This is a genomic window from Streptomyces sp. NPDC002623, assembly GCF_053592635.1.
The window spans coordinates 111,261-168,931 of the sequence record NZ_JBSFWB010000016.1 but is presented as its reverse complement, the minus strand read 5'-3'; the positions used below and the strand labels follow the sequence as shown (position 1 = coordinate 168,931).

General features: G+C 71.9%; 47 protein-coding genes and 1 pseudogene (2 of these 48 cut by a window edge). 27 read left to right on the top strand and 21 right to left on the bottom strand.

Features of this window, described 5'->3' with window-relative positions; translation table 11 throughout:
- The 3 genes from ACWD4O_RS27840 to ACWD4O_RS27830 form a co-directional block, all read right to left on the bottom strand.
- Positions 1–869, bottom strand: partial view of an LLM class flavin-dependent oxidoreductase gene (locus tag ACWD4O_RS27840; RefSeq protein WP_451283846.1) — the 5' portion only. 154 nt of this gene lie to the left of the window's left edge; 869 of the gene's 1,023 nt are visible here — the first part of the coding sequence; it begins with the start codon at positions 867–869; its stop codon lies off the left edge, out of view.
- A gap of 105 nt (positions 870–974) precedes the next feature.
- The gene (locus ACWD4O_RS27835; RefSeq protein WP_358808116.1) at positions 975–1,154 is read right to left on the bottom strand and encodes a hypothetical protein; all 180 of its coding nucleotides are present in this window, start codon (positions 1,152–1,154) and stop codon (positions 975–977) included.
- 147 nt (positions 1,155–1,301) lie between these two features.
- A complete protein-coding gene (locus tag ACWD4O_RS27830; RefSeq protein ID WP_398425702.1) occupies positions 1,302–2,177 on the bottom strand; it encodes an undecaprenyl-diphosphate phosphatase in 876 nt (291 codons plus the stop codon).
- Positions 2,178–2,575: 398 nt separating this feature from the next.
- Between ACWD4O_RS27830 and ACWD4O_RS27825 the strand changes: the two genes are divergently transcribed.
- The 4 genes from ACWD4O_RS27825 (at position 2,576) to ACWD4O_RS27810 (ending at position 6,191) form a co-directional block, all read left to right on the top strand.
- Positions 2,576–3,742, top strand: a complete 1,167-nt coding sequence (locus ACWD4O_RS27825) for a Gfo/Idh/MocA family protein (protein WP_451283843.1) — start codon at positions 2,576–2,578, stop codon at positions 3,740–3,742.
- A complete protein-coding gene (locus ACWD4O_RS27820) occupies positions 3,739–4,668 on the top strand; it encodes a DUF6807 domain-containing protein (RefSeq protein WP_451283841.1) in 930 nt (309 codons plus the stop codon). Before ACWD4O_RS27825 ends, ACWD4O_RS27820 begins: the two co-directional genes overlap by 4 nt.
- A complete protein-coding gene (locus ACWD4O_RS27815; RefSeq protein WP_451283839.1) occupies positions 4,662–5,381 on the top strand; it encodes a cupin domain-containing protein in 720 nt (239 codons plus the stop codon). Before ACWD4O_RS27820 ends, ACWD4O_RS27815 begins: the two co-directional genes overlap by 7 nt.
- Before the next feature lie 84 nt (positions 5,382–5,465).
- Positions 5,466–6,191, top strand: a complete 726-nt coding sequence (locus ACWD4O_RS27810) for a hypothetical protein (protein WP_451283837.1) — start codon at positions 5,466–5,468, stop codon at positions 6,189–6,191.
- 36 nt (positions 6,192–6,227) lie between these two features.
- Here the strand turns inward: ACWD4O_RS27810 and ACWD4O_RS27805 are convergent, their stop codons facing one another.
- Complete coding sequence (locus ACWD4O_RS27805; RefSeq protein ID WP_451283835.1) at positions 6,228–7,010, bottom strand: TVP38/TMEM64 family protein; 783 nt, start codon at positions 7,008–7,010, stop codon at positions 6,228–6,230.
- A gap of 50 nt (positions 7,011–7,060) precedes the next feature.
- Here ACWD4O_RS27805 and ACWD4O_RS27800 point away from each other — a divergent pair, with 50 nt between their 5' ends.
- The 3 genes from ACWD4O_RS27800 (at position 7,061) to ACWD4O_RS27790 (ending at position 10,154) form a co-directional block, all read left to right on the top strand.
- Positions 7,061–7,786 carry a DNA alkylation repair protein gene (locus ACWD4O_RS27800; RefSeq protein WP_451283833.1) on the top strand — a complete coding sequence of 242 codons (726 nt, stop codon included), beginning with the start codon at positions 7,061–7,063 and terminating at the stop codon, positions 7,784–7,786.
- 294 nt (positions 7,787–8,080) lie between these two features.
- A complete protein-coding gene (gene tuf, locus ACWD4O_RS27795; RefSeq protein ID WP_451283831.1) occupies positions 8,081–9,250 on the top strand; it encodes an elongation factor Tu in 1,170 nt (389 codons plus the stop codon).
- Between the two features lie 112 nt (positions 9,251–9,362).
- On the top strand, positions 9,363–10,154 hold the full coding sequence (locus ACWD4O_RS27790; RefSeq protein WP_451283955.1) for a spermidine synthase: 792 nt from the start codon (positions 9,363–9,365) through the stop codon (positions 10,152–10,154).
- A gap of 133 nt (positions 10,155–10,287) precedes the next feature.
- On the opposite strand, the gene ACWD4O_RS27785 is transcribed toward ACWD4O_RS27790, so the two are convergent.
- Positions 10,288–11,328, bottom strand: coding sequence for a hypothetical protein (locus ACWD4O_RS27785; protein ID WP_451283829.1), 1,041 nt, complete (start codon positions 11,326–11,328; stop codon positions 10,288–10,290).
- 145 nt (positions 11,329–11,473) lie between these two features.
- Here ACWD4O_RS27785 and ACWD4O_RS27780 point away from each other — a divergent pair, with 145 nt between their 5' ends.
- Complete coding sequence (locus ACWD4O_RS27780) at positions 11,474–11,911, top strand: DUF4442 domain-containing protein (RefSeq protein WP_451283953.1); 438 nt, start codon at positions 11,474–11,476, stop codon at positions 11,909–11,911.
- Between the two features lie 112 nt (positions 11,912–12,023).
- On the opposite strand, the gene galU is transcribed toward ACWD4O_RS27780, so the two are convergent.
- Positions 12,024–12,962, bottom strand: a complete 939-nt coding sequence (galU, locus tag ACWD4O_RS27775; RefSeq protein ID WP_451283827.1) for a UTP--glucose-1-phosphate uridylyltransferase GalU — start codon at positions 12,960–12,962, stop codon at positions 12,024–12,026.
- A gap of 477 nt (positions 12,963–13,439) precedes the next feature.
- On the opposite strand from galU, the gene ACWD4O_RS27770 reads away from it, so the two are divergent.
- Positions 13,440–15,359: a ricin-type beta-trefoil lectin domain protein gene (locus tag ACWD4O_RS27770; RefSeq protein ID WP_451283825.1), complete on the top strand. Its 1,920-nt coding sequence runs from the start codon at positions 13,440–13,442 to the stop codon at positions 15,357–15,359.
- A gap of 144 nt (positions 15,360–15,503) precedes the next feature.
- Here ACWD4O_RS27770 and ACWD4O_RS27765 read toward each other — a convergent pair whose 3' ends face one another.
- Positions 15,504–15,902 carry a hypothetical protein gene (locus ACWD4O_RS27765; RefSeq protein ID WP_451283823.1) on the bottom strand — a complete coding sequence of 133 codons (399 nt, stop codon included), beginning with the start codon at positions 15,900–15,902 and terminating at the stop codon, positions 15,504–15,506.
- A 202-nt stretch (positions 15,903–16,104) separates the two neighbouring features.
- Here ACWD4O_RS27765 and ACWD4O_RS27760 point away from each other — a divergent pair, with 202 nt between their 5' ends.
- Entirely contained in the window at positions 16,105–16,761 is a 657-nt protein-coding gene (locus ACWD4O_RS27760) for a DedA family protein (RefSeq protein WP_451283822.1), read from the top strand.
- A gap of 31 nt (positions 16,762–16,792) precedes the next feature.
- Here the strand turns inward: ACWD4O_RS27760 and ACWD4O_RS27755 are convergent, their stop codons facing one another.
- A complete protein-coding gene (locus ACWD4O_RS27755; protein ID WP_451283820.1) occupies positions 16,793–17,320 on the bottom strand; it encodes a gamma carbonic anhydrase family protein in 528 nt (175 codons plus the stop codon).
- 119 nt (positions 17,321–17,439) lie between these two features.
- On the opposite strand from ACWD4O_RS27755, the gene ACWD4O_RS27750 reads away from it, so the two are divergent.
- Positions 17,440–18,237, top strand: a complete 798-nt coding sequence (locus ACWD4O_RS27750; protein WP_451283818.1) for an acyltransferase — start codon at positions 17,440–17,442, stop codon at positions 18,235–18,237.
- A 45-nt stretch (positions 18,238–18,282) separates the two neighbouring features.
- Here the strand turns inward: ACWD4O_RS27750 and ACWD4O_RS27745 are convergent, their stop codons facing one another.
- Positions 18,283–19,140 carry an EamA family transporter gene (locus ACWD4O_RS27745; protein WP_451283816.1) on the bottom strand — a complete coding sequence of 286 codons (858 nt, stop codon included), beginning with the start codon at positions 19,138–19,140 and terminating at the stop codon, positions 18,283–18,285.
- Between the two features lie 175 nt (positions 19,141–19,315).
- Here ACWD4O_RS27745 and ACWD4O_RS27740 point away from each other — a divergent pair, with 175 nt between their 5' ends.
- Positions 19,316–19,888: an XRE family transcriptional regulator gene (locus ACWD4O_RS27740; protein ID WP_451283815.1), complete on the top strand. Its 573-nt coding sequence runs from the start codon at positions 19,316–19,318 to the stop codon at positions 19,886–19,888.
- 43 nt (positions 19,889–19,931) lie between these two features.
- Positions 19,932–20,489, top strand: coding sequence for a YbaK/EbsC family protein (locus ACWD4O_RS27735; RefSeq protein ID WP_451283813.1), 558 nt, complete (start codon positions 19,932–19,934; stop codon positions 20,487–20,489).
- Positions 20,490–20,505: 16 nt separating this feature from the next.
- Here ACWD4O_RS27735 and ACWD4O_RS27730 read toward each other — a convergent pair whose 3' ends face one another.
- Positions 20,506–21,615: a cation diffusion facilitator family transporter gene (locus ACWD4O_RS27730; protein WP_451283811.1), complete on the bottom strand. Its 1,110-nt coding sequence runs from the start codon at positions 21,613–21,615 to the stop codon at positions 20,506–20,508.
- Between the two features lie 80 nt (positions 21,616–21,695).
- Between ACWD4O_RS27730 and ACWD4O_RS27725 the strand changes: the two genes are divergently transcribed.
- The gene (locus ACWD4O_RS27725; RefSeq protein WP_451283809.1) at positions 21,696–22,055 is read left to right on the top strand and encodes an ArsR/SmtB family transcription factor; all 360 of its coding nucleotides are present in this window, start codon (positions 21,696–21,698) and stop codon (positions 22,053–22,055) included.
- Between the two features lie 13 nt (positions 22,056–22,068).
- Here ACWD4O_RS27725 and ACWD4O_RS27720 read toward each other — a convergent pair whose 3' ends face one another.
- Positions 22,069–23,277 carry a 4-hydroxybenzoate 3-monooxygenase gene (locus ACWD4O_RS27720; RefSeq protein ID WP_451283807.1) on the bottom strand — a complete coding sequence of 403 codons (1,209 nt, stop codon included), beginning with the start codon at positions 23,275–23,277 and terminating at the stop codon, positions 22,069–22,071.
- Between the two features lie 46 nt (positions 23,278–23,323).
- On the bottom strand, positions 23,324–23,731 hold the full coding sequence (locus tag ACWD4O_RS27715; protein ID WP_451283805.1) for a CoA-binding protein: 408 nt from the start codon (positions 23,729–23,731) through the stop codon (positions 23,324–23,326).
- A gap of 166 nt (positions 23,732–23,897) precedes the next feature.
- On the opposite strand from ACWD4O_RS27715, the gene ACWD4O_RS27710 reads away from it, so the two are divergent.
- The 8 genes from ACWD4O_RS27710 to ACWD4O_RS27675 all read left to right on the top strand — a co-directional run bounded on the left by ACWD4O_RS27710 (position 23,898) and on the right by ACWD4O_RS27675 (position 42,627).
- Positions 23,898–24,647, top strand: a complete 750-nt coding sequence (locus ACWD4O_RS27710) for a hypothetical protein (RefSeq protein ID WP_451283803.1) — start codon at positions 23,898–23,900, stop codon at positions 24,645–24,647.
- On the top strand, positions 24,644–25,201 hold the full coding sequence (locus ACWD4O_RS27705) for a SixA phosphatase family protein (RefSeq protein WP_451283802.1): 558 nt from the start codon (positions 24,644–24,646) through the stop codon (positions 25,199–25,201). Before ACWD4O_RS27710 ends, ACWD4O_RS27705 begins: the two co-directional genes overlap by 4 nt.
- A gap of 70 nt (positions 25,202–25,271) precedes the next feature.
- Positions 25,272–25,898 (top strand): YigZ family protein, encoded by a 627-nt coding sequence (locus ACWD4O_RS27700; protein ID WP_451283800.1) that lies wholly within the window; start codon positions 25,272–25,274, stop codon positions 25,896–25,898.
- Positions 25,899–26,230: 332 nt separating this feature from the next.
- The gene (locus tag ACWD4O_RS27695) at positions 26,231–30,481 is read left to right on the top strand and encodes a LamG-like jellyroll fold domain-containing protein (protein ID WP_451283798.1); all 4,251 of its coding nucleotides are present in this window, start codon (positions 26,231–26,233) and stop codon (positions 30,479–30,481) included.
- 250 nt (positions 30,482–30,731) lie between these two features.
- Positions 30,732–37,490 (top strand): polymorphic toxin-type HINT domain-containing protein, encoded by a 6,759-nt coding sequence (locus tag ACWD4O_RS27690; protein ID WP_451283951.1) that lies wholly within the window; start codon positions 30,732–30,734, stop codon positions 37,488–37,490.
- A gap of 29 nt (positions 37,491–37,519) precedes the next feature.
- On the top strand, positions 37,520–38,239 hold the full coding sequence (locus ACWD4O_RS27685) for a DUF6193 family natural product biosynthesis protein (RefSeq protein WP_451283796.1): 720 nt from the start codon (positions 37,520–37,522) through the stop codon (positions 38,237–38,239).
- Between the two features lie 198 nt (positions 38,240–38,437).
- Positions 38,438–39,601, top strand: a complete 1,164-nt coding sequence (locus ACWD4O_RS27680) for an exonuclease SbcCD subunit D (RefSeq protein ID WP_451283794.1) — start codon at positions 38,438–38,440, stop codon at positions 39,599–39,601.
- On the top strand, positions 39,598–42,627 hold the full coding sequence (locus ACWD4O_RS27675) for an AAA family ATPase (RefSeq protein WP_451283792.1): 3,030 nt from the start codon (positions 39,598–39,600) through the stop codon (positions 42,625–42,627). The genes ACWD4O_RS27680 and ACWD4O_RS27675 overlap by 4 nt, the downstream gene beginning before the upstream one ends.
- Here the strand turns inward: ACWD4O_RS27675 and ACWD4O_RS27670 are convergent.
- Positions 42,588–43,034 (bottom strand): Lrp/AsnC family transcriptional regulator, encoded by a 447-nt coding sequence (locus tag ACWD4O_RS27670; protein WP_451283790.1) that lies wholly within the window; start codon positions 43,032–43,034, stop codon positions 42,588–42,590. The two genes, ACWD4O_RS27675 and ACWD4O_RS27670, sit on opposite strands and share 40 nt — an antisense overlap.
- A gap of 146 nt (positions 43,035–43,180) precedes the next feature.
- Between ACWD4O_RS27670 and ACWD4O_RS27665 the strand changes: the two genes are divergently transcribed.
- Complete coding sequence (locus tag ACWD4O_RS27665; RefSeq protein ID WP_451283788.1) at positions 43,181–43,663, top strand: rhodanese-like domain-containing protein; 483 nt, start codon at positions 43,181–43,183, stop codon at positions 43,661–43,663.
- Positions 43,664–43,688: 25 nt separating this feature from the next.
- Here ACWD4O_RS27665 and ACWD4O_RS27660 read toward each other — a convergent pair whose 3' ends face one another.
- On the bottom strand, positions 43,689–45,395 hold the full coding sequence (locus tag ACWD4O_RS27660) for a DUF885 domain-containing protein (protein ID WP_451283786.1): 1,707 nt from the start codon (positions 45,393–45,395) through the stop codon (positions 43,689–43,691).
- A gap of 33 nt (positions 45,396–45,428) precedes the next feature.
- Complete coding sequence (locus ACWD4O_RS27655; RefSeq protein ID WP_358808147.1) at positions 45,429–45,920, bottom strand: Lrp/AsnC family transcriptional regulator; 492 nt, start codon at positions 45,918–45,920, stop codon at positions 45,429–45,431.
- A gap of 60 nt (positions 45,921–45,980) precedes the next feature.
- On the opposite strand from ACWD4O_RS27655, the gene ACWD4O_RS27650 reads away from it, so the two are divergent.
- Positions 45,981–47,174 (top strand): trans-sulfuration enzyme family protein, encoded by a 1,194-nt coding sequence (locus tag ACWD4O_RS27650; protein WP_451283783.1) that lies wholly within the window; start codon positions 45,981–45,983, stop codon positions 47,172–47,174.
- A 51-nt stretch (positions 47,175–47,225) separates the two neighbouring features.
- Here ACWD4O_RS27650 and ACWD4O_RS27645 read toward each other — a convergent pair whose 3' ends face one another.
- The 4 genes from ACWD4O_RS27645 to ACWD4O_RS27630 form a co-directional block, all read right to left on the bottom strand.
- The gene (locus tag ACWD4O_RS27645) at positions 47,226–48,599 is read right to left on the bottom strand and encodes an N-acetyltransferase family protein (RefSeq protein ID WP_451283949.1); all 1,374 of its coding nucleotides are present in this window, start codon (positions 48,597–48,599) and stop codon (positions 47,226–47,228) included.
- Positions 48,600–48,843: 244 nt separating this feature from the next.
- On the bottom strand, positions 48,844–50,430 hold the full coding sequence (locus ACWD4O_RS27640; RefSeq protein ID WP_451283781.1) for an alkaline phosphatase D family protein: 1,587 nt from the start codon (positions 50,428–50,430) through the stop codon (positions 48,844–48,846).
- 197 nt (positions 50,431–50,627) lie between these two features.
- Complete coding sequence (locus ACWD4O_RS27635; RefSeq protein ID WP_358808150.1) at positions 50,628–51,458, bottom strand: alpha/beta fold hydrolase; 831 nt, start codon at positions 51,456–51,458, stop codon at positions 50,628–50,630.
- Between the two features lie 178 nt (positions 51,459–51,636).
- Complete coding sequence (locus ACWD4O_RS27630; protein WP_451283779.1) at positions 51,637–52,290, bottom strand: NADPH-dependent F420 reductase; 654 nt, start codon at positions 52,288–52,290, stop codon at positions 51,637–51,639.
- A gap of 283 nt (positions 52,291–52,573) precedes the next feature.
- On the opposite strand from ACWD4O_RS27630, the gene ACWD4O_RS27625 reads away from it, so the two are divergent.
- Positions 52,574–53,335 (top strand): GntR family transcriptional regulator, encoded by a 762-nt coding sequence (locus ACWD4O_RS27625; protein WP_351910623.1) that lies wholly within the window; start codon positions 52,574–52,576, stop codon positions 53,333–53,335.
- Positions 53,336–53,507: 172 nt separating this feature from the next.
- On the opposite strand, the gene ACWD4O_RS27620 is transcribed toward ACWD4O_RS27625, so the two are convergent.
- Together ACWD4O_RS27620 and ACWD4O_RS27615 are read right to left on the bottom strand one after the other, a co-directional pair.
- A complete protein-coding gene (locus ACWD4O_RS27620) occupies positions 53,508–54,665 on the bottom strand; it encodes an ROK family transcriptional regulator (RefSeq protein WP_351910621.1) in 1,158 nt (385 codons plus the stop codon).
- Positions 54,666–54,937: 272 nt separating this feature from the next.
- A pseudogene (locus ACWD4O_RS27615) lies at positions 54,938–55,318 on the bottom strand (mismatch-specific DNA-glycosylase); the annotation flags it as partial.
- Positions 55,319–55,385: 67 nt separating this feature from the next.
- Here ACWD4O_RS27615 and ACWD4O_RS27610 point away from each other — a divergent pair.
- Both ACWD4O_RS27610 and ACWD4O_RS27605 read left to right on the top strand, forming a co-directional pair.
- Complete coding sequence (locus ACWD4O_RS27610; RefSeq protein ID WP_451283948.1) at positions 55,386–56,582, top strand: tyrosine-type recombinase/integrase; 1,197 nt, start codon at positions 55,386–55,388, stop codon at positions 56,580–56,582.
- On the top strand, positions 56,575–57,671 hold the 5' portion of the coding sequence (locus ACWD4O_RS27605; RefSeq protein ID WP_451283776.1) for a tyrosine-type recombinase/integrase. Its footprint extends 1,357 nt past the window's final position; the window shows 1,097 of its 2,454 coding nt (coding positions 1–1,097); its start codon is at positions 56,575–56,577; its stop codon lies beyond the right edge, outside the window. The genes ACWD4O_RS27610 and ACWD4O_RS27605 overlap by 8 nt, the downstream gene beginning before the upstream one ends.

Genomic DNA, 57,671 nt, shown 5'->3' with positions numbered 1-57,671 from the left:
AGGTCCGTCAGGCGCTTCGCCACGGTCTCGGGCGAGCCGACCGCCTGCTGCGCGCGGAAGCCCGCCAGCACCTGCGTCTCCTCAGCGGTGAACGCGTGGGCGGCCGCCTCCGCGGGCGTCGGGAAGGGGAAGTCCCCTCGCCCTTTGAGGAGGCCGGCCTTGACGACGTCCATCGGGCCGGCGAGTCGGGCCGCCGCCTCCTGCGTCTCGGCGCACACGGTTTCCACGCAGACCAGCACGCGTGGGCGCGCGCACCAGCGGGACGGCGCGAAATGCGCGCGGTAGTGCGCGAGCGCGGCGAGGGTGTTGTCGGGACGAATGTGATGGGCGAAGGCGATCGGCAGACCGAGTTCCGCGGCGAGCGCCGCGCCGGCCGTGCTCGAGGACAGCAGCCAGGGCTCCGGGAGCGGGTCGAGGGCGACCTCGTCCACCAGGAGCCGCAGCGTCGCCGCCACGTCGTCTCGGTACTCGTCGTCGGTCGTGGGTCCCGCTCCTCGCCGCAGCGCCCGCGCCGTCGACTCGTCGAAGGTGCCCGGGCCGCGGCCGATGCCGAGGTCGATCCGGTCCGGGTGCAGCGCGGCCAGCGTGCCGAACTGCTCCGCCAGCATGAGCGGAGCGTGGTTCGGAGCCAGCACGCCGCCGGATCCGAGGCGCACGGACGACGTGGACGCCGCCGCGTGAGCGATCAGGACGACGGGAGGGAACGCGCCTATCGCCGGGGAGTGGTGATGCTCGGCATACCAGAGCCGCAGGTAACCGAGGCCCTCGATGCGGCGGGCGAACTCGGCGGTGTCTCGTAACGTGTCCGCGGCCGAGGAGCCCGACTGGACCATGGCCACTTCCAACGCGCTGAACGGCAGGGTGATCATGCGGTCAGTGTAGGGAGGGCCCGGCGCCGCCCGAGGGGCCTGCGCGCAAGGCAGATCGGCACGGGCTGAGCGGCGTGGCGGCGGCCTTGTGCGCGGGGCGGGGGCTCAGGCTGCCGTGACCACGTCACCGCGGATCGCCGCGGCCCACTCGACCACCAGCAGTTCGTACTCGGCCCGCTCCTGGGTCGACAGCGACCCGCCGGCGCGCAGCCAGAGGGCCCGGATCCGCTCGTTTAACTCGGCAGCGGACCGCACGGAACCAGGGACGACAGAATCGGGGGACATGCGGCAAAGCCTAGGCGCATCCACTGACACTGCGCTACGGGACGGCTACGGACACCGATATGGGCTTGGTCACGGTTGATCGATCATCGACGACGGCCGCTCTCCGGTGACTTCCGTCCAGCGGAGAGCGGACCTCGCTCGGTCGGGTCAGCCGGCGGACTCTGCCGCGTGCGGACTCAGGACACCCATGCTGACCAGCACGATCAGCACGATGCCCAGGGCGACGCGGTAGTAGACGAACGGCATGAAGGACTTCGTGCTGATGAACTTCATGAACCAGGCGATCACCGCGTACCCGGTGACGAAGGCGATCACCGTTGCGAACATCGTCGGCCCCCAGGCCACATGGCCGCCCTCCAGCGCGTCCTTCGTCTCGAAGACGCCGGAGGCGAGGACCGCCGGAATGGCCAGCAGGAAGGAGTAGCGGGCCGCGGCCTCGCGCTTGTAGCCCATGAACAGGCCGCCGCTGATGGTGGCGCCGGAGCGCGAGACACCGGGGATGAGGGCGCAGGCCTGGCAGAGGCCGAAGATCAGACCGTCCTTGACGCCCAGGTTCTCCAGGCTCTTGCGCTGCTTGGGCGCGCGGTGCTTCGCGCCCGCCTCGTCCCGGGCCGCGAGCCGGTCGGCGATGCCGATCACGATGCCGACCACGACGAGCATGGTCGCGGTGATCCGCAGATCGCGGAACGGTCCCTCGATCTGGTCCTTGAGGGTGACGCCCAGCAGCCCGATCGGGATCGAGCCGACGATCACCAGCCAGCCCATCTGGGCGTCGTGGTCCTTGCGCATCGTCTTGTCGAAGAGCGACCGGCTCCAGGCCGCGATGATCCGGCCGATGTCCTTGCGGAAGTAGATCAGCACCGCTGCTTCCGTGCCGATCTGGGTGATCGCCGTGAAGGCGGCACCGGGGTCCTCCCAGCCGGAGAACGCCGCGGTCAACCGCAGGTGCGCGCTGGAGGAGACGGGGAGGAACTCGGTCAGCCCCTGGACGAGTCCGAGGATGAGAGATTCGAACCAAGACATGAGGTGAGGAAGTCCAAGCGCCGATCGGAAGGGGCCACCGCGACAGCAGGCCGCCGCGTCCGGTGAGGTCCGGTGATCAAGAGTGTGCAAAGGAAGCGTAGCGGTCCCGTGTGACAGGTTCGCCACAGGGGTTTCGCGGGCAGCGTGAGCTGCGCCGTTCGGCCACCCGCGAACTGCGGCATTCGACCACCCGTGAAGCGCGCCGTTCGACCACCCGTGAACTGCGGTGTTGGCCCGGCGCAGGCTCGGACCTCCGGATGGTTGACCGGCCGCCCGGCCGCCGCATACGTTGCCTCCGAGGGGAAAGCGCTTGCTGTGCGTGCGTGCCGCACGCTTCCTGCTCGGTTGCTGGATCGCCGGCCGTTCGGCCGTTCGTCGGAGGAGTGCTGATCACGTCCATGTCCCCATCCACTCCGCCGCCTGTTCCCCTCGACGGCCGCCGCATCCGGGCCGCCGTCATCGGCACCGGCGCCATCGGACGCGGCTCCCACCTGCCCGCGCTCAAGCAGCTCGCCGCCGAGGGCGAGACCGAGGTCGTGGCGGCCGTTGACATCGATGCCACCGCCGTCGAGGCGTTCTGCGCGCAGGGCGGCGTCCCGCGCGCCTACACCGATCTCGAACTGATGCTCGCGGAGCAGCGCCCGGACCTGGTGACCATCTGCACCCCGCCGACCCTGCATCGCGAGCAGAGCGTGGCCGCGCTGCGGGCCGGCGCCTGGGTGTGGTGCGAGAAGCCGCCCGTGCCGACCCTCGCCGACTACGACGCCGTCGAGGCGGAGGAGGGCGAGAAGTCGGGGCCGTACTCCTCGATCGTGTTCCAGCACCGCTTCGGATCCGGGACGCGGCACGTGCGGCGGCTGCTCGACGAGCAGGCCCTCGGGCGGCCGCTCGTCGCACACTGCCAGACCACCTGGTACCGCGACACCGCCTACTACGCGGTGCCCTGGCGCGGCCGCTGGGAGACCGAGGGCGGCGGCCCGGCGATGGGCCACGGCATCCACCAGATGGACCTGCTGCTCGACCTCCTCGGCCCGTGGAGCGAGGTGCGGGCCATGGCCGGCCGGCTCGTGCACGACGTGGAGACGGAGGACGTGTCCACCGCCCTCGTCCGCTTCGAGAGCGGGGCCATGGCCACCGTCGTCAACAGCGTCCTGAGCCCCGACGAGGTCAGCCGCATCCGGATCGACTGCGAGCGCGCCACCGTCGAACTCACCCACCTCTACGGCCACTCCAACGCCGACTGGAGCGTCACCCCCGCCCCGGACGTGCCGGGCGACGAGGCGGCAGCCTGGCAGGACTTCGGCGCGGACGTCCCGAGTTCGCACCTCGCGCAGCTGCGCGAGCTGGTCGCGAGCATGCGCGCCGGCCGGCGGCCGCGCAGCAGCGGCGCGGACGGGCGCACCAGCCTGGAGCTGATCTCCGCGCTGTACAAGTCCGCGTTCACGGACACGACGGTCCGGCGGGGCGAGATCGGGCCCGGCGACCCGTACTACACGGCCCTGCACGGGGGCGCTCCGGGCTGGGCGCCGGGCACGGCCGCGGTGGGCGCGGAGGTGCCGGCATGAGCGGGGACCTGAGTCTTGTCCACGCCCACGGCGACCGCATCACGGTGACCGACCCGGCCACCGGCGTCGAACTGCTCGCCTACGTCTACCGGCCCGAGGCGGCCTGGGAGGCGCCGCGGCCGTACATCCACCCGCTGCGGACCCTTGCCGGCGACATCGTCACCGACTACCGGCCCAACGACCACCGCTGGCACAAGGGGCTGTCGCTGACCGCCTCGCACCTCTCGGGCGCCAACCTGTGGGGCGGGAACTCGTACGTCCACGGCGAGGGGTATCTCGAACTCCCCGAGCGGGTCGGCTCGATGGCGCACGTCGGCTTCGACGAGGTCGCGGCCGACGCGGGCCGTGTCGTCATCGCCGAGCGGCTGACCTGGCATCCGCACGGCGGCGAGCTGTGGGCCGACGAGACGCGCCGGATCGAGGTGCACGACGTCGACCCGGACGCCGGTTCCTGGGCGCTGACCTGGACCAGCGCCGTCACCAACCGCCGCGACGAGCCGCTGCGCTTCGGCAGCCCGACCACCGCCGGGCGGGAGCTGGCCGGCTACACGGGCCTGTTCTGGCGCGGTCCGCGCGCCTTCCGGGACGGCCGGATCATCGGCCCCGAGGGCGAGGGCCCCGCTCTGATGGCCTCGCAGAGCCCCTGGCTCGCCCTGTCCGGCGAGCACGACGGCGCCGACGGCCATGCCACGGTCGTCTTCGCGCACGCCCCCGAGAACGACCACTCCGGCGCCGGGGGGACCCACCCGGCCCACTGGTTCGTCCGCAACGAGCCCTTCGCGGGCATCGCCCCGTCCTGGGCGTTCTTCGACGAACTGGAGCTCGCCCCCGGCGACACGCTCACCCGTCGCTACCGGGTGATCGTGGCCGACGGCGCCTGGGAGCGGGACGAGATCGCCGGGTACCTGAAGGCGCACCCGTGGTGAACGCGTACGAGGGACTTCCCGGCGGGGTCGGCGTCTCGCACCTGTGCGTGTACGACTGGCCCGCCGCCGACGGCCTGCACGGCGGAACTCCGCACCTGCACCTGACCTGTTCGGAGGGGTACGTCGTCGTCGGCGGGCGCGGCTCGGTGCAGACCCTGACGGCGTCCGGGTACGAGGTCACGCCCCTCGCGCCCGGCACGGTCGCCTGGTTCACGCCGGGCACCGTCCACCGGCTGGTCAACGACGACGACCTGCGCATCGCCGTCCTGATGCAGAACAGCGGGCTGCCCGAGGCGGGCGACGCGGTGCTCACCCTGCCCCCGGAGTACCTCGCCGACCCCGAGACGTACGCCGCCGCGACCGTGATCCCCGCCGACGCCCCGGAGGAGGAGCAGGCCCGGATCGCCCGCGCCCGGCGCGATCTCGCGCTGGAGGGCTACCGGGCGCTGCGCGAGGCCCCGGACGTCCCTGCGGCCCTGGCCGACTTCCATCGGGCCGCCGCCGCGCTCGTCAAGCCCCGGCTCGCCGACTGGCGCGAGCGCTGGCTGCGCGGGGCGCGGGCTGCCGCGCAGGCCACGGGGGAGCAGCTCGACCGGCTCGCGGCCGGGGACGTCTCCCACCTCGCCGAGGCCGTCGTACGGGCCGAAGAGCCGTCCACGTACGGGAAGTTCGGGATGTGCGGACGGCTGGACGTGTACCGGGGGCCCGAGTAGTTTCGCCGAATTGTCCCCGGCTCCCCGAAAGGGTGATCCAATCGACGGATGTTCAGGACGGCGTCGGGAACGGGGAGTCGACGAGTGCGGATCAGAGTCAGGACGACGGCGGCGGTCCTCTGTGCGGCGGCACTGGTCGCCGGTTGCGGGGGCGGCGGCGGTTCCGATGCGAAGCCCTCTGCGGCTGCCTCCGGGACAGCTGCCGGGGACGTGGCGGGGACGGCGGCGGGGACGACGGCGGGCGCGTCGGCGTCCGGAGCGCGGGCCGAGACGCTGGGCGAAGCACAGCTGAAGTCCGCCGCGCTGACCGGCGGCGACGTGGACGGCTACCAGGTCACCGACTTCCCCGCGAAGCCCGACGGCGACTCCACCGCCCGCCCGGCGGCCTGCCAGCCGCTGGAGAACATGCGCACCGCCGCCCCGGATCCCGGTCCCCAGGCGTTCGTCGGCCTCCTGGCCTTTGCCGGGGCCGGCCCCTCGGCGGGTTCCGCCACCACCATCGGCCTGATGGCGTACGACCAGCCCGCGGCCGAGGGCGTCCTGGAGGATCTGCGCACGGCCCTGAAGGAGTGCACCGCCTACGAGGGCGGTGTGCCCGCGCGGACCACCGTCACGACCGCAGCCGCCCCCGACGCGGGCGACGAGGCCGTCGCCTTCGGCCTGCAGACCGAGAGGGACAGCGCGGACGCCTTCGTGGTCGTCCGCACCGGCGCCACGGTCGTCCTGTTCTCCACCGCGAGCGGCACCGGCGCTGCGGCCGAGGTGCCGGACGAGTTGATCTCCGCGCAGGTCAGGAAGCTGGAGGCCTAGGACCGACCTGCCGACGGCCCAGGGCCTGTCCCGGGGTCAGGGCTTGCGCAGGTGGTGGCGCTTGCGCCAGGCCATCACCGCGCCCGCCACCGTCGGCAGCGCGATGGCGGCCAGCGCGATCAGGAAGGCCGGCGAGGTCGGCGCCGAGGCACGGGCGCCGGCGACGACGTAGGCGGCCGTGTTGGGGATCGAGCCCAGCGCGGTCGCCACCAGGAAGGGCGTCCAGCCCATCCGGGAGACGGCCGCGCAGTAGTTCACGCCCCAGAACGGCAGCCCGGGGAACAGCCGCGCCGCCAGCATCGAGCGCATCCCGTGCCGGCTCAGCTGGCCGTCCGCCGCCGTCAGCAGCCGACCGCGCAGCAGCGGCCGCAGGGCGTCCTGGCCCAGCATGCGGCCGAGGCCGAAGGCGAGCCCGGCGCCCAGCACGGTGCCCGCCAGCGAGGTGCCCAGACCCACCGCGGAGCCGAACAGCGCGCCCGCGGCCAGGTTCAGCAGCGGTCTCGGCACGAACGCCACGGTGCACAGCCCGTAGGCCACCGCGAACACCACGGCCGCCGTGGGGCCGCCCAACTGCGGTGGCCAGCCGTCCGCGAGGAGCTTCTGCGGCTCGAAGAGCAGCACGCCGGCACCGGCCGCCGCCAGCAGCGCGATCAGCAGCGCGAACCGGGACCAGGGCGACAGCAGTGCTCTGCCGCAGCGCGCGAGACGGCCTGCGGGCACTGCGGGGGTGACGACGCGCACCGGAACGACGAGTTCCGTGGCGGTGGCCCGGGGAGAGGCCGTCGCGGTGTCACCAGAGCGGGTGGTGGCATCGAGCATGCCCGCGACACTAACGGACGGACATGTGTGATCGCCGTATGGTTCGTCTCATGACCGTGACAGGTGCGGAAACGATCGGCGCGCCGGACAGCGCGCTCGCCGACACCGTGCTGGAGCGGCTGACGGCCGCGTACGGCGGGGCGGCCGACCCGGAGCGGGCGGTGGCCATGCGCGCCTACATGAAGGACGTGGCCCCCTTCCTCGGCCTGCCCACCGCCGACCGCCGCGCCCTGTCCCGCACCGTCCTGGCGGGCACGCCCCGCCCCGACGAGGCCGACTGCGCGGCGATCGCCCTGCGCTGCTGGGCGCTGCCGCACCGCGAGTACCACTACTTCGCCGTCGACTACCTGCGCCGGCACGCGGGACGCCTGTCGTCGGGGTTCCTGCCCGTCGCCCGCCGGCTCGTCGCCACGACGTCCTGGTGGGACACGGTCGACCTGCTCGCCGCACACGTGGTCGGCGCCCTGGTCGAGGCCGACCGCCGCCTCGCCGCCGACATGGACGTATGGATCGTCGACGAGGACCTGTGGGTCGCCCGCACCGCTCTGCTCCACCAACTCCGTTACAAGGACCGAACAGACGCCGACCGTCTGTTCGCCTACTGCCTGCGCCAGTCCGGCCACCCGGACTTCTTCATCCGCAAGGCCATCGGCTGGTCCCTGCGCGAGTACGCCAAGACCGACCCGGAGGCCGTCCGCACCTTCGTCGCCCACCAGCGGAGCCGCCTCGCACCGCTGTCGGTACGCGAGGCCCTGAAGAACATCGGGGACGGCTGACGCCGACGCGGCGCCCGGTCGCCCGGTCGTCCGCTCAATGCGCCGCAATGCGCCGAAAACCATTCGACGTCGTACGAACCATCCGCGATGATCGGGTCCATGTTCCGGTTCGCCTTCGTTCTCGCAGCATCCGCCGTCGCGGATGCTCCGAAGGCTGCCGTTCCGCCGCACGCGGCCGTTGTCGACGGCGCCCGAAGCTGACCCTCTCCGGATAGTCCGGCGGACCCCGCAGGGGGAGGGTCGGCGAGTACCTCGGGGTCCCCACTTCCTACGGACACGCTTCGAGGTACAGCCATGCCCAAGACCGCTTACGTGCGGACCAAGCCGCACCTGAACATCGGCACCATGGGTCACGTCGACCACGGCAAGACCACCCTGACCGCCGCCATCACCAAGGTCCTCGCCGACCGCGGGTCCGGCGCCTTTGTGCCCTTCGACCGGATCGACCGCGCTCCGGAGGAGGCCGCGCGCGGCATCACCATCAACATCGCGCACGTCGAGTACGAGACCGACACCCGGCACTACGCGCACGTCGACATGCCGGGCCACGCCGACTACGTCAAGAACATGGTCACCGGCGCCGCGCAGCTCGACGGGGCGATCCTCGTCGTCTCCGCGCTCGACGGGATCATGCCGCAGACCGCCGAACACGTCCTGCTCGCCCGGCAGGTGGGGGTGGACCATGTCGTGGTGGCGCTGAACAAGGCCGACTCGGGGGACGAGGAGCTCATGGACCTCGTCGAGCTGGAGGTCCGCGACCTGCTCACCGAGCACGGCTACGGCGGCGACGCCACGCCCGTGGTACGGGTGTCGGGGCTGCGGGCCCTGGCCGGCGACCCCCGCTGGACGGCTTCGATCGACGCGCTGCTCGACGCCGTGGACACCTATGTGCCCATGCCCGAGCGGTACCTCGACGCGCCGTTCCTGCTGCCCGTGGAGAACGTGCTCACCATCACCGGCCGGGGAACCGTGGTCACCGGCGCCGTGGAGCGGGGCAGGGTCCGGGTGGGCGACCGGATCGAAGTGCTCGGCGCGGGGCTGGAGACCGTCGTCACCGGCCTCGAGACCTTCGGGAAGCCGATGGACGAGGCCCAGGCCGGGGACAACGTGGCGCTGCTGCTGCGCGGGGTGCCACGGGACGCCGTCCGGCGGGGGCACGTGGTCACGGCGCCGGGGAGCGTCAGCCCGAGCCGCCGGTTCACCGCCCAGGTGTATGTGCTCTCGGCGCGGGAGGGGGGTCGTACGACGCCGGTCTCCACCGGGTACCGGCCGCAGTTCTACATCCGCACGGCGGACGTCGTGGGGGACGTGGACCTGGGGGAGGCGGCTGTGGCGCGGCCCGGGGAGCGCGTTGCCATGACCGTCGAGCTGGGGCGGGAGGTGCCGCTGGAGCCGGGGCTGGGCTTCGCGATCCGGGAGGGCGGTCGCACCGTGGGGGCGGGGACCGTGACGTCGGTGCTGTGAGGCTCTGAGACCGTCCCGCGCCCTGAGGGCGTCGTCCCACGGGCACAATGAAGAAGTGAACGACGAGCCCATACCCGTCACCCGAGCCGTCGACCACGGCACCGCCAAGCTGATGCCCGACATCGACCGGGAGCGGGCCTGGCTGCTGACGGTCGACGGGTCGCCGCAGTCGTACGTCGACCTCGACGAGCCCACGCACCTGGAGTTCGAGTACGCACGGCGGCTGGGGTACGTCCTGGACACCGTCGCCGAGCCGGGCCGGCCCCTGGACGCGGCTCATCTCGGCGGCGGCGCGCTCACCCTGCCCCGGTACCTGGCCGCGACCCGGCCGGGTACCCGGCAGGACGTCGTCGAGTTCGACCGCGGTCTGCTGGAGCTGGTCGCGGAGCACCTTCCCGTCCCGGCCGGGTCCGGCATCGCGCTGCACGCCGCCGACGCGCGGGCCTGGCTGGAGGCGGCTCCGGACGGCTCGGCCGATGTGCTCGTCGCCGATGTCTTCGGCGGCTCGCGCGTCCCCGCCCATCTGACGTCCCTCGCCTACGCCCGGGAGGCCGGACGGGTCCTGCGCGCCGACGGCGTCTATCTCGCGAACCTCGCGGACTCGGCGCCCTTCGGCTTCCTGCGGTCCCAACTGGCCAACTTCGCCACGGTGTTCGAGGAGCTGGTGCTCATCGCCGAGCCGGCCGTGCTGCGTGGCCGCCGGTTCGGCAACGCGGTGCTCGTCGCCGCGCACCACCCGCTGGACGTGCCCGCCCTGGTCCGCCGCACCGCCTCCGACGCGTTCCCGGCCCGGGTGGAGCACGGGCCCGGCCTGCGCCGGTTCATCGGCGACGCGCGACCCGTACGGGACGAGGACGCCGTACCGTCGCCCGAGCCGCCCGAGGGCGCGTTCGGCATCGGCTGAATCCGGCTGAATCCGGCTGAATCCGCCTGGTCGGCTGCGTCGGCTGCGTCGGCTGCGTCGGCTGAAGGGGCTGCAGGGGCCGGGCGTCGGCCGGCTCGGTGGTGGTGCGGTCCGAGCCGGCCGGCTGCGCGCTCTAGCGTCCCGTCGGCGTGCCGTTCAGGCGCACGGTGCTGAGGATCTGCATGATCGTGGCCTTCGGGAGCTCGTCCTTCACGCCCTTGGCCGCGTACAGGTTCCACGACACGTAGTCGCCGTTGGAGTTCTTGAAGCCGAACGTGATCGCCTTGCCGTCGCTGTCGCACTTGCCCTTCTGGGGCGTGTTCGTCGACTGCGCCCAGGCGTAACTGCCCACGATGCCGGAGGCGGTCGTGAAGGCGGTGGCCTTCTCGTCGAAGGTGAGGCTCTTCTTGTCCGGCTCGGTGTAGCCGCCGAACACCCACCACGCGGGCGTGTTGATCGCGATCTCGTCGGTGGTCTTGGCCCCTTCGGCGCCCTTGCTGCCGACCATGGCCAGCGGGGTGTCGTCGGTCTTGCCGTCCTTGTCGGCGTCCGTGGAGCACCACTTCGACTTGAACTCGGCCGTGCCCCCCATCAGGATCCGGTCGTAGCCGTCGGTCTTGGTCTTGTCCTCCCACTCGAAGCCCTGGCTGAGCCCCGGCTTCTGGACCTCCCAGTCGGCCGGCACGTCGAAGGCGATGCCCCACTTGGGGTTCACGACGACCTTCCAGCCGGCGACGGTCGCCTTCTCGGTCTCGCTGCTGCGCGGGTTGTCGTCCGTGCCGGACGAGGCGGAAGCCGAGGCGGACGTGGACGTCGTCGGGCTCGCGCTGCCCTTGGCCACGTCGGCCGGGTCGTCGTCATCGCCGCCCAGCACCAGGAACCCGGTGACTCCGGCGGCCACGACGACGGCCGAGGCGGCGATGACGGCGATCAGCTTCGTCCGGTTGCCGCCGCCGCTGCCTCCACCGTTGCCGCCGGGCCCGACGGGCGGCGGCGTCGGTGCGCCCGGGGGCGTCTGGGCGCCCCATTGCGGTTGCTGCGCATAGGGGTTCGGCTGCTGCTGGTAACCGGGTTGCTGATACGGATTCGGCTGCTGGTATCCCGGCTGCTGGTACGGATTGTTCTGCGCCTGCGGGTTCTGCTCTCCCCCGGGCGGCTGCTGTCCTGGCCACATGGCCAGAAACACTAGTGCCGTCCGGGACACGGTTCGGTCACCGCCCCTTGTCAGGGACGTACCGAATCCGGCGATCGATCATTGCGGCCGGTCTGGCCAGCTGAAGCTACTCGTAGGTAACATCGCTGTCATGAGCGCAGACCAGATGTCCATCGGCGAGATGCTCGCCGCCACCGTGCCCATGGCCCGGACCCTCCACCTCGAGTTCCTGGAGGCCGGTCCGGACAAGGCCGTGGTCGCCCTGCCGGACCAGGGCGAGTTCCACAACCATGTGGGCGGGCCGCACGCGGGCGCGATGTTCACGCTCGGCGAGTCCGCCAGCGGCGCGATCGTCCTCGCCGCGTTCGGGGACCAGCTCTCCCGCGCCGTGCCGCTCGCCGTCCGCGCCGAGATCGCCTACCGGAAACTGGCCATGGGCGCGGTCACGGCGACCGCCACGCTGGGCCGCCCGGCCGCCGAGGTCGTCGCACAGCTCGACGCGGGGGAGCGCCCCGAGTTCCCGGTCGCGATCGAGATCCGGCGCGCCGACGGGGCCGTCACCGGCGAGATGACGGTGATCTGGACCCTGCGCCCCAACGGCTGAGCGGCGTTCGCGGCAGAGCAGAGGTGGGGGCCGACAGGACCCGTGACAGGGCCCCGGTCGCGGTGTGTGCCGCCGCCGGGGCCCTCGGGCCGGTACCGATACGGCCGCGCGGTCAGGCCGCCAGCCGCCCCTGCTCGGCGCTGCCGTCCTCCAGGCCCGCCACGAACTCCTTGAGCCAGGCCACGAACTCCGGTCCCAGGTCGGGCCGGTCGCAGGCCAGGCGGACGACCGTGCGCAGGTAGTCGGCCTTGTCCCCGGTGTCGTACCGGCGGCCCGAGAAGATCACGCCGTGGACCGTGCCGCCCGCGGCGAGTTCCTGCAGGGCGTCGGTCAGCTGGATCTCGCCGCCGCGGCCGGGCTCGGTGCGCTCCAGGACGTCGAAGACGGCCGGGTCCAGGACATAGCGCCCGATGACCGCGTACCGGCTCGGCGCGTCCTCGCGTGCGGGCTTCTCCACCAGACCGGTGACGCGCACGACCCCGTCCTCGCCGGACGGCTCCACGGCCGCGCAACCGTAGAGGTGGACCTGCTCCGGCGGCACCTCCATCAGCGCGACCACGCTGCCCTCGTAGCGCTCGCGGACGTCCAGCATCCGGCTGAGCAGGGTCTCGCGCGGGTCGATGAGGTCGTCGCCGAGAAGCACGGCGAACGGCTGGTCGCCGACGTGGTTGCGGGCGCAGAGCACCGCGTGGCCGAGGCCGAGCGGATCGCCCTGCCGGATGTGGTGGATGTTGGCGAGCCGGGCCGGGTCGCGCACCGCGTCCAACCGCACGGTGTCGCCCTTGGCGGCGAGCGCCTGCTCCAGTTCGAAGGCGTGGTCGAAGTGGTCCTCGATGGCCCGCTTGTGCCGGCCGGTGACCATCAGGACGTCGTCCAGGCCGGCGGCGGCCGCCTCCTCGACCACGTACTGGATGGCCGGCTTGTCGACGACCGGCAGCATCTCCTTCGGGGTCGCCTTGGTGGCGGGGAGGAAGCGGGTGCCGAGACCGGCGGCCGGGACGACTGCTTTGCGAACACTGCGTGCGGAGTGGGGGGCGCTCATGCGGATCATGGTGCTGCACGGGGATGGGAGTACGCAGAGAGTCTTCTCTGAGATTCCTGTGCGCGGCCCCGCAGTCGTCCCTCAGCCGTCCCGTAGTCGCCCTGTAGCCGCCCCGCAGTCACTCGGCCGCCGCGCAGTCGTCTCGCAGTCGCCTCGTAGTCGTCTCGCGGCCGCCGGGCCGTAAGTTGGAGATTCCGTGTGCCATCCGGCTTTTCTCGCACACAAGTTGAGCCGCAGAGTCCGCGCGATTTCGAATGCGGGTGCGGATACCGCCGGTAACTTATCTGAAATTTCCGCGCTTTGAACTTGGGTCACTCGAACTCCTTGTTTCCTGTGAGACGTGTGTGCGAAGGTGAGCCTCCCCTTACGGATGGGTCGGATCAGGCCAACGTGCCTGGTCAGGCCAAAGGTACGCACCAATCAGGCACCTGCTTTCCGACGACGTGTTCCTCCGTGCCGTTCGTCGGCTTGGAAGGAAATGGTTTCGTGCAATCCCCCAACCCCCCACGCCCGCCCTACCCGCCCCGCCCCGGCCGGCCCCCCGGGGATTCCGACCCCGAACTCGCCGCCCGACTGGCCGGCGACGACGGACGGGCCGGCGCGATCGCCCTGCTCTTCGCCCGGCACTGGCGAGCGACCCACGACTACGCGACCGTCTGTCTGGCCGGTACCGAGGACACGGCGCGGCTCGTGGCCGCCGCCGCGTTCCACGAGGTGCTCGGCCGGCTGACGGAGCGGCGCAACGGGGGCGCGCTGCGCCCCCAACTCCTCGTCGCCGTACGGGAGACGGTCCGCGAATGGGCCGGCGCCGAGCGGGTTTCGGCCGTTCTCCCGGAGCTCAGGAAAACCGTCGGCGGCCGTGGGCTGCGCGCCGCGCGACCGGGGACCGCCGAAAGGCGGCAACTCGCCGAGCGTGCTTTCCGGTTGCTTCCGACCGCCTCCCAATGTCTGTTGTGGCACACGGAGGTGGAGGCGGAACCCATATCCGTACCGGCCGGTCTGTCCGGCGTGGACGGCAACACCGCGGCGGCCGTCCTGGAACAGGCGCGGGAACAATTCCGGGCGGGCTGTGTACGCGCCCACCGCGAACTCGCGCCGACGAGCGAATGCCGCTTCTACAACCGCCTTCTCGACATTCCCCTGCGTCGCGGCGGCACCCTGCTGCCCGATGTCCGACAGCATCTCGCGCACTGCCGCTTCTGCCGGCACGCCGCCGAACAGCTCAGCCACTTCGACGGCGCGCTGGACGTGCTGCTCGCCGAGACCGTGCTCGGCTGGGGCGCCCGCCGCTACCTCGACTCACGCCCCGGACGCGCGGCCGCCGCCGGTGCTCCGATCCGGCCCGCGGGGGTGCGTCCGCCTGCCGGAGCGCGTCCGCCCGCCGGGTCCGGCCGTCATCGCACCACCTCGGCCGGTCTGCTCGACCTCCAGGTCAGACGGCCCAAGGCCGTGCTCGTCGGCGTGGGGCTGACCTCCCTCGCGCTGGTCGCGACCGTCTTCGTCGCCAAGGGCTGGTCCGACGACAACGCCGTCCCGGTTCCCGGGGCCACCTGGGGCGCACCCGTCGGCGGACCCAACGCCCCGATCGTCGGCCGGCCGGGCGTCCCCGGCGGCTCCGACGACCCGTCGCCCGCCGGATCCCCCTCGGCCGCCTCGGCCTCCCGGGAGGCGGGGGCCGCGCACGGCAGGCTGCGCAGCCCGGACACGGGGCTCTGCCTCGACGTCCCCGGCGGACGGGCCGAAGCCGGTGCGGCGATCGTCCTGGCGCCGTGCTCGCAGGCGGCGTCCCAGCAGTGGTCCTACCAGGAGGACGGTCTGCTGCGCAGCGCCGCCGACCCGACGCTCTGTCTGGCCGCCGACCCCGACCGTCGGACGACCGCCCTGGGGTGGTGCCTCGTGCACTCCGGCGAGACGTTCTTCGACCTGACCGTGCGCGGCGAACTGCTGCTGCGCCGGGACGGAAACCTGGTCGTCGCCCGTGGCGCGGGTGGGCCGGGGAAGGCCGTCGTCGTCACCGAGCGGGACGGCTCCGCCGGTCAGCGGTGGGTGTTCGACGCGGTCGTCGCGGCGCCGGGCGCACCCGGCCCGGAGGCACGGAAGCCGACGGAGCCGCCAGGTCCGGGCACCGCTCCTGACGCCCCGGGCGCCGCGGACGGACAAGTGCCGCCGATTCCGGGACCGATACCGCGCAGCGCCCCGCCCCTCGCGCCGGACACCGCTCCGGGTCCCGCCGAAACCGCCCCGTCCGCACCGGAGTCCGGGACCAGGATCGCCCAGGTGGGCTGCTGCGACACGTCGCCCGACCCGGCCGGGACACCGGATGCGCCCCAGGTGTCCGCTGTGCTGAGTGAAGTCGTCGGGGACGTCATCGGGTCCCTCGGTCACCGGGCCGCGGGACCGCAGTGAGACCACGGTGACGCCGCGGTGAGACCGAAGGAGGGGCCGCCCGAGGGGAGCGGCCCCTCCTTCTCCTCGCCGGCCGAGCCCCTCGCCGGCCGAGCCCCTCGCCGGCCGAGCCCCTCGCCGGCCGAGCCCCTCGCCGGCCGAGTGCTATGACGTGCAGACGTCCCTCAGCTCGGCCGCCGCCTTGTCGATGTCGCCGGAGTCCGGTCGCTCGTCGTTGAGGATGTCCTGGTTGTAGTCCTCGATCGCCTGGTTGAGCTTGTCGACCGCCTTGTCGACCTTGCTGTCGTCCGACTTGTCGTTGATCTTGTCCAGGTTCTTCTCGATGGTGTCGATGGAGTCCTCGGTCTTCGTCGGATCCTCGATCGCGTCCGCGCCGGCCTTGTTGATCGCCGTGATGCTGTCCGTGATGTCGTCGGCGTTCGAGAGGCAGTCGATCGAGTCGTCGAACTCGCAGCCGGTGAGGAGGCCGGCGGTCAGCGCGAGGGCTGCCGCGGCGGTGGCGATGACGGCAGTACGGCGTCCGCGTCGGCGGTTCACGGCCATGGAGAAGTCCTTTCGGGACGGTGCGCAGAGGGTGGCTTCTTCGTCCTCCACGATCACGTGGCCGAGCCGCCGTCACGAGGGACCGCACCCCCGGATCCGTGGTGTAGCGCGCTACACCACGGGACGGACCGGGCCCGGCCGACCCGGTAGGCTTCCCGGGAACGCAAGGCTGCCCAAGGACGTCAAACGGGAGGAACCCGCGGTGCACGTGCAGGAATGGCTCGACACGGTGCCCGCGGCCGCCGTCTATGCCGTGGTCGGCCTGGTCATCGGATTCGAGAGCTTGGGCATCCCGCTGCCGGGAGAGATCATCCTGGTCTCGGCCGCGCTGCTGTCCTCCCAGCACGGCGGGATCGACCCCGTCATCCTCGGCGCGTGCGCCACCGCGGGCGCGGTGATCGGCGACTCCATCGGCTACGCCATCGGCCGCAAGGGCGGACGCCCGCTGCTGGCCTGGCTCGGCAAGAAGTTCCCCAAGCACTTCAGCGAGGGGCACATCGCCACCGCCGAGCGGTCCTTCGAGAAGTGGGGCATGTGGGCCGTCTTCTTCGGCCGGTTCGTCGCCCTGCTTCGCATCTTCGCCGGACCGCTCGCGGGCGTCCTGCACATGCCGTACTGGAAGTTCCTCATCGCCAACGTGCTCGGCGGCATCGCCTGGGCGGGCGGCACGACGGCGGTCATCTACTACGTGGGCGTCGTGGCCGAGTCCTGGCTGAAGAGGTTCTCGTGGCTGGGGCTGGTCCTGGCGGTGCTGATCGGCGTGGCCTCGTTCCTGATCGTCAAGCGCAAGGCCAAGAAGGCGCAGGCAGAGGCGCAGGGCGCCTCGCGCGAGACGGAGCCCGTCGCGGCCGCCGAGTAGCCTGCGCCGCTCTCGCGATCAGCAGTCGTGACTACTCGTGGATCTTGCCGTGGGCCTTGGCCAGGTCCGCGTACAGGGTCCCGTTCAGGGTGACCCCCTGACGCTCCTCCTGCGTCAGCTCCCGCTTGACCTTGGCCGGCACTCCCGCCACCAGTGACCCCGGCGGGACCTCCATCCCCTGGGGCACGAGCGCCTGCGCGGCGACCAGCGAGCCCGCCCCGATCACCGCCCCGTTGAGCACGGTCGCCCCCATGCCGACCAGACAGTCGTCCCCGACCGTCGCCCCGTGCACCACGGCGTTGTGGCCGACGGAGACCCGCTCGCCGATGGTCACCGGGAAACCGGGGTCGGCGTGCAGCGTCGCGTTGTCCTGGATGTTGGCGTCCCGGCGGACGGTGATCCGCTCCACGTCACCCCGCACGACGGCCCCGTACCAGACGCTCGCCCCCGCCTCCAGCGTCACGTCCCCGATCACCGATGCGTTCGGCGCGACGAACGCCTCCGCGTCGACCTCGGGTTCCCTGCCGCCGATGCCCACGATCAGCGCCTTGTGCGTCATCACCGTCTCCTCACGTCACCTGGTGTCGGTGGTCTCCCGGCACCGTACGCCACCTCGTGGGGCGAAGATCACAGGGCTCCCGCTCCTTGGCGGCACCGCGTGCTGAGTACGGTGAGCGGGTGCCGAAGCGCAGGAACACGTTCTCATCATGGCCGCGCCGCCTGGGGCAGCGGGCCGTCCACGCGGGCTGGGCCTGGGTGCAGCGCACGGGCTCCGTCACCGCCGAACACCCCGGACGCTTCCGCTTCGGATCGATGGGCGAGGGCACCCGACTCGCCTTCCCCCTCGGCACCGTGTTCGGGGAGCCGTGGATCCACCTCGGCGCGCACTGCATCGTCGGCGAGCAGGTCACCCTGACCGCGGGTCTGATGCCCGACCTCGACCTCGGTCCCGAACCGATCCTGCGCCTCGGCGACGGCGTGGTCCTCGGCCGGGGCAGCCATGTCATCGCCGACACGACGGTCACCATCGGCAGCGACTGCTACTTCGGCCCGTATGTGTACGTGACGTCCACGAACCACTCCTACGACGACCCGCACGAGCCCATCGGCAAGCAGTGGCCCCGGATGGAGCCCGTGGCGATCGGCCCGGGGTGCTGGATCGGCACGGGGGCGGTGATCCTGCCGGGTGCGCGGATCGGCCGGAACGTCGTCGTCGCGGCCGGGGCGGTGGTGCGCGGCACGGTCCCCGACCACTCCGTGGTCGCGGGCGCGCCCGCGAAGGTCGTCCGACGCTGGACGCCCGCCGAGGGCTGGCAGCCCCCGCTGCGCACCCCGCCCCCGGTCCCGATACCGGACGGCGTCACCTCGGACCAGTTGGTCGCCCTGTCCGAGCTGGACGAGGAGACGGCGGCGCGACTGGCGGAACTCGACGACACGACCTCGGCCCACCTCGCCCGACTGAAGCCGGAGAGCTGAACGGGCCTGCGGGGCTGGGCGGCTCGCCCGGGTGGGGCCGACGGGTCAGCCTGTCGCCAGCAGTAGCGTGCCCACCAGGGCCAGTCCCGCGCCCGCCGCCTGGATCGCGCGGATGCGCTCCCGCAGGAAACCGCGGGCCGCGACGGCCGTCACCACCGGGTAGAGCGAGGCGAGCACGGCGACCACGGTGACCGGTCCGTGCTGGGCGGCGACGGCGTACGTGCCGTTCGCGGCGACGTCGGCCAGCCCGACCAGACCGAACGCCGGCAGCGAGGCCCATGCGAGACCGCCCTCGGGCAGCGCGGGCGCCCCGCGCCGGACGGCGAGGTACAGCGCCGCACCACCCGTGGCCACACTGAGGGCGCGCTGCACGAACAGGGCGAGGAACAGGCCCGTGACGGTCGTCGACGCCTCGGTGATCAGGACGAACACCGTGCCGAAGCCGAGCGCCGAGACCAGCGTGAGCAGCACGGCCTGCCGCTGCACCGGCGCGCCCCGCAACTGCGGCCCGCCCGCCAGGACGACCCCCACGACGGCGACCGCGATGCCCGCGACCTGGACGAGCCCCGGGCGCTCGCCGAGGACCAGGCCGACGGAGACCGGGACGGCCACGCTCAGCGTGGCCAGCGGGGAGACGACGCCCATCGGCCCCAGCGCCAGCGCCTTGTAGAAGGAGAACAGGGCGATCGGACCCACCAGCCCCGCCGCGACCGCGAACCACAGGCGCGGACCGGCCTCGCTCCAGCCGCCGGTGGCGACCACGATCACACCGAGGACGGCCGCCGCGATCGACTGCGACACCACGACCACCGTGAGCGCCGGGGTCCGTCGCGTCAGCAGCCCGCCGCCGAAGTCGGCCAGGCCCCACAGGAGGCTGGTGGCCAGGGCGAAGAGTGCTGTCACGGGTCCCTCGCAGTACAGTTCGGTGCACGATCGGGTGCACCACACCGTAGTTCAGAGAAGTGAACCCTGTCATCCAGAATAATGGACTCCGGTATGGGCTGGTACTGAGTGCTACTGAGTGCTACTGAGTGCTACTGGGTGGTGCTGGGCGGTACTGGATGGAATTGGACGGAACTTGTCAGATCTCGACCTGCTGACCCAGTCCCTGGCGCGCAACGTCAAGCACTGGCGCGCAGTACGGGGCTTCACCCTCGATGTGCTCGCCGCCCGCGCGGGCGTCAGCCGCGGCATGCTGATCCAGATCGAGCAGGCCCGCACCAACCCGAGCATCGGAACCGTCGTCAAGATCGGCGACGCGCTCGGCATCAGCATCACCACCCTGCTCGACTACGGCCAGGGCCCCAAGGTCCGGATCATCTCGGCCGAGCAGGCCGTGCGGCTGTGGCACACCGACGGCGGCAGCTACAACCGGCTGCTGGCCGGCACCGAGGCGCCGGGCCCGCTGGAGATGTGGGACTGGCGGCTGATGCCCGGCGAGAGCAGCCCGTCCGATCCGCACCCCCTCGGCACGGTCGAGCTCCTGCACGTCACGGCGGGTGAGCTGACCCTCACCGTGGACGGCGTCGAGTACCGCGTCCCGGCCGGTTCGAGCGTCTCCTTCGAGGCGAACACCCCGCACACCTACGGCAATCAGGGCGAGGCGCCCATGGAGATGGTGATGGCCGTCTCGGTCCCGCCCGTGCCCTGAGTCACCCGTACGGCGGCCGGGGCGAGGCTGTTAACGTGCGGCCATGCGCGCACCCATCGGTCACTTCGACACCGCCCTCCCCGCCCCCGACTGCCTCGACGAGCTGCCGGCCCCGGTCGCCGACGCCGTACGCGACTGGAGCGGCTCCGTGCCCGCCGATCAGCTCGTCTACGTCGACACCGATCCGCAGTGGGCCGACACGGCCGTCTTCGTGGAGCACTACGGTCGCGAGCTGCTGGAGCAGTCCGCGAACTGTGTGGTGGTGGCCGGCAAGCGGGGCGGCGAGACGACCCTTGCAGCGTGCCTCGTCCTGTCCACTACTCGCGTCGACGTCAACGGCGTCGTCCGCCGCCGACTCGGCGCGCGCAAGGCCTCGTTCGCCGCGATGGACACGGCGGTGGGGGAGACCGGCATGGAGTACGGCGGCATCACCCCGATCGGACTCCCCGCCGCCTGGCCGGTGTTGGTCGACTCGGCCGTCGCCGATCTGCCGTACGTCCTGGTGGGCAGCGGGCGTCGGCGCGGGAAGCTGCTGGTGCCGGGCAAGGCGTTCGCCGAACTGCCCGGCGCGGTGGTCCTGGAGGGGCTCGGCGTCGCCTGACCCCAGAGCCTGTGTCTCAGGCCGCCATGTGGTGGGCGAGGGTGTCGTGCGGATCCGCCTCGCCCGGCGCCGGCGTCGGATCCGCGTGCACCAGGGCCGCCGTGAGCCGCGGCACGGCGTGCAGCAGGGCGTGTTCGGCGTCCACGGCGATCGCGTGCGCCTGGCGTACCGTCACCTCGCCGTCCACGACGACCGCCACCTCCGCGCGCAGCCGGTGCCCGATCCAGCGCAGCCTCAACTCGCCCACCGCCTGCACCCCTTCGACCTCCCGCAGGGCGCGTTCGGCCCGGTCCACCAGGGCCGGATCAACGGCGTCCAGCACCCGCCGGAACACCTCGCGCGCCGCGTCCCGCAGGACCAGCGCGATCGCCGCCGTGATCGCCAACCCCACGATCGGGTCGGCGAGTTGCCAGCCGAGGGCCGAGCCGCCGGCACCCAACAGCACGGCCAGCGAGGTGAATCCGTCCGTGCGGGCGTGCAGGCCGTCCGCGACCAGCGCGGCCGAACCGATGTCCCTGCCCACCCGGATCCGGTAGCGGGCCACCCACTCGTTGCCCGCGAAGCCGACGAGCGCGGCCACCGCGACCGCCGGGACGTGCGTGACGGGACGCGGATCCAGCAGCCGGTCGATCGCCGTCCACCCCGCGAAGGCCGCGCTCGCGGCGATCGTCAGCACGATCGCGATGCCCGCCAGGTCCTCCGCCCGTCCGTAGCCGTAGGTGAAGCGGCGGGTGGCCGCCCGTCGGCCCAGCACGAAGGCGATGCCCAGCGGCACGGCCGTCAGCGCGTCCGCCGCGTTGTGCACCGTGTCGCCGAGCAGTGCCACCGACCCGGACAGCACGACCACCACGGCCTGCGCGACGGCCGTCACGCCCAGCACGGCGAGCGAGACCCAGAGCGCGCGCATGCCGCGGGCCGAGGACTCCAGCGCCGGGTCCAGCTTGTCGGCGCTCTCGTGGGAGTGAGGGGTGAGGAGGTGCGCGAGGCGGTGACCGGGCGAGGTGCGGTGGTGCGGGTGCTCGTGCGCGTGAGGGTGTGCGTGTGCCGGGTCGTGGTGGTGCGCGTGTCCGTGCTCGCGGTCGTGTGCGTGTTCGTGCCCGTGTGCGTGGTCGTGCGGCTCGCTCACGTCGATCCCCTTCCGGTTCCGGCGGCTCCGGTCGTACGCCGAGGTGGACGCGCGTGTGCCCACGAGGCCATTATGTGCGTATGAGCGCACGCATGCACCTGTCACCTGCACACCATGCGCATCCGCGCACCCCCGGCGACGAGCAGTTCGCCCTCGCCGCCGAGCTTCTCGCCCTGCTCGGCGACCGCACCCGCCTCACCCTGCTGCACGCGCTGACCTCGGGCGAGGCCGACGTGACGACGTTGACGGAAGGGTGCGGGGCGGCCCGGCCGGCCGTCAGCCAGCATCTGGCCCGGCTGCGGCTGGCCGGGCTCGTGAACACCCGCAAGGAGGGCCGACGGGTGATCTACACGCTGTCCGACGGCCATCTGCGCCGTCTGCTGGACGAGGCGCTGAACGTGGCCGACCACCGGCTCGGCGACAAGCCGGTGCACGACTGACCGGGCGCGCGACTCAGTAGCGCTCGGCCGTCCCGAGGTACTGCTCCGCGAAGGCGGCAGCGGCCGCGGGCGACGTGAACAGACGGCGCAGCCGGGCGAACGTGGTGCCCGCGCGGAACGAGTCGCCGGCCGCGGTCCCGTGGTAGACCTCGGACAGCCACTGGGAGAACTCCTGGTAGTCCCACACCCGGCGCAGACACGCCTGCGAATAGCCGTCCAGCCCGCCGCCGTCGCCGCCGTCCAGGTACGCGACCAGCGCGTCGCCCAGCAGGAACGCGTCGTGCAGCGCGAGGTTCATGCCCTTGGCGGCGATCGGCGCGACCAGGTGGGCCGAGTCCCCGGCCAGGAAGAGCCGCCCGTACGTCATCGGCTCGACCACGTAGTCGTGCATGTCCAGGACGCGCTTCTCGATCAGCGGCCCCTCGGTGAGCGGCGGGGCGTCGCCGCCTCCGAGGCGCTGGTGCAGTTCGGACCAGACACGGTCGTGGGACCAGTTCTCCGGGTCGTCGCCGGGCGGGCACTGGAGGTAGTACCGGGTCACCTCGGGGCTGCGGGCCATGTGTCCGGCGAACCCGTTCTGATGGACGCCGAACAGGACGCAGTCGGAGGACGGCGGTGCCTCGGCGAGCAGCGCCAGCCAGCCGATGCCGTAGTCGTGCCGCGCGACCCGTGCGTGCTGCGCCGGCAGCGCGGCCCGGCTCACCCCGCGCGCACCGTCCGCACCGACGACGAAGTCGCAGCTCAGCAGCCGCCGTTCAGCGGTGTCCGGGCAGGTGTACGACACCGAGGGCCGGGCCGTGTCGAGATCGTGCAGCTCGACGTCGCCCACCGAGAAGCGGGCGTCGCCGCCGCGCACGTCGACGTAGCTGTGGACGAGGTCCGTCACCAGCAACGGCTGCGGGTACACCCAGTGGTGATGTCCCGTCAGCTCGGTGTAGGAGAGGCGGTACCGCTCGCCGCCGAAGCGGAACTCGCACGCCGAGTGCCGCTGGGCGCGCTCCAACAGGTTGCCGGCCAGGCCCCGTTGCTGCAGTCCGCGGACGGCCCACTCCTCGATGACGCCGGCGCGCGGCCGTTGCTCGATGAACGCACGGCTCTCCGTCTCCAGTACGACACAGTCGACGGACGCGGCCCGCAGGATGTTGCCGACGGTGAGACCTGCGGGCCCCGCGCCCACGATGACGACCGGAGTGCGGTGCGGGGAAGGGGAGTTGGTGGTCACCCGCACATTATGGGCGCGGGGGCGGCCCGGGCGGCCGGCCGGTGCCTCAGCCCAGCCGGGGAATCTCGATCGCCGGGCAGCGGTCCATGACCATCTCCAGTCCCGCGGCCCGCGTACGCTCGTAGGCCGCCTCGTCGACGACGCCGAGCTGGAACCACACCGCCTTCGCCCCCTTGGCCACCGCCTCGTCGGCGACGGCGCCCGCGAGGTCGCTGTTGACGAAGACGTCGACGACGTCCACCTCGAAGGGGATGTCCGCGAGAGAGGCGTACCCCTGCTCCCCGTGCACCGTCTCCGCCTTCGGGTGGACGGGCACGACGCGCTTGCCGAAGCGCCGGAGCACCTCGGCGACGCCGTAGGCCGCGCGCTCACGGTTCGTCGACAGGCCCACCACGGCCCAGGTGTCGCCCGGTCCGGTCAGAATCCTGCGGATCGTTGCCTCGTCGCCGTACACGGCGGCCTCCTTGTGTTCGGGCAGGAACGGTTCCCTCCGTCCGAACAGTCCGCGACGGCTCCCGATTCCGGCTTCTGCCCGCGAACCTGCGCCCGTTCCCCGGCTCTGACCAGGCACCGTCGCTCTTCTGCGACTTGATCGGCCCGACAGGCCCTAGGCTCGCCCTGTGCTGCGCATCATCGACGCCCGAACCGGCGAAGCCGTCGTCGCCACCCCCGTTCGGCGGGGCCTGACCCGTGTGGAGGCGCATGCCTCGGGGTACGGGGCCGGGTCGCTCCGGATCCTGCTCGTCGCCGACCTGCTCGTCCGCGCGCTGGAACTCGGCGGTACGCCCGTCTGGTCCCTGCTGACCGGCGAGCGGGACCAGGCGGAGCTCCGGGCCGGGGCCACCGCCCTCGGCATGCACCCCTTCGAGGGCGGCCGCGACCTGGGCGCCGGAGCGGGCGTCGGCGAGGCTCAGGTGCTGCACGTGGTGGGCGAGGACGGCGGGGCCCCGGACGAGCTGCGGGTCGCGGTCGCCCCGGTGGAGGGGACCGTGCCCTCGGGACCGGTGACGGGCGCCGCACCGGACGCCGACCCCGCCGCCCTGCGCCTCGCCCTCCTCGCCAGGCCCCGCACCGAGCCCCTCCGGCTCGACGCCGTCGCCCTGGGCGAGGCCCGCGACACCCTCGTACGCTGGAGGAGAGCCGTCGCCGACTGGGCGCGACGGCCGTCGCGGCCGGTTCCCGACGACCTGCGCGGGCGGCTGCGCACCGCCTGGGAGGACGATCTGGACGTGCCCGAGGTACTGCGCGTACTGCGCTGGGTGGAGGACGCCGGACCCGACCTGCCGGACGGGGCCCGCTTCGAGACGTACGCCTACGCCGACCGGCTGCTCGGCCTCGAACTCACCCGCGACCTGGGAGCCCCGGCGTGAGGGGGCCCGGCGGCGGGACCCCGCTGCGTCGGCTGGTGGTGCTGCGGCACGCCAAGTCGGCCTGGCCGGACGGCGTCCGCGACCACGAGCGGCCGCTCGCCCCGCGCGGTCGCCGGGACGCGCCCGCCGCGGGCCGTGCCCTCGCCGAGGCCGGCTGCGTCCCGGACCTCGCCCTGTGCTCCACCGCCGTCCGCGCCCGGCTGACCTGGGAGCTGGCCGCCGCCGAGTGGGACACCCCGCCCCCGGTGCGCTTCGACCCGCGGCTCTACGGGGCCGAGGTGCCCGAGATCCTGGACGTCGTCCACGAGACGCCGGCCGACGTCGAGACGCTGCTGGTGGTCGGGCACAACCCCGGCCTGGAGGAACTGGTCCTCGACCTGGCCGGGGACGGCCTGGACGACGCCCTGGACGAGGTACGGCTGAAGTTCCCGACCTCGGCCGTCGCCGTCCTGGCCTGGTACGGGCCCGACTGGAGCGCCCTGACCCCCGGCACGGCCCTGCTGACGTCGATGACCGTGCCGAGAGGCGAGAAGCCGCACCCGCGCGAGAGCTGACCGACGGCGAACCGGCGTACCGGCGTACCGTCGAACAGGCGTACCGGCGATCACCGCATAGGCTGGCCGGATGCAGGACGAGTACCGCACCGTCGCCCACGCGGGCGTGCACGAGACCGAGGTCAACCGCTCGCGCTTCCTGTGCGCCCTCGCCCCGGCGGCCACCGAGCGGGAGGCCCAGGACTTCGTCGCGTCCGTCCGCAAGGAGCACGCCGACGCCACCCACAACTGCTGGGCGTACGTCATCGGCGCCGACGCCTCCGTGCAGAAGGCCAGCGACGACGGGGAGCCGGGCGGCACCGCGGGCGTCCCGATGCTCCAGATGCTGCTGCGCCGCGACATGCGGTACGTCGTCGCCGTCGTCACCCGCTACTACGGCGGCGTCAAGCTCGGCGCGGGCGGGCTCATCCGGGCCTACGGCGGCGCGGTCGGCGAGGCCGTCGACAGCCTCGGCACCCTCACCCGCCGCCGCTTCCGGCTGGCCACGGTGACCGTCGACCACCAGCGCGCGGGCAAGGTCCACAACGATCTGCACTCGACCGGCCGCGAGGTACGGGACGTCCGCTACGGCGAGGCGGTCACCCTCGAGATCGGCCTCCCGGACGCCGAGGTGGACGCCTTCCGCGTCTGGCTCGCGGACGCGACGGCGGGCACTGCGGTGTTCGAGCTGGGCGGAGAGGCGTACGGCGACGCGTGACGCGCGCCGGTACGGCAGCCCCTTGGCGGAAACCCATCGGTGGCATCGCCGCGGCCATGGGTTGTTCACCTTGAGTTCTCCTGAATTTCGGCATGTGCTTTCCCTTGTCGCCGCATGAAATTGCCTGGTGTGGTCATTGTGACGGGCGTCACACAGATTATTCATAGGGCTTGTCCGTCAAATCCCGGGATTTGCCTATCGATTGATCTGGACGGCTTGTTTTCCTCCCTTTAGCTTCGACTGGCGAAAGCTTGATCGTTTTATCGATTGAAAGTCCGGGGGAGGACTGGGGGATGACGGTTCCCAGACGGGGCCGCGCCGCTGCATGCGCAGTGAGCGCCGTTGCAGGTCTGACGTTGCTGGGCGGGATGGTGCCGGCCTTCACGGGGACGGCGGCCGCCGCTCCCCGGGCGCAGCAGGAGGTGACCGAGGGGGCCACGCCGGCGAAAGGCACGGAGAACGCCGCATTCGGTCAGGCCGCGCGCTCCGGAAAGAAAGTGGAAATAACCTCGCTGCGCGGTGAGACCAGCGAGACGTACGCCCTGCCGAACGGCAATTTCGAGGCCGTGGAACATCTGCGTCCGGTACGGGCCCGGGTGAATGGCGGATGGAAGGCGATCGACACCGCGCTGGAGAAACGCGCGGACGGCAGCGTCGGGCCCAAGGCGGCGACGGTGGGCATCGCGTTCTCCGGCGGCGGGAAGAAGCAACCGCTGATCACGCTGGAGCGGGCGGGCCGGACCCTGTCCCTGTCCTGGCCGACGGCGCTGCCGGAGCCGGTGATCGACGGTGACACGGCCACCTACCCGTCGGTGCTCGAGGACGTGGACCTATCGGTGAAGGCGAGCGTCGACGGCGCCTCGGAGGTGCTGGTCGTCAAGACGCCCGAAGCGGCGGCGAACCCGAAGCTGGCCGAGCTGCGGCTGGCGATGGACGCCGACGGCATGGACGTACGCACCACGCCGGACGGCGGCCTCGCGGCCGTCGACACGGCCGCCGGCGGGCCGGTCTTCGAGGCCCCGCGGCCGATGATGTGGGACTCCGGCAAGGGCGCGTCGACCGCGGCGGCCCGCACGGCGGCCGGGAAGGCGGCCGAGGCCGCCGATCCGGCACACGGGCCCGGCGAGTCCGCGAAGGTCGCGCCCATCGGCGTGAGCGTCGCCTCGGGCGATGACGCGCTGGTGCTGAAACCGGACCAGAAGCTGCTGAAGACCGCCACGTTCCCGGTCTACATCGACCCGCAGTGGTACACGCCGAAGGCGAGCAGCTGGACCTTCGCCTCCCGCTACTGGGCCTCGTCCCCGCAGTGGAAGTTCAACGGCAACTCCGACTCGGGCATGGGCTACTGCGCGGGTGACGCGCGCTGCGCGCCCGAGGACGTCAAGCGGATCTTCTACACGATCCCGACCTCGCGGTTCGCGGGCAAGTCGATCCTGTCGGCGGAGTTCGTGGTCAACGAGACGCACTCCTACAGTTGCACCAAGACCGATGTGCAGCTGTGGCGCACCAAGGGGATCAACTCCTCGACCACGTGGAACACGCAGAACGCCGACGGCTTCTGGGTCGACCTGCAGAAGACGCTGAGCGAGGCGAAGGGCTGGAGCAGCGACTGCCCGGGCGGCAGCGTGGAGTTCTGGGCGCTGCGTGCGGTGCAGCAGGCGGCGGCCAACGGCTGGTCGACCACGACGTTCGGCTTGAAGGCCCGGGACGAGAACGACGTCCTGTCGTGGAAGCGGTTCTCCGACGACGCCTGGCTGCGGGTGCAGTACAACCGCCCCCCGACGCAGATCCGTATGTCGCAGCTGACGCAGGACCCCGGCGGCGCCTGCTCCTCGACCGCCAAGCGGGTCCGCATCCTGCCCACGATCCGGGCCAACGACGTGACCGACCCGGACGGCGACAACATCTCCGTGCAGTTCCAGGCGTCCTGGGACACCGGTGACAGCAAGGGCTACACGGCACGCTGGACCTCGGCCCGGACGACCTACAAGAAGTCGGGCTCCGACTTCTCGATCTCACTGCCGTCGACCATTCCCAAGAACAAGAACGTCGGCTGGCACGTGCGCTCCTACGACAGCGCACAGTGGTCGCCGTGGAGCTACACGGGTTCGGCGACCGACTGCCTGATGGTCTATGACACGAGCGTGCCCGCCGGTCCCTCGATCGTCTCCACCCAGTACCCGGCCTCGGACCCCGAGGACCCGAACGACCCCTGGCTGGACGGGGTGGGCCGGTACGGCACCTTCACCATCGACTCCTCGTCCGCGGACGTCTCCAAGTACTGGTTCGGCATCAACGGCGACCCGACCAGCGCGCACACGCTGACCACCTCCGCCGGCGCCGCGCAGACGACCAAGTTCATGCCGACGAAATCCGGCGTCAACTTCATCACGGCGCAGGCCTTCGACACCGCGGGCAACGGCAGCGAGATCCGCACCTACCAGTTCCGGGTCAACGCGGGCCAGCCCGACCGGCTGAACATGAAGCTCAACGAGGCGGCCGGCTCGTCCACGGTCAGCGGTGTGGGCGGGGAGTGGCCCGCCCAGCTGAACGGCGCGACCCCGGGCGGGGAAGGCGTCTCGGGCCACGGACTGCACTTCGACGGCACCGACGACTACGCGGCCACCACCTCCCCGGTGCTCAACACGGCCAAGAGCTTCTCCGTGTCGACCTGGGCCAAGCTGCCCGCCACCCAGCCGAGCACCTCGGTGGTGGCTCTCTCGCAGGCCGGCGCCAACACCAGCGGCTTCGAGATCTACTACTCCCCGGCGCTGGGCGGCTGGCAGTTCCTGCGGCACAGCGTCGACGCCTCGCCGCCGGCCATCTCACGCGCCGCACAGCCCGCCTGCCCGACCGGTGACACCGCCTGCACCGCCGCGCGGCTGGGCACCTGGACCCACCTGGTCGGCGTCTTCGACAACCCCAACGGGGAGATGCGGCTGTACGTCAACGGCGCACTGGTCGGCAGCGCGGCGTTCACCACCCCGTGGGACTCCCGCGGCCGCACCCTCCTGGGCGTCGCCCAGCACTACGGCACCCTGGGCAACTACTTCACCGGTGATCTGGACGAGGCCCAGCTCTTCGACTACCAGCTCACCGCCGCCCAGATCAGCCGCCTGTACGCCAAGCAGCCGGTGAACACCAACCGTCCGGCGAAGGTGGTCTGGCCGCTGGACGAGGACGCCTCGGCGACCGCGGCCGTCGGCCGGTCGCAGCAGGTCACGGCGACCGTCAACGGCGGGGCCCGGCTGGGCTCGGCGGGCGTCGACGGCACGGCGGCGACCTTCGACGGCGTCGACGACGGTGTGATCACCGCACAGCCGGTGCTGGACACCTATCAGAGCTTCGCGGTCTCCGCCTGGGCCAAGCTGCCCAAGGACAAGGAGAGCCGGGCGATGATGGCGGTGACCCAGGGCAGCACCAGTGTCCCGGGCTTCGAACTGGTCCACTCCTCGGCACTGGGCGGCTGGGTCTTCCTGCGGGCCGGGTCCGACGCGACCACCGCCACCTTGGCGCGGGCCCGGCAGAACGCCTGTGACGCGAACGTGAACTGCGCGGCCGCCCGACTCGGTGAGTGGACCCACGTCGTGGGCGTCTACGACTACGACGCCGGTCAGATCCGGCTCTACGTCGACGGTGTGCTGAAGGACACGCAGCCCTTCACCACCCCCTGGCTCGCCACCGGCCCGGTCACCCTGGGCTACAAGGCGACGGGCGGGGCCCAGGCCTTCATGAAGGGCGACCTGGACGATGTCCGGCTGTTCGACCGGGCCCTGTCCGGCGACGAGGTCAAGGAACTGAACAAGGCCCGACCGGTCGTACAGGGCCGCTGGAAGCTGGACTCCGGCTCCGGCACTCCGCTGACCTCCGCCGACGACTCCTCGGGCAGCCGGCCGCTGACGCTGGCCGGCAACGCCTCGATCGACGTCTCCGGCAGCTCCAACTACGTGGGCACCGGTGGGCTGCTGCTGGACGGCAGCGGCGACTACGCCACCACGGCCACCTCGCCCGTCTCCACCGGGACCAGCTTCACCGCCGCCGCATGGGTGAGCACCGCGGCCCGACCGGATCATCCGGTGACCGTGTTCTCGCAGGCGGGCTCGGTCAACAGCGGCTTCGCGGTGCGGTACGTGCCCAGTGCGACCGACCCGGCGAACGCCGGCCGATGGCAGCTGGCGATGCCGGGCTCCGACGTCAAGGGCGCGACCGTGGCGACGGCCGAGCATCCCAACTTCATGAACAACACGAGTTGGAACCATCTGGCGGTGGTCTACGACGCCTTCGCCGACCAGATGCGGCTGTACGTCGACGGCAACCTGGAACAGGTCGTCTGCGCCGACAGCGACGAGGACGGCAGCCCGGATGTCGCGGGCTGCACCGACTCGGTGTCCTGGAACTCCAACGTCCTGCCGTTCAACGCCACCGCCGGCCTTCAGCTCGGCCGGGGCAGGACCGACGGCGCATGGGGCGAGTACTGGCCCGGCGTGATCGACGACGTGTGGACCTTGCAGGGCGTGGCCTCGGACGAGCAGATCGCCCGGCTGGCCAACGGCACGGAACTGGCCACGGTCCCCGGCCCGTAACAGCCGGCACGGACCCGTGCGGGGGCGGACCCGAAGGCCCGCCCCCGCACCCACGGATGTCTTGCCTTCCGCCGCGTCGTCTTGCCGTCGTGGCGTCGAAAAAACCAGCGGGTGAAGGGGGAAACGCATGAAGGTGGCCGAAGGGGTACGGGCGAGAGCACGGCGGAGAATCGCCGTGACCGTGTCCGCGGTGCTGGTCGGAACACTGCTGCAGGGGGCGTTCACGCCGTCGGCGGCACAGGCGGACGACATGCCGAAGGTCCCGGCCTCGGAGAAGGCGCTGTCCGGGCACACGGTGAAGTCGCTGCCGCGCGGGACGGACGGGCAGCGCAGGACGCCGTCCGCGGCCCCACGGCACGCGTCGCCGAAGGCCGGGTCGGCGACGGTGACCCTGCGGCCGGGCGAGAAGGCGGTCACCCGACGGGCGGGAACGCTCCCGGTGTCGCTGACGGCGCCTGCGGCGAAGAAGACGCCGACAGCGCTGTCGGGCGACGCGACCGTCAGCGTGCTGGACGCGACGGCCGCCGAGAAGGCCGGTGTCGAGGGCCTGCTGTTCTCCGTGCGGCGCGGGACCGGCGCCCAGGGCGCCAAGGTCGGCGTCAGCGTCGACTACGCCGACTTCGCGCAGGCCTACGGCGGCGCGTACGCCGCCCGTCTGAAGCTGGTCCGGCTGCCCGCCTGCGCCGCGACGACCCCGCAGCGCGCGGAGTGCCGCACACAGGTGCCGGTCGACGCCCGCAACGACGGGACCACACTGTCCGGCGACGTCAGCATCGCGGGCGCCGAGCCGATGATGCTGGCGGCCACCACAGCCGCCGCCGACGGCGCCTCCAGCGCCAGCGGCGACTACACCGCCAGCCAGCTCTCCCCCTCCGCGACCTGGTCGACGAGCCTGAACTCGGGCAGCTTCTCCTGGTCGTACGACATGCCCGTGCCGGGCGTGCCGGGCAAGTTCGCGCCCAGCGTGGGCCTGTCCTACTCCTCCGGGGGCATCGACGGCCGTACGTCCTCCACCAACAACCAGTCCTCCTGGGCGGGCGACGGCTTCAACCTGTGGCCCGGCTCCATCGAGCGCAGCTACAAGGGCTGTGCCGACGACGACGTGAAGAACGCCGACGGCAACAAGCCCGGCGACATGTGCTGGGCGTACGACAACGCGTCCATCTCGTTCAACGGGCGCGCCGGCGAGCTGATCCCGGCCGGGACCGACACCTTCAAGATCAAGGGTGACGACGGCACCAAGGTCCAGCGGGTCTACGGCACCACCTCCGACGTCCGCTCCAACGGCGCCCGCAACGACGAGTACTGGAAGGTCACCACGACCGACGGCACCCAGTACTTCTTCGGCTACAACCGCCTGCCCGGCTGGGCGTCGGGCAAGGACACCACCGACTCCACCTGGACGACCCCCGTCTACGGCGACGACGAGGGCGAGCCCTGCCACGCCGCCGCCTTCGCCGACTCCTGGTGCCGACAGGCCTACCGCTGGAACCTCGACTACGCCGTCGACGTCCACGGCAACGCGATCTCCTACTACTACAAGAAGGAGTCCAACTACTACGCCCGCAACCTCACGGCCGCGGACGAGACGTCCTACGACCGCGGCGGGTACCTGGACCGCATCGAGTACGGCCTGCGCAAGGACACCGTCTACTCGGCCAAGGCCCTGGCCAAGGTCAGCTTCGTCTCGGCCGAGCGCTGCCTGCCGCAGACCGGCGTGACCTGCGACGCCTCGACCATCGACGACAAGAAGTTCTACTGGTACGACACGCCGTGGGACCTGAACTGCAAGTCCGGGGAGGACTGCACCAAGTCCGCCTCCCCGAGCTTCTGGACCCGTAAGCGGCTGACGTCGGTCACCACCCAGGTGCTCAAGTCGGACGGCACGTACGCCCCGATCGACACCTGGACGCTGGGCCACCGCTGGGGCATGGCGGACATCGACTACCAGCTGCTGCTCGACTCGATCCAGCACACCGGCAAGTCGGCCACCCCCGAGATCGCCCTGCCCAAGGTCACCTTCGGATACCACCAGGACGCCAACCGCCTCGACATCGCAGGCGACGACACCGCGCCCTTCATCAAGGAGCGCCTGTCCACCGTCGTCGACGAGTCCGGCGGCCAGATCGACGTCAACTACTCCGCGGCGGCCTGCGACGCGGGCAACCTGCCGACCCCGCAGACCAACACCACCCGCTGCTACCCGGTCTACTTCACCAAGTCCGGCGACGCCGACCCGACCCTGCAGTGGTTCAACAAGTACGTGGTGGAGTCGGTCACCGAGACCGACCGCACCAACTCCTCGCCGGACATGGTCACCCGCTACGACTACCTCGACGGCGCGGCCTGGCACTACGCCGACGACGACGGCCTGACCAAGGAGAAGTACAAGACCTGGTCGCAGTGGCGCGGCTACGGCCATGTACGAGAACGCACCGGCGGCCAGGACCCGGTCGGCATGAAGTCGCAGACCGACCACTACTTCCTGCGCGGCATGGACGGCGACCGCAAGGGCCCGGCCACCGGCGACGGCACCAGGTCCGTCACCGTGTCCGACGACAACGGCGGCACCATCACCGACCACGACTCCGCGGCCGGCTTCGAGTACAAGACCGAGGAGTACAGCGGCCCCGGCGGCCGGGTGCTCGCGAAGACCGTCAGCACGCCCTGGCACCACCAGACGGCCAGCCGGGTCCGGGTGTGGGGCATCACCACCGCGAACCTGACCGGCACCGCCTCCGTGCGCACCTGGACCTCCCTCGACGACGGCGCGGGCGCCAAGTGGCGGCAGACGTACCAGACCAACACCGCCGAAACCACCGCCGGCCGGGTCACCCAGCTCGAGGACTTCGGCGACACCTCCACCGCGGCCGACGACCAGTGCACCCGCACCAGCTACGTCGACAACACCACCGCCTGGATCCTCACCAAGCCCTCGCGGGTGGAGACCGTGGCCGTCAAGTGCGACGCCACCCCGGACCGCAGCAAGGACGTGCTGTCCGACATCCGCACCGCCTACGACGGCCAGGCGTACAACGCCGCCCCCACCAAGGGCGACCCCACCCGCGTCGCGAGCCTGAAGTCGCACAACGGCACCACCGCGACCTACCTGGAATCCGGCGTCACCTACGACACCACCTACGGCCGCCAGCTCACCAGCACCGACATCACCGGCACGGTCACCGCGACCCTGACCGGCGCCCCGGTGCGCACCGACCGCAGCGACGGCCGGACGACGACCACGGCGTACAGCCCGACCACCGGCTTCCCCGTCACGGTCACCACCACCACCCCGCCGGCCACCGCGGGCACCGCCTCCACCGCCCAGACCAGCACCACCACGTACGACACGCTGCGCGGACTCCCCGAGACCGTGCTGGACACCAACAGCAAGCGCACCGACCGGACCTACGACGCGCTCGGCCGCGGCCTCAAGATCTGGCTGCCCGACCGCTCCAAGGCCAACAACCAGACCCCGAACTACGAGTTCGCGTACACCATCACCGACGGCAAGCCGGTGGCGGTCGCCACGAAGACGCTGAAGAACGACGGCGGGCAGCGCACCTCGTACACGCTGTACGACGGCTTCCTGCGGACCCGCCAGACCCAGGGCCCCGGCCCGTCCGGCGGCAGGCTGATCAACGACGTCTTCTACGACGAACGCGGCCTGACGGCCAAGGCCTTCGCGCCGTACTACAACACCGCCGCGCCCTCCACCGAACTGCTGAGGCTGGACGACGCCCTGGCGGTGGAGACCCAGACCTGGAACACCTACGACGGCCTCGGCCGCGTCGTCAAGTCGCAGCAGGTGGCCGGCAACGGCGACGGCGGCACGGTCCTCGCCGTCACCACCACCAGCTACGGCGGCGACCGCACCACGGTCACCCCGCCGGCCGGCGGCACGCCGAGCACCACGGTCACCGACAGCCGCGGCCGCACCACCGACCTGCTGCAGTACGACGCCGCCACGCCGACCGGCACCCCGTCCACGACCCACTACGACTACGACCCGGCCGGGCGGCTCGCCGCGGTCACCGACCCCGTCGGCAACCAGTGGACGTACCGCTACGACCAGCGCGGCAACAAGATCGGGACGAAGGACCCCGACAAGGGCGAGTCCTCCTACACCTACGACGACCGCAACCTGCTGCTCACCAGCACCGACGACCGCCAGCCGAAGCAGACCATCACCCACGTCTACGACGGCCTCGGCCGTGAGCTGGAGACCCACGACGGCACCGCCACCGGCCCGCTGCTGACCAAGCACGTCTGGGACCCGGCCGGCAACGAGGGCCAGCCGGCCTCCGCCACCCGCTACGTCGGCGGCGCGAGCGGCAGCGCCTACACCACCACGTACAACATCTACGACACGCTCTACCGCCCCAACCGGGTGACCACCACGATCCCGGCCTCCGAGGGCGCCCTCCAGGGGGCCTACCAGTCGAACACCAAGTACAACCCCGACGGCACCGTCCAGTCGAGCAGCTACCCGGCGGCCGGCAGCCTCGCCTCCGACGTCCTCACCCCGACCTACGACGACATCCTGCGCCCGGTCACGCTCTCCGGCACGGGCGACGTCACCTACATCACCGGCACCGCCTACAGCTACACCGGCAAGCCGCTGCAGTTCACGTACCAGAGCGGCGGCAAGAAGACCCAGGTCACCAACACCTACCAGTGGGGCACCCAGCTCCTGGACAACACCCGGGTCGACCGCGAGGGCGTGCCCGGCGTCGACAAGTCGTCCACCTTCGGCTACGACAAGGCCGGCAACATCACGTCGATCAGTGACGTGTCCCGCGACGGCACCGACAACCAGTGCTTCGGCTACGACCACCTCGGCCGCCTCACCGAGGCCTGGGCCCAGGGCACCACCGGCTGCTCCGCCACGGCCGGATCCCTGCTCGGCGGTCCCGCGCCCTACTGGCAGTCGTACACCTACGACGCCACGGGCAACCGGCGCACCGAGACGCTCCACGACACGACCGGCGACGCCGCCAAGGACGTCAAGCGCACCTACGAGTACCCCGCGCCCAAGTCGGCGCGGCCGCACGGCCTGACCCAGGTCACCACCGCCGCGGCCAACGGCTCGTCCATCGACACCTACACGTACGACACGGTCGGCAACACCCGCACCCGCACCATCGGCGGCAACCAGCAGACTCTCGACTGGGACGCCGAGGGACACCTCGCCAAGGTCACCGAGGGCGCCAAGACCACCTCCTACGTCTACGACGCCGACGGCAACCGGCTGATCCGCCGCACCGACGCCGACACCACGCTCTACCTCGGCTCCACCGAGATCACCCTCGCCAAGGGCGCCACCGCCGCCAAGGCCACCCGCTACTACGACCTCGGCGGCGGCAACCAGGCGATCCGCACCGACGACGGCAAGCTGTCGTTCCTCCTCGGCGACCACCACGGCACCTCCGAACTCGCCGTCAACGCGACCGACCTGTCCATGCAACAGCGCCGCTCCACCCCCTTCGGCGGAGCTCGCGGACAGGCGCCGACCTCATGGCCCGGCCAGAAGGGCTTCATCGGCGGCACCGCGGACAGCACGACGGGTCTGACCCACCTCGGCGCCCGCGAGTACGACCTGGCGACCGGCCGTTTCCTCAGCGTCGACCCGGTCATGGACTCGGGCGACCCGCAGCAGATGAACGGCTACAGCTACACGGAGAACAACCCGGTCACCTACAGCGACCCGACCGGCCGCACGAAGTGCGACGCCAACCCCGAGCTGTGCGGCAAGAAGGACAACAGCTGCGACTCGGCGTGCGTCAAGAAGAACATCGAGAAGGTCAACAAAGCCAACAAGGCGACCGAGGAATACTTCAGGAAGAAGCGCCAGAAAGAGGCGCAGAAACTCTACAACTACTTCTTCAAGCCGTCGAAGTGCTTCGGTAATCCGGTCCTGCCGCTCCCCAAGTACGACACCTGCTACACCCAGGCGGAAATCGACTCCGACAAGCAGCTCGTGAAGACCGTCATGTCCGCCTTCGGCGACATGACGATGCTCGAGCCCTGGTACCAGTGCGCCTTCAACCACGACCAGGACAAGTGCGACACCCTCGGCCTGGCCATGTCCACGGGCGACGCCGGCGCCATCGCGAGGGGCGGAGTCAGGTTCGTCAACGCGCTGAGCAAGGCCGGGCGGGTGCTGTGCAGCTTCACCCCCTCGACCCGCGTGCTCATGAAGGACGGGCGCACCAAGGAGATCGGGAAGGTCAAGCCCGGCGACAAGGTGGCGGCGGCCGATCCCAGGACGGGCAAGCGCCAGGGGGCGCGCACGGTCACCGCTCAGGGCGGCCACCGCGACACGGACCTGGTCTACCTGAGCATCCGTGACGAACAGGGCCGTACCGTCACCGTCGACACCACCTACGAACACCCCTTCTGGGACGCCACGGCCCGCGCGTGGATCCAGGCCGGCGAACTCACCGTGGGCCACGACCTCAGCACCGCCGAGGACGGCCGGGTCCGACTGGTCGGCGTCCGGCACGAGGTCGGCGCGGCCGACATGTACAACCTCACGGTCGAGGACCTGCACACGTACTACGTGCTCGCCGGTTCCACGCCGGTGCTGGTGCACAACTGCGATGTGGCGCTGGGCCGGGCGGCAGAGGGAACGTACAAGTGGGCGGAGGGCAAGAACTTCAAGCACTTCGGGGGCGATGAGTTCGCGGGCGTCAACTGGATGGGGCCGGTGGAGAGCGCGATCCGGGATCCCAAGGTCACGCTGCACGTGAACATGGACGACCTGGGCACGTTCGAGGCCGCCGCCAAGGAGGGACTCGCCCCGGGGGCCAGATCGACAGAGATCGAGATGGGATGGATCGCCCGAGCGGTGGCCAATGGAGAACGCGATTGGACGACGATCCACTGGTATCGCACGGACGTCACAGCGAAGAAGAAAGTGGAATTCTTTCCCGATGAGCCCGACTGGTCGAGCTTCGGTAGATTGCGACCGTTCATCAACGACACGGGACCTTCGTGCAAGTGCTAGGACCACGATCTCAAGGAGCGCCCTCCACTGTGGAGACGAACGACACCTCCCCCCGTCCGGACCTGTCCCTGTTCCTGGACTCCGCTCTGTACCCGGACCTGATCGAAAGGGGCGGTCTCGTCTCCGCTCTGGAGAGCCTGGCCCGTGAGAGCGGCTTGGATGTGGGAACGCCCTACAGCGAGCACGCGTCGGGGCCGGGGCGCTACAGGAGTGCCGTCATCGCGACGGACCGCGGCACGATGTCCATGCTGCTCGGCAAGCGCGAGCGGATGTTCTCCCTCGACATCCGCGGGCGCGGATTCACGTGGGCGGACGGAATGACGGACGATCTGCGGGAGCTGGTCGGGGCGGTGGCGGCCTGGCGGAGCGGGCTGCCCGTGGACGAGTTCGCCGGGGCCTTCCCGTTCATGCGGCTCGGCCGGCTCGCCCGCGGGTACGAGAGCGGTGATCCGATCGCGGCCCAGTGGGAATGGCTGCGGACCGCGGAGGTCTACGACCGCGAACGGCCCCTGGTGGAGGCGGCCCATGCCAACGGCCGCCTCCGCGGGCTCTTTCCCTATCTCAGCCACGGGGTCCTGCGGCTCTCCACGGAGCTGGGGAGACAGGGGGCACGGGAGATCCAGATCTGTCCGGTCAGCGGAGGGTCCTACCAGGTGGAGGACACCGGGTCGGGAGACGGGGTGAGGAACGCGGTCGCTCTCGGGGAAGCGATCGATACCGCGGTCGATCTCCTTCTGACCTCGTCCTGACCTCCTCCTGCCCCCGGCCTGACCGGGTCCTCTCGGTCGAGCGCATACGAAGGCCCCGCCGGACGTCCGTGTGACTCCGGTGGGGCCTTCGCGGGTGGCTGGAGGAGTTAGCGTGGTGGGTGTTGACGACGAGCCGTACGGGTTCGTGCCGGTTCCAGAGATGCAGCAGGGGTAAAAAGTGCAGTTCAGGGGGATTTCGTGAGAATACTGCACACCTCCGACTGGCATCTGGGCCGGGCGTTCCACCGCGTGAGCATGCTCGGCGCCCAGGCCGAGTTCATCGCCCACCTCGTCACGACCGCGCGCGAGCGCGAGGTGGACGCGGTGGTCGTCTCGGGAGACGTGTACGACCGCGCGGTGCCCCCGCTCGCCGCGGTCGAGCTGTTCGACGACGCACTGCACCGCCTCGCCGACCTCGGCGTGCCCACGGTGATGATCTCCGGCAACCACGACTCGGCCCGCCGGCTCGGCGTCGGCGCCGGGCTCATCGACCGCGCGGGCATCCACCTGCGGACGGACCCGACCGCCGCCGGCACCCCCGTGATCCTCGCCGACGCGCACGGCGACGTCGCCTTCTACGGTCTGCCCTATCTCGAACCCGCCCTGGTGAAGGACGAGTTCGGCGTGGAGAAGGCCGGCCACGAGGCCGTGCTCGCCGCCGCCATGGAACGCGTCCGCGCCGACCTCGCCGCCCGCGCGCCCGGCACGCGCTCGGTCGTCCTCGCCCATGCCTTCGTCACCGGCGGAGAGCCCAGCGACAGCGAGCGCGACATCACCGTCGGCGGGGTCGCCTCCGTGCCCGCCGGGGTCTTCGAGGGCGTCGACTACACGGCGCTCGGGCATCTGCACGGCTGCCAGACCATCACCGAGCGGGTCCGCTACTCCGGCTCCCCGCTGCCGTACTCCTTCTCGGAGAGCGCCCACCGCAAGACCATGTGGCTGATCGACCTCGGGGCCGCCGGGGAGCTCACCGCCGAGCGCATCGACTGCCCGGTGCCGCGCGCGCTGGCCCGCGTCCGGGGGCCTCTGGAGGAACTGCTCGCCGACCCCGCGCTCGCGCGCCACGAGGAGGCGTGGGTCGAGGCGACGCTCACCGACGCCGTCCGCCCGGCCGACCCCATGGCCCGCCTCACCGCGCGCTTCCCGCACACGCTCAGCCTCGTCTACGCCCCCGAGCGCGCGCCAGACGACCCGGACGTCTCGTACGCCCGCCGCCTCGCCGACCGCAGCGACCAGGAGATCGCCGAGGACTTCGTGGCCCATGTGCGCGGCGCCGGACCCGACGCCCGCGAGCAGGGCGTGCTGCGGGACGCCTTCGACTCCGTACGTGTGGACGACGCGGTACGGGAGGTGGCGCGGTGAGGCTGCACCGGCTCGACCTGACGGCCTTCGGCCCCTTCGGCGGCTCCCAGAGCGTCGACTTCGACGAGCTCTCCGCCGCCGGGCTCTTCCTGCTACACGGACCGACGGGCGCCGGCAAGACCTCGGTCCTGGACGCCGTCTGCTACGCGCTGTACGGCTCCGTGCCCGGCGCCCGGCAGAGCGCCGGCCAGGGCATCAACCTGCGCAGCGACCACGCCGCGTCCGGCCTGCGCACCGAGGTCGTCCTCGAACTCACCGTCGCGGGACGCCGGCTGGAGGTCACCCGGCAGCCGCCGTACGAGCGGCCCAAGAAGGGCGGCCGCACCGGGACGATGGTCGAGAAGGCCGCGAGCGGGCTGCGCGAGTACGACGCGGTCGCCGGCGCCTGGAAGGACCTCAGCCGCTCCCACCAGGAGATCGGCGAGGAGATCACCCAGCTGCTCGGCATGAGCCGTGAGCAGTTCTGTCAGGTCGTGCTGTTGCCGCAGGGCGACTTCGCGCGCTTCCTGCGCGCCGACGCCGAGGCGCGCGGCCGACTGCTGGGCCGGCTGTTCGACACCCAGCGGTTCGCCGACGTCGAGAAGCGGCTCGCGGAACGCCGCCGCACCACCGAGGCACGCGTGCGTGAGGGCGACTCCGCGCTGCTCGCCGACGCGCACCGGATGCAGCAGGTGGCCGGGGACGCCATGGAGCTGCCCGAACTCGCCCCTGGTGAACCGGGCCTGGCCGAGGCGGTGCTGGCCGCGGCCGCCGTCGCCCGCAGCACCTCCCGCGAGCTGCTGACGAACGCCCACTGCGGCCGTCTCGCCGCCGAGTCCGGGCAGGCCGCGGCGGAGCGCGCCCTGGCCGACGTCCGCGAACTCGACCGGTTGCAGGGGCGGTTCGGGCAGGCGCAGGAGCGGGCCCGGCTGCTTCAGGAGCGGGCCGGCGCGCATCAGGAGGCGCAGGCGCGGATGGAGCGCGGGCGCAAGGCGGAGGCGGTGGCGCCGGCGCTGGAACTGCGCGAGGCCGCCGACGCCGAGCACACCGGGGCGTCCGCACGTGCGGCACACGCGCGTGCCCTGCTCCCCGAGCGGTTCGCGGACTCCTCGGCCGCCGGGCTCGCCGCCGCCGCCCGCCGGGCCGCCGAGGAGCTGGGCGGGCTGGAGTCGGCCCGCCGGGGCGAGCGCCGGCTGGCCGACCTGGCCGCCGAGCGGACCGGGCTGGACCGGCAGGAACGGGACGACGGGGAGGTCCTGGCGGAGAGCGCGGGCTGGCTCGCCGGCTGGGACGAGGCCCGCGCCGCGCTGCAGGCCCGTATCGAGTCCGCCCAGGAGGCCGCCACCCACGCCGAACAGCTCGACGGCCGGCGCGAGCCCGCCCGCAAGCGGCTCGCGGCCGCCCGGCGGCGCGACGAACTGGCCCGGGACCTGGAGACGTCCCGGCACACGGCCCTCACCTCCGGCGAGCAGGCGCAGACGGCCCGCGCACACTGGCTCGACCTCAAGGAACAGCGGCTGAACGGCATCGCCGCCGAGCTGGCCGCGACGCTGAAGGACGGCGAGGCCTGTGCGGTCTGCGGAGCCGTCGAGCATCCGGCCCCGGCCCGCAAGGACGCCGGGCACATCGACCGCGAGGCCGAGGAACAGGCCCTCGCCGCCTCCCGGCGCGCCGACGAGCGTCACGCGCAGGACGAACGCGCCCTCGGCGCCGTGCGGGAGGAGCTGGCGGCAGCCGCCGCCGAGGCGGGCGACACCCCGACGGACCGGCTCGCCGCCGAGGCCCGGGAGGTCGAGCAGACCTACGCGCAGGCCCGCCGGGACGCCTCCGCGCTGCACCCCGCGCGCGAGGAACTGCGCCAGGCCGAGCAGGAGCACGAACGCCGGACGGCGGCACAGCGCGAAGCCGAGGTGAGGGCCGCGTCCCGGGTGGGGCACCGGGAGCGCCTGGAGGCCGAACGGTCCACGCTGGAGGAGGAGTTGACACAGGCCCGGGGAGCGGCGGAGAGCGTCGCCGCGCGGGCGGCCCAGCTGGAGCAGCGGGCGGCACGGCTCACCGACGCGGCCGACACCGCCCGCGTCGCCGACGAGAGCGCCGAGCGTCTCAAGGCCGCCGACGGACGCCTCGACGAGGCCGCGTTCCGGGCCGGCTTCGACACCCCGCAGGCCGCCGCCGGCGCCCTCCTCGACGACACCGCCCACCGCGAGCTGCAACGGCGGCTGGACGCCTGGCAGTCCGAGGAGGCCGCCGTACGCGCCGTCCTCGCCGAACCGGACACCGTGGCCGCGGCCCAGCAGCCGCCCGCCGACGTCGAAGGCGCCGACCGGGCGGCCGGTCAGGCCGCCGAGCGGCTGCGCCGGGCCGCCTCCGCGCAGGACGCCGCCGCCCGCCGCTGCACCGAACTCGACCAGCTCTCCGCGCGCGCGGAGAGCGGCGTCCGCCGCCTCGCGCCCCTGCGCGACGAGTACGACCGCGTGGCACGCCTGGCCGGACTGACCGCCGGCACCTCCGCCGACAACGAGCGCAAGATGCGGCTGGAGGCGTATGTCCTGGCGGCCCGTCTCGAACAGGTGGCCGCCGCCGCGACCGTACGGCTCCAGCGCATGTCCTCCGGGCGCTACACCCTCGTCCACTCCGACGACCGGGCCGGCCGCGGGCGCAGCGGGCTCGGACTGCATGTCGTCGACGCCTGGACCGGGCGCGAGCGGGACACGGCCACGCTGTCGGGCGGCGAGACGTTCTTCGCCTCGCTCGCCCTGGCCCTCGGCCTCGCCGACGTCGTCACCGACGAGGCGGGCGGGGTCCGCCTCGACACCCTCTTCATCGACGAGGGGTTCGGCAGCCTCGACGACCAGACGCTCGACGAGGTCCTCGACGTCCTCGACTCCCTGCGCGAACGCGATCGCAGCGTCGGCATCGTCAGCCATGTCGCCGACCTGCGGCGGCGGATCCACGCGCAGCTGGAGGTCGTCAAGGGGAGATCGGGGTCGACGGTGCGCCAGCGCGGCTATCTGCCGAGCGGGCGGCGGGGGAGCGGTGAGGAGTAGACGACGCTGGTGGTGACCGATCCCAGCGCGCCGATCTTCCCCGACACCTCCTCCAGGTGCCGCATCGAGCGCGCGGTGACCTTGATCACGAAGCAGTCGTCGCCCGTCACATGGTGCGCCTCCAGGATCTCGGGCGTGACGGCCACCAGGTCGTGGAACGGTCGGTAGTTGCCGTTGGGGTAGCGCAGCCGGACGAAGGCCAGGATCGGCAGCCCCAGCCGCTCGGGGTCCACGACGGCGGCGTACCCCTGGATGACGCCCGCCTCCTCCAGCCGCCGCACCCGCTCGGTGACGGCGCTCGGCGACATCGCCACGGCACGCGCCAGGTCGGCGAAGCTGGCCCGGCCCTCGCGCTGGAGGACCTCGAGGATGCGCCAGTCCGTGGCGTCCGGGGAATACGCGGTCATGGACGAGAGATAGCAGGGGAATCCCCGGCGGAGCAAGGTGCACGCCGTGGAATGCCCCTTCAGGGAGATGATCACCGGCCGTAGATTTCTGGTCATCGGCAACCAGTCGGAGCAACCAGTCAGAACCGCCACGGAGAGGCCCCGCGATGACCGTCACCACGACCACCGTCAACCCCGTTCTGCGCGTCGCCCCCGCCGCCCCGGGCGAGGCCGCCGCATACTTCCGGGCGAGCCTCGTCTTCCACGCCGACGTCTCCGACGTGGCCGCGGCCCTGGCCGCCGACGGCGATCCCGGCTTCGTCGTCCTGGACTCCCGCTCCACCGAGTCCTGGGACCAGGGCCACATCCCGGGCGCCGTCCATCTGCCCACCGCGCTCATCCCCGAGCAGGCCGCACAGCTCGTCGACCGCAGCGTGCCGGTCGTGACGTACTGCTGGGGTCCCGGCTGCAACGGCGCGACCCGCGCCGCGCTCGCGCTCGCCGAACTCGGCTACCAGGTCAAGGAGATGCTCGGCGGCTTCGAGTACTGGGCGCGCGAGGGCTTCGCGTACGAGACCTGGGAGGGCCGTGAGCGGCGCGACGCCGACCCGCTCACAGCCCCCGTGGACGCGGAGAACTGCGGTTGCTGACAGCCCTCCGCCCCTATGGCAGGGCTCAGAGCGCGGCCAGTTCGTCCACCAGGTCGTCCAGCCCCAGCGAACCCTGCGAAAGGGCCGCCATGTGCCAGGACTTGAGGTCGAAGGCGTCGCCATGGCGTGCGCGGGCCTTCTCCCGGCCCAGCAGCCAGGCCCGTTCGCCGAGCTTGTAGCCGATCGCCTGGCCGGGGATCGTCAGATAGCGGGTCAGCTCGCTCTCGACGAAGTCCGCCGGGCGGCTGCTGTGCCCGCCGAAGAACTCCTGCGCCAGCTCCGGGGTCCAGCGCTCACCCGGGTGGAACGGAGAGTCCGCCGGGATCTCCAGCTCCAGGTGCATGCCGATGTCGACGATGACCCGCACCGCCCGCATCATCTGCGCGTCCAGATAGCCGAGCCGCTGCTCCGCGTCGGTGAGGAAGCCCAGCTCGTCCATCAGCCGCTCCGCGTACAGCGCCCAGCCCTCGACGTTGGCGCTGACTCCGCCGACGGTCGCCTGGTAGCGGGAGAGGTCCCCGGCGATGTGCGCCCACTGGGCGAGCTGGAGGTGGTGGCCGGGGACGCCCTCGTGGTACCAGGTCGAGACGAGGTCGTAGACCGGGAAGCGGGTCTCGCCCATGGTCGGCAGCCAGGTGCGGCCCGGCCGCGAGAAGTCCTCCGAGGGGGCCGTGTAGTAGGGGGCGGCCGCGCTGCCGGGCGGCGCGATCCGCGACTCCACCTTCCGTACCCGCTCGGCGAGTTCGAAGTGGGTGCCGTCCAGCGCGTCGATCGCCTGGTCCATCAGACCCTGCAGCCAGTCGCGGACCTCGTCGACGCCCTCGATGTGCTTGCCGTGCTCGTCGAGGTGGGCCAGCGCCACCCAGGGCGTGGCCGCGCCCGGCAGGATCTTCTCGGCCTCCTTCTTCATCTCGCCGAGCAGCCGGTGGTACTCCGCCCAGCCGTACGCGTACGCCTCGTCGAGGTCGAGGTCGGTGCCGTTGTAGTAGCGGGACCAGCGGGCGTACCGCTCCCGGCCGACGGTGTTCGGCGCGCCCTCGGCCGTCGGCGCGTACACCTCGCGCACCCAGTCCCGCAGCTCCACGACCGCCGCCGTCGCGGCCCGGGCCGCCTCGTCCAGCTCGGCGCGCAGCGCCTCGGGCAGTGCCTCGGAGCCGGTGGCCACGAAGTCCTCGAACCAGCCGCGGCCCGCGCCGTCCGTGTCCGACCACTGGGTGAGCTGTTCGACGAACGTGGCGGTCGGCCGCGGAGCCGCGTACAGCTTGCGTTCCAGGCCGAGCGTCAGGGACTCCCGGTAGCCGGCGAGGGCCGTCGGCACCGCGCGCAGCCGTTCGGCGATCGCGGTCCAGTCGTCCTCGGTCCGGTTGGGCGTCACGGTGAACACCTCGCGCACATGGTGCGCCGGCGTGGACATGTTGCCGACGGCGCGCAGGCTTTCGTCGGCGTCGTGCACCGCGAGTTCCGCGGTCAGGCGCTCACGCAGCAGGCGTGCGCACCGGCGCTCGATGCCACTGTCCGCGCCCGGCCTGCGCTCCGCCTCGCCGAGTCTCGCCAGGGTGTCCCGCGCGAGCCGCGCGAGTGCCTCCTGGCCCGTGGGCGAGTAGTCGGGCAGACGGCTCGAACTCTCCTGCACACCGAGGTACGTCCCGGTCACCGGGTCGAGGGCGATGAGGTCGTCGACGTAGGCGTCGGCGACCTCGCGGGGCAGCGGGCTGCTGGTGGTCTGTGACATGGGCCCCATCCTGGTACGCGGCGGCGGCTCACGTCACGGCGTTTGTCCCGATGTCGCCGGTGGCAGCAGCGGTCCGCACTCCCACTGCTGGAAGATCAGCCGGGTCTCGACGCGGGCGACCTCCCGCCGGGCGGTGAACTCGTCGAGAACGAGCCGCTGCAGATCCGCCATGTCCGCGACGGCGACATGGACGAGATAGTCGTCGGGCCCCGTGAGGTGGAAGACGGTCAAGGCCTCGGGCAGCGCCCGGATCCGCTCCACGAACGGCCCCACCAACTCCCGTCGATGCGGCCTGACCTGCACGGACAGCAGCGCCTGCAGCCCGCGCCCGAGCTTGGCCGGATCCAGTCGCAGCTGATGCCCGAGGATCACGCCCGAGCGGCGCAGCCGCGTCACCCGGTCCAGGCACGTCGACGGCGCGACGCCGACCTGCGCCGCGAGGTCACGGTAGGTCATCCGGGCGTCGTTCTGCAGCAGCCGCAGCAGCTGCAGATCGACCGGGTCCAGTACGACAGATTCGGCCATCGATCGAACGTAGCACGGACATCTGTTCCCTACGCCCGTCCGATGTTCACCCTGCGATGCATGGACTCAACCGCTGCGAGCACGCACGCGTACGACGGCGTACGCACGTCTGGAGCGCCCCGCGCACTGGCCACCGAGGCCGTGCACGCCGGGCGGGACGACCTGGCCCGGCAGGGCCTGCACGCCCCGCCCATCGACCTGTCCACCACCTACCCGTCCTACGACAGCCGAGCCGAGGCCGCCCGCATCGACGCGTTCGCCGCGACGGGCGCGGAACCGGACGGCCCGCCCGTCTACGGCAGACTCGGCAACCCGACGGTCGCCCGCTTCGAGACGGCCCTCGCCCGGCTGGAGGGCGCCGAGAGCGCCGTCGCCTTCGCGAGCGGGATGGCCGCGCTGACCGCGGTGCTGCTCGCGCGCGCCGCCATGGGCCTGCGGCACGTCGTCGCCGTGCGCCCCCTCTACGGCTGCAGCGACCATCTGCTGACGGCGGGGCTGCTCGGCTCGGAGGTCACCTGGACCGACCCCGCCGGCATCGCGGACGCGCTGCGCCCCGACACCGGGCTGGTCATGGTCGAGTCACCGGCCAACCCGACGCTCGCCGAGACCGACCTGCGGGCCGTCGTCCACGCCTGCGGCTCGGTCCCGCTGCTCGCCGACAACACCTTCGCCACGCCCGTGCTCCAGCGCCCCGTCGAGCAGGGCGCACGGCTCGTCCTGCACAGTGCCACCAAGTACCTGGGCGGCCACGGGGACGTGCTGGCGGGCGTGGTCGCCTGTGACGAGGAGTTCGCCGGGCGGCTGCGGCAGATACGGTTCGCCACCGGCGGCGTGCTGCATCCGCTGGCCGGCTATCTGCTGCTGCGCGGCCTCTCGACGCTTCCGGTGCGGGTGCGGGCAGCCTCCGCGACCGCCGCGGAACTGGCCCGGCGGCTGGCCGCGGACCCGCGGGTCGCCCGCGTCCGCTATCCCCGCATCGGCGGCGCGATGATCGCGTTCGAGGTCCACGGCGACCCGCACGAGGTGATCGCGGGCGTCCGTCTCATCACCCCGGCTGTGAGCCTCGGCAGCGTGGACACGCTCATCCAGCACCCGGCCTCCATCAGCCACCGCATCGTGGGCGAGGAGGAGCGCCGGGGCGCGGGCGTGAGCGACCGGCTGCTGAGGCTGTCGGTCGGGCTGGAGGACGTCGAGGATCTGTGGGGGGATCTGCAAGGGGCTCTGGGGGCGTCGAGGGCGTCCGTCACCGTGTGAGGAAGGCCCGGCGGTGTACCGCCGGGCCCCTCTCGCGTGTTGCGTTCCGGGTCAGTCGCGCCCGACGCACTCGCCGTGCCGCCGGGACGTCTCGCGTGCCGCGCTCTTCTCCAGGCGCGCGGTGATCACGAGCGTCCCCTCCTCGATCTGGTAGTCGAGGGGCAGCCCGAGGCCGCGCATGGCGGAGACCATGCCGGTGTTCGAGGACTGCGTCACGGCGTACACGCTCTCGCAGCCCGCCTCGACGGCCATCGCCACCAGCCGGCCGAGCAGTTCGGCGCCGATTCCGCGCCGCTGCCACTCGTCCTCGACGAGCAGCGCCACCTCGGTCTCGTCACCGTCCCACAGGAGGTGCCCCAGCCCGACGATCCGCCCGGAGCGCGTCCGCACGGCGAGGGTGCGGCCGAACCGCGGGCTGAGCAGGTGGTTGAGGTAGCGGTCCGCGTCGCCGACCGGCCCGTGGTAGCGCATCGCGAGGGTGCGCGCCGAGCACCGCTCGTGCATCGCCTTCGCCGCCTCCAGATCACCGGTGTCGGCCCGGCGCACGGTGATGTCGTTGCCCTCGGGCAGCGTCAGCACGTCGTGGCCGCCCGGGATCCGCGGGCCCAGCCGCGCGTCCAGCTCCACCAGGGCACGCACGCGTGCGAACTCGGTCGGGGTGAACGGCAGGTACGGCCGCTCCACGGTGATCACTCCGCCTTCCGGCGCCCGCAGGCGCATCACGGTGTCCTCCAGGACGCCCTCCACGGGCACGGCCTGCGCCCCCCGGCCGCTCTTCCCCGACACGGCGGGCAGCGAGCGGATCGTGCACCGGCCCAGCAACTGCCGCAGCGCCAGCGGCAGTTCTGCGGCGTCGAGGGCGGTACGGGCGGCCAGTCCCAGGACCCGGGTCGGCGCGTCCACCAGATCATGGGCGTCGGCCCGCTCGATCCAGGTGCTGCTGCCGCCCGCCAGCGCCACCGCTCGGGTGATCTCGGCCGCCGCGAGGGCGCCCGGGGCGCGCAGCAGGAACTCGTCCACGGTTTCCGCGCCGAGCGGATGCGTCTGCAGGCTGAGGATGTCCACCCGGTGGCCGGCCAGCGCCGCGCAGAGCGCGGCCAGCGACCCCGGGGCGTCCTTCACGGTCGTCCGCATCCGCCACAGGGCGCTCTCCTCGGCGGCGACTCCGGAGGGGAGCTCTGCCGGCCCGGCCTGCGGCTCCGCGGAGTCCGGCCGGGCGTCGGTATCACCCGGGGGCGGCGCGTGACCGTGGCGGCGTGCCCACCATGTGTGGAACCCGGCCGTGGCGACGAGCAGGGCCGCGGAGACCGACAGCAGCGCCGGACCGTCGGGTCCGTGCCCCACCAGGTTCGCCACGCCGTCGGCCACCGCGACGGCCGTGAAGAGCGCGGCGAGTTCCACCACGTCCCGCCGCCAGTGGTGCACCGGGCGTCCGCGCTTCGTGCGCGTCACATCAGACATGTCTCGAGTCATGCAGCCACTGTGGACGAACGGTGTTGCGTGATCACGAACGCCTTGTGACTGACGGGTTAAGGCTGCTAATGCCCGTTTTGTTAAGTCTTCCACTTCTTCTACGATCACAATCCGAACCAGGAGTCACGACAGCACCGCGCACCGGGGGATGACGCCGGTGCGCGGTACATGCTTTCGAGGGTACCGGGGCGCCGGACTACTGTCCGACCCGTCCCGGCTGCAGCACCTTCGTGAACAGCACGGTCCCGTCCTGCTCGCGCAGACGCACCGTCAACTCGCCGCTGTCGCCGTCGATGTCGACCTCGCCGAAGAACTGGTAGCCGCCGGCGGGCGACACGTTCGCCGCGGTCGGCGCCTTCACGAACACCCGCTCCGGACCGAAGGTGCCGTCCAGCGCATTGGCCGGGAAGGCGCCCGCGTTGAGCGGACCGGAGACGAACTCCCAGAACGGCTCGAAGTCGGTGAACGCGGCCCGCGACGGCTGGTAGTGCTGCGCCGAGGTGTGGTGCACATCGGCCGTCAGCCACACCGTGCCCGTGATCCGCCGGTGCTTGATGTACCGCAGCAGTTCGGCGAACTGCAGCTCACGGCCCAGCGGCGCACCCGGGTCGCCCTGCGCGACGGCCTCGATGTTCGCCCTGCCCTCGGTGGCGTCCGGCACGACCAGCCCGAGGGGCATGTCGGCGGCGATCACCTTCCACACCGCACGCGACCGCGACAGCTCCCGCTTGAGCCACTCCAGCTGCTCGGCGCCGAGGATGCCCTGCGGGTCCACGGTCTGGTCGTCGGGCGAGTTGGCGTTGCGGTAGGTCCGCATGTCCAGCACGAACACGTCGAGCAGCGGCCCGTGGCGCATCACGCGGTGGACGCGGCCCTCCTTGGCGCCCGGACGCAGGGTCGAGATCGGGTAGTACTCGCTGAACGCCCGCCGGGCGCGCGCCGCGAGCACGTCGACGCTCTTCTCGGTGTACCGGGGGTCGGAGTCGGTGATCACCTCGCCCGGGTACCAGTTGTTGCGGACCTCGTGGTCGTCCCACTGGATGATCGACGGCACCTGGGCGTTGAACCGGCGCAGGTTCTCGTCGAGCAGGTTGTAGCGGAAGTTGCCGCGGAACTCCGCGAGCGTCTCGGCGACCTTGGACTTCTCCTCGGTGGTGACGTTCCGCCAGAGGGTGCCGTCGGGCAGCGCCTGGGTCGCCGAGATCGGGCCGTCGGCGTAGATGTTGTCGCCGCTGCACAGGAAGAAGTCGGGGTCGAGCCTGGCCATCGCGTCGTAGATGCGGTAGCCGCCGAGCTCCGGGTTGATGCCCCAGCCCTGGCCCGCGAGGTCCCCGGACCACAGGAAGCGCACCCCGCGCCGACGCCCGACGGGCACCGTGCGGAACGTGCCGGTCACCGGCTCGCCGGTGCGCCGGGGGTCGTCCGGGTCGGCGAGCAGCACGCGGTAGTGGATCTGCTCGCCGGCCGGCAGCCCGTGCAGCCGGGTCGTGCCGGTGAAGTCGCTGCCGGCGCCCAGCAGCGGACCGTGCCAGCGGCGGGCGCCCCGGAACGACTCGGTGGCCGCCGTCTCCACGACCATCCGCGCCGGACGGTCGGACCGCACCCACACCAGCCCGGAGTCGGACGTCACGTCCCCGGTCTGCACACCCCAGCCCGCCTTGGGCCGCCCGGACAGCGCGAACGCGGGCGCCGCGCCGACGGCGGCGGGCAGGGTCAGGGCCGCGGACGCGGCGAGCGAACCACGCAGGACGCTGCGGCGCCCGGGGAACGGACGGTGTGACATGGAAGAGCCTCCTGGGACGGGAACCAGCCGGTGTGCACAGCCACAACTACTGGTGCGCCGCAGCGCCCACGGAAACCGCAAGTGAACAACTGGCCGCCCGAACCGGCTGCTTCGGCCCCGACCGGGCCGCCGACCGCGCCCCGGGTCGGGGTCGGAGTCGTCCCGGGGCCGGGGCGTCGCAGCATGCGCCCCAGGTCTCAGCGGCTGCCGTCGAGGATCAGGCGCGCGACGAGCGCCGGGTCGTCGTTCATCGGGCAGTGACCGCAGCCGGGCAGCCGCACCAGACGCGCGGCCGGGATGATCTGCTTCACACGGACGCCCTGACGGCGCACGAGCAGCCAGTCCCGGGTGCCCCAGCCGACCGTGACCGGGACGCCGGGAAGGTCGTCGGTGAACCGGACGGTGGCGCCGGCCCGCAGGGTCTGGTCGAACCCGGTCGCCTGGGCCAGGGCCAGCGTCTCGGCGACCACGGCCTCGGGGGAGCGGCGGCTCGGACGGGCGTAGATGGTGCTGGTGAGGGCGGTCCGGCCGGCCGCCGTGCTCGCCAGTCGCTCGACGAGGGGCAGCGGCATCCGGCGGGAGATCTGCCGCATCGTGAGCAGGACGCCGAACGCGTAGCGCCGCTCGGCCTCCGACCAGAACCCGGCCGGGGACAGCGCGGTGACGGTCCGTACGAGCTTCTCGCGGCCGAGCTCCAGCGCGAGCAGACCGCCGAGCGAGTTGCCCGCCACATGGGGGCGGTCCAGCTCCAGCGCCTCGCAGAATGCGCCGAACACGCCGGCCGTCGTGGGCAGGTCGTAGGCGAGGCCGTCCGGCAGGGCGGGGGAGACGCCGAAGCCGGGCAGGTCCACGGCGATCACGTCGCGCTCGGTGGCCAGGATGTCCACCACCGGGTCCCAGGCCTGCCGGTGGTGGCCGATGCCGTGCAGCAGGAGCAGCGGCTCGCCCTTGCCCACGCGCGCGTAGGAGACCGTGACGGACTGCGGCCCACTGGGGGTGGGGACCGGGAAGGAGACGGTGGCGGACATGGGGAGCTCCTCGTCTGGGAGGTCTGGCGGCGATGTCTGCGGCGACGTCCGGCGGCGGACGACTGGCCGGCGGACGACGTAGACAGCTTGTCAGCAATTGCTACTGGCGGGTAGCCCCCGACGGGTGAACCCGACCCGTGAACCCGACCGGTGGCCCCGGAGGGTGAACCCGACCGGCTCAACGCGCTCTGCGCAGCTCCAGGTTGAAGTCCGCGTGGCCGAAGCCGCGCATCAGGTCCAGCCACAGCGGCAGCCACATCTCAACACTCCGCGCCGCCCGGATGCCGCCCAGGTCGAGCACCCGGTCCGCGGGCCAGCCGAACTCCCCGAGCAGCGCGGTGACCTGCTCCTTCGCCTCCGCGTCCGCCCCGCACACGAAGACCTGGTGCTCGCCCGGCACGCGCGCGGGATCCACCATCACCTGGCAGTTGACGGTGTTCAGGGACTTCACCACGCGCGCGTGCGGGAACGCCCGCTGGATCTGCTCGCCCACGCTGTCCGACTCCACGGGGGACAGCCGCATCTCGCCGTCCTCGAAGGCCAGCGGGTTGGAGACGTCCAGCACGATCTTCCCGTCGAGGTTGGCCGCCCCGGCCGCCTCCAGCGCGGCCAGCGACGCCCGCCCGGCCACCGCGTTCACCACCGTCTCGCCGGCGGCGGCCGCCTCCGCGAACGTACCGGCGCTCGCCCGTCCGCCCGCTTCCCGCGCCCATTCCAGGGCCGCCGGATTGTCCTTCGAACGTGAACCCAGGACCACCGTGTGCCCCAGCTCCACGAGCTTTCGGCCCAGAGTGCGACCGACGTCGCCCGTACCCAGCACCGCGTACCGCACAGCGACCTCCCGTTTCCTCGGACCGGACCCTCGTCACGGTAATTCCCCCCGGCGTCGCAGCCCGCCTTTCACGAACGGGGATTTGCCGGAGTGTCACGAGAACGCGCCTGTACGAACGCCCCGTGAACGTTCTCGGGTCTGAGGCCGTCGCCCTGCACAGGGATCGAGGATTGGTCTTGACCAAGGGTGGGGGCCGCCCTATGGTCGCAGAGAAGTACAACAACCTTTAATAAACAAGGGCGCGAAAAAACGCCGCCGGACCACGGCGATTGCGGAGGACAGGGTGGGGACCACGCAACTGGAATCGGTACCGGAACCGAAGTACTGGCATCTCAAGACCGTGCTGAGCGAGGCACTCGACTCCGAATTCACCGTGGGCGAGATCCTGCCCAACGAGCGCGACCTGGCGGCCCGCTTCGGCGTCGCCCGCGCGACGCTCCGGCAGGCGCTCGAACAGCTCGAACTGGAAGGCCGGCTGCAGCGCCGCAGGGGCGTCGGCACCACCGTGGCGCCGCCGCGGATGGGCGTCGCCGTCGGCACCGAGCAGCAGGGCTGGCCGGGCACGGGCGACGACGGCTGGCAGGCCGTCGACTGCACCCTCGCGGCTCCGCCCGCGACCGTCGCCACGGCCCTGGAGACCGCCCGCGACCAGGCCGTCCACGTCGTGCGCCGCTCCCGGGTCTCCCACGGCCAGCCCGTCGCCGCGGAACTGCTCTACGTCCCCCGGACGTCGGTGCCCGACCTGACCGCGATCGACGCCCCGGCCGAGGCGGCACGCGCGCGTGCGGTGCTGCGCGAGCTGCAGCGCCTGGAACTGCAGGGCCAGGACCGGGCCGTGGAGCTGGGCTCGGCCCGCGCGGACGACGCCAAGGAGCTCGACCGGCTCCCCGGCGCACCCGTCCTCGTCGTCACCACGCGTTTCTTCGCCGAGGGCCGCACCGCGGCGCTCTCCGTCGCGACGTATCGCGCGGACACCTGCCGGCTGACGTTCGGCGCGTCCGGCGGGGTGGAGATACACCACGGTCCGGAGCAGCAGGCCTCCTGAACGCCCCGTCCGCCTCGGGTCGCAGGCGGCAGGCTCCCTGAACAAGCCTGCACCGGCCGCCCGAACGGACCCGCCGACCGCGCCCCGGAACTCCTCCGGGGCGCGGCGCGTTCGTCCGAGACAGGGCCGGTGCCGGCCGCGTATCGGCGTATCGGCGGGCGCGCGGTGCGGGTCACCGCCGCGCCGTCACCGTTCCCTCCACCGCGAACAACTGCTCCTCCACATGATCGAGGGCGAGCCGCAGCGCCCCCGTGGCCACCGCCGCCTCGCCGAGCAGCGACTGGACCACCTTCGGCGGCCGCAGACAGTAGCGTTCCAGCTCCTGTCGCAGCGGCTCCAGCACGCCGTCGAGACCGGCCGCCCAGCCGCCGACCACGACCAGCTCCGGGTCGAGGGCCAGGACCAGCGCGGCCACATCGTGGACGAGCCGCTGGAGGAACCGGTCCACCGCCGCCCGGGCCCGCTGGTCACCCTCCCGGGCCTGCGCGAACACCTTCGCGACCGCATGCTCGTCCAGCGGATGCAGCGGCTCGTCTGTCGTGGACAGCAGCGTCTCCGGGGTCACCTCCCGGCCCAGCAGATGCAGCGCGCCGATCTCCCCGGCCGCCCCGCCGTACCCCCGGTGCAGCCGCCCCCCGATCAGCGAGCCGGCCCCCGGACTCAGCCCGGCCATCACGAACACGACATCGTCGGACTCGGTCGCGGACCCCTTCCAGTGCTCGGCCACGGCCGCCGCGTTGGCGTCGTTCTCCACCAGCACCGGGCACTTGAAGGACCGGCTCAGCCGCTCGCCCAGCCGCAGCCCCGTCCACTCGGGCAGCGCGGTGCCCAGCCGTATCGTGCCGTCCGCCTCGACGATCCCCGGTGTGCCGACCCCCACGGCCCGCAGCGAGCTGCGCGGGACACCGGCCCGGCGCAGCAGCTCGGCGACCGCGGTGCGCAGCCGCTCCAGCCGCTCGTCCGCCGAGGCCGTCTCGTCGACGTCCTTGGCCTGCGCGCCCAGCACCCGCCCGTCCAGGTCGGCCAGCAGCGCGGCCACCCGGTGCGAGCCGATCTCCAGACCCAGCAGATGCCCGGCCTCCGCCCGGAACCTGAACCGCCGCGCGGGCCGCCCCTGCCGCCGGGCCACACTGTCGTCGGCCGCCTGCTCGACGACGAGCCCCGCCTGGATCAGATCCTCGACGACCCCCTCGACGGTCGGCCGGGACAGCCCCGTCAGACGGGTGATCTCCGTGAGCGTCGCGCAATCCGCGGCACGCAGCGCGTGCAGCACCACCGCGGAGTTGATCCTTCGCAGCAGCGATGGATCCCCGCCGGTCAGCCGACCCAACGTCCGTCCTCCCAGCTCGTGCGCGTGTTTGGGCGGATCGTACTCGGCGGGACGGACCCGGGCGAGCACGGATCCGTACCGGAATCCACACCGACGCCCGGCGTCCACCGGCTCAGCCGGCCGCGACGAACCCGGACGCGTAGGCCGCGATCACCGCGACCCAGCCCCGGAAGACCTGGCGTCTGGAGACCTGACGCCAGGAGACCTGACACCTGGAGACCTGACACCTGGAGACCTGACGCCTGGAGACCTGAGGACCAGGCACCGAGGGCTCAGTCCTCCGCCGCCACTCGCAGTCGCGCGTACTCCTCCGCCATCGTCGTCGCCGTCCAATGCGCGTTCAGCCCGCTCGGGTTCGGCAGCACCCACACGCGTGTGTCCCCGATGAGGCGCTCCTGCGGACCCATCGTTGCCTTGCGGTCGTCGAAGGCCGCCCGGTAGGCCGTCACGCCCACCACCGCCAGCCAGCGGGGCTCCAGTCGCGTGACCTTCTCCGCCAGCAGCCGCCCGCCGTCCCGGTACTCCTGAGCCGTGAGTTCGTCGGCCCGGGCGCTCGCCCGAGCCACCACGTTCGTGATGCCGAGCCCGTAGGACAGCAGTTCCTGCTGCTCGGCCGGTTTCATCAGCCTCGGTGTGAAGCCGGAGAGGTGCACAGTTATCTGCACTATCCCTGCTCGTTGGCATCGGTGAAGGTTCCCGAGAGGACAGAGGAGAGTGAAGGTGGACCTGCGACATGAACTCATGGAAGGGCGGGCGGACATCCCCCGCGTCGGGGCGGTGTTCCCGGCGAGGGGCGTTCATCCTCCCTATATCGTCGTCAATGGGTACGACGACGAGATCGAACCGGTCACCGCTTACCTGCGTGACCTGGCACTGAACGACAGCAGTCCGCTGACGGTCCGCAGCTACGGGTACGGGTTGCTGCGCTGGTTCAGGGTGCTGTGGCTGCTCGGGGTGCCCTGGGAGAAAGCGACCGAGGCCGAGACAGCGGTGCTGGCCGGGTGGCTACGAACGGCGGCGAACCCACAGCGCCAGCGGAAGACAGCTGGCGGCTCGGTACCGGGCTCGGTGAACCTGCGGACGGGCAAGCCGGTGCTGCGAATGGGGTACGCGCCGCGGACGATCAACCATGCACTGTCGGTGGTCAGCGGTTTCTACGAATTCCACGCCCACCAGGGCAACGGACCGGTCACCAACCCTGTACCGGTCTCACCGCAGCGGCGCCGGGCGCTCGCTCACCGCAGCCCGCTGGAGCCCAAGCCGGTGTTGGGTCGGGCCCGTCTGCGGCAGAAGGTTCCGGACCGTCCGCCGCGGTCGATCCCCGATCGTCTGTGGGATGAGCTGTTCGAGCGGATGGGGTGCGAGCGTGACCGCGCACTGCTGGAGTTTTACGTCTCCAGTGGCGCCCGCGCCGAGGAACTCCTCGGTGTCGGCATCGGGGACGTCGACTGGGCCGGCCAAAAGGTCTACGTGATCTCCAAGGGCACGCGGGACAGGCAGGCCGTCCCGGCCTCACCGCAGGCGTTCCTCCGACTGGCTTCTTACCTGGACGAGATCGGAACGCCCGCGGCGGGCGAATCGCTGTGGCGGACCCGCCGCGGCCCGGACCGGCCCATGTCCTACTGGGCGGTGCGCCGCGTCATCCAGCGTGCCAACGAAGCTCTGGGCACCAACTGGACCCTCCATGACCTGCGGCACACCGCGGCGAGCCGCATGGCCAACGGCGGCAAGCTGACCTTGCCGGAGGTGCAGGCCGTTCTGCGTCATGCCAACGTCCAGACCACCAGTCGCTATCTAACGGTCCGTATCGAGGAGATCTTCGACAAGCTCACCGAGCACTACAACACCCCGCGTGTTGAACGGAGTTACCCATCCGGCTACAACGCCGACGACATCGCGGCGGTGTTCGGTGCCTGACACACAGCTTCGTACCACCGGTCTCAGTCGCCGCCACGGCCCGGTCGTGGAGGGGCTCCAGTTCGCCAGCCGCTTCGTCGGGGGAACGATCACGCCGGAGCCCGCCGTCGCAGCTGCCCTGCCCCGGCCGCACGGCGAGTTCGCCACCGCCTCCGTCTCGCTGCTGTCGAGCGCGGCCGGCGCCGTTGCGATCTGGCCCGACACACCTCGCGCGACCCGCCTGAACTGGACCCACTCCACCCGCACGCTGCTCGAATACCTCCTCACCTTCCCCGGTGAGACCTGGCAGCAGCGGTGGGACGTCAGTCCGCTCGGTCGAGGCGAGGTCGATGCCGAGGCAGTTGCATCCCGCCGCACCACGGGGAGGAGCATCGTCCCGGGGATCCGGGCTTTGTACTGCCTGCGGGTCATCCGGCCCACCCTGCTGGCTCTCCGCCGCAACCCGCTGCCCAACTTCGGTCCGACGTTCATCGCCGCCCAGGAGGACCCACTCCTGGACACGTTCGCCGAGCATGTGCGCGTCCACCAGATCCGCCATGTCCACCGCCGCGACGCGATCAACGAAGTATGCATGGTGCTGGCCAGCCAGGACGTCGCCCTGAGCGACGTCACCCCGGCCGCTCTACTGCACTTCGCCCACGAGAACCGAAAGGCCCGCTGCATTCTGCGGCCCGGCAGCCAGGCATCCAACCGCCTGGCGGGCCGAGGCATCTGGAACGTTCTGCACGCAATGGGGCACTTCCCGCCCTCCACACCGGAGAGCATGCGGGCCGCCTCGCTGCGCGGACAGCTCAGTGTCGAGGAACTCGTCGACCAGTACGAGATCACCAACCAGGCTGTTCGCGGCTTGCTCATCGACTACCTCGCCCGCCGCAAGGCCGACACCGACTACTCCACCCTGAAGGACCTCGCCTGCAAGCTCACTCGTCATTTCTGGAGGAACATCGAGAAGATCAACCCGGACCAGAAGGACCTGCGCATCTCGCCGGAGACCTACACGGCTTGGCGCCAGGTCATCACCATCAAGGACGACGGCAAGCCTCGCGTCGGCCAGGACAGCATCGTCATCGCGCTCCGCTCCTTCTACTA

Bases quoted from the DNA above. Each gene is read 5' to 3' on its own strand.
- ACWD4O_RS27835 (WP_358808116.1), bottom strand. From the start codon at position 1,154: ATGTCCCCCGATTCTGTCGTCCCTGGTTCCGTGCGGTCCGCTGCCGAG.
- ACWD4O_RS27830 (WP_398425702.1), bottom strand. From the start codon at position 2,177: ATGTCTTGGTTCGAATCTCTCATCCTCGGACTCGTCCAGGGGCTGACC.
- ACWD4O_RS27825 (WP_451283843.1), top strand. From the start codon at position 2,576: ATGTCCCCATCCACTCCGCCGCCTGTTCCCCTCGACGGCCGCCGCATC.
- ACWD4O_RS27820 (WP_451283841.1), top strand. From the start codon at position 3,739: ATGAGCGGGGACCTGAGTCTTGTCCACGCCCACGGCGACCGCATCACG.
- ACWD4O_RS27805 (WP_451283835.1), bottom strand. From the start codon at position 7,010: ATGCTCGATGCCACCACCCGCTCTGGTGACACCGCGACGGCCTCTCCC.
- ACWD4O_RS27800 (WP_451283833.1), top strand. From the start codon at position 7,061: ATGACCGTGACAGGTGCGGAAACGATCGGCGCGCCGGACAGCGCGCTC.
- tuf (WP_451283831.1), top strand. From the start codon at position 8,081: ATGCCCAAGACCGCTTACGTGCGGACCAAGCCGCACCTGAACATCGGC.
- ACWD4O_RS27790 (WP_451283955.1), top strand. From the start codon at position 9,363: ATGCCCGACATCGACCGGGAGCGGGCCTGGCTGCTGACGGTCGACGGG.
- ACWD4O_RS27785 (WP_451283829.1), bottom strand. From the start codon at position 11,328: ATGTGGCCAGGACAGCAGCCGCCCGGGGGAGAGCAGAACCCGCAGGCG.
- ACWD4O_RS27780 (WP_451283953.1), top strand. From the start codon at position 11,474: ATGTCCATCGGCGAGATGCTCGCCGCCACCGTGCCCATGGCCCGGACC.
- galU (WP_451283827.1), bottom strand. From the start codon at position 12,962: ATGATCCGCATGAGCGCCCCCCACTCCGCACGCAGTGTTCGCAAAGCA.
- ACWD4O_RS27765 (WP_451283823.1), bottom strand. From the start codon at position 15,902: ATGGCCGTGAACCGCCGACGCGGACGCCGTACTGCCGTCATCGCCACC.
- ACWD4O_RS27755 (WP_451283820.1), bottom strand. From the start codon at position 17,320: ATGACGCACAAGGCGCTGATCGTGGGCATCGGCGGCAGGGAACCCGAG.
- ACWD4O_RS27735 (WP_451283813.1), top strand. From the start codon at position 19,932: ATGCGCGCACCCATCGGTCACTTCGACACCGCCCTCCCCGCCCCCGAC.
- ACWD4O_RS27725 (WP_451283809.1), top strand. From the start codon at position 21,696: ATGAGCGCACGCATGCACCTGTCACCTGCACACCATGCGCATCCGCGC.
- ACWD4O_RS27700 (WP_451283800.1), top strand. From the start codon at position 25,272: ATGCAGGACGAGTACCGCACCGTCGCCCACGCGGGCGTGCACGAGACC.
- ACWD4O_RS27690 (WP_451283951.1), top strand. From the start codon at position 30,732: ATGCCGAAGGTCCCGGCCTCGGAGAAGGCGCTGTCCGGGCACACGGTG.
- ACWD4O_RS27670 (WP_451283790.1), bottom strand. From the start codon at position 43,034: ATGACCGCGTATTCCCCGGACGCCACGGACTGGCGCATCCTCGAGGTC.
- ACWD4O_RS27665 (WP_451283788.1), top strand. From the start codon at position 43,181: ATGACCGTCACCACGACCACCGTCAACCCCGTTCTGCGCGTCGCCCCC.
- ACWD4O_RS27660 (WP_451283786.1), bottom strand. From the start codon at position 45,395: ATGTCACAGACCACCAGCAGCCCGCTGCCCCGCGAGGTCGCCGACGCC.
- ACWD4O_RS27655 (WP_358808147.1), bottom strand. From the start codon at position 45,920: ATGGCCGAATCTGTCGTACTGGACCCGGTCGATCTGCAGCTGCTGCGG.
- ACWD4O_RS27650 (WP_451283783.1), top strand. From the start codon at position 45,981: ATGGACTCAACCGCTGCGAGCACGCACGCGTACGACGGCGTACGCACG.
- ACWD4O_RS27640 (WP_451283781.1), bottom strand. From the start codon at position 50,430: ATGTCACACCGTCCGTTCCCCGGGCGCCGCAGCGTCCTGCGTGGTTCG.
- ACWD4O_RS27635 (WP_358808150.1), bottom strand. From the start codon at position 51,458: ATGTCCGCCACCGTCTCCTTCCCGGTCCCCACCCCCAGTGGGCCGCAG.